Annotated in this window: 57 protein-coding genes (2 of these 57 running past the window's edge); 32 read left to right on the plus strand and 25 right to left on the minus strand. The window is 72.9% G+C overall.

The window, feature by feature from the left end; all coding sequences use genetic code 11:
• Positions 1-302 carry the 3' portion of a chitinase gene (locus tag ABT154_RS04535; RefSeq protein ID WP_351852705.1) on the plus strand. It extends 1,420 nt beyond the left edge of the window, so the window shows 302 of its 1,722 coding nt (coding positions 1,421-1,722); its start codon lies off the left edge, out of view; it ends in the stop codon at positions 300-302.
• 87 nt (positions 303-389) lie between these two features.
• Here the strand turns inward: ABT154_RS04535 and ABT154_RS04540 are convergent, their stop codons facing one another.
• On the minus strand, positions 390-1,745 hold the full coding sequence (locus tag ABT154_RS04540) for a serine/threonine-protein kinase (RefSeq protein ID WP_502969446.1): 1,356 nt from the start codon (positions 1,743-1,745) through the stop codon (positions 390-392).
• Between the two features lie 172 nt (positions 1,746-1,917).
• Here ABT154_RS04540 and ABT154_RS04545 point away from each other — a divergent pair, with 172 nt between their 5' ends.
• Complete coding sequence (locus tag ABT154_RS04545) at positions 1,918-3,294, plus strand: M14 family metallopeptidase (protein WP_351852711.1); 1,377 nt, start codon at positions 1,918-1,920, stop codon at positions 3,292-3,294.
• Positions 3,295-3,349: 55 nt separating this feature from the next.
• Here ABT154_RS04545 and ABT154_RS04550 read toward each other — a convergent pair whose 3' ends face one another.
• The 3 genes from ABT154_RS04550 to ABT154_RS04560 are packed head-to-tail and all read right to left on the minus strand — an operon-like array spanning position 3,350 to position 5,807.
• Positions 3,350-3,760: a RidA family protein gene (locus tag ABT154_RS04550; protein ID WP_351852714.1), complete on the minus strand. Its 411-nt coding sequence runs from the start codon at positions 3,758-3,760 to the stop codon at positions 3,350-3,352.
• Positions 3,757-4,524, minus strand: coding sequence for an IclR family transcriptional regulator (locus ABT154_RS04555; RefSeq protein ID WP_351852716.1), 768 nt, complete (start codon positions 4,522-4,524; stop codon positions 3,757-3,759). Before ABT154_RS04555 ends, ABT154_RS04550 begins: the two co-directional genes overlap by 4 nt.
• Entirely contained in the window at positions 4,521-5,807 is a 1,287-nt protein-coding gene (locus tag ABT154_RS04560) for a PfkB family carbohydrate kinase (RefSeq protein WP_351852719.1), read from the minus strand. The genes ABT154_RS04555 and ABT154_RS04560 overlap by 4 nt, the downstream gene beginning before the upstream one ends.
• A gap of 136 nt (positions 5,808-5,943) precedes the next feature.
• Between ABT154_RS04560 and ABT154_RS04565 the strand changes: the two genes are divergently transcribed.
• Together ABT154_RS04565 and ABT154_RS04570 are read left to right on the plus strand one after the other, a co-directional pair.
• Positions 5,944-7,230, plus strand: coding sequence for an alanine racemase (locus tag ABT154_RS04565; protein WP_351852721.1), 1,287 nt, complete (start codon positions 5,944-5,946; stop codon positions 7,228-7,230).
• Positions 7,231-7,250: 20 nt separating this feature from the next.
• A complete protein-coding gene (locus ABT154_RS04570; RefSeq protein ID WP_351852723.1) occupies positions 7,251-8,855 on the plus strand; it encodes an N-acyl-D-amino-acid deacylase family protein in 1,605 nt (534 codons plus the stop codon).
• A gap of 204 nt (positions 8,856-9,059) precedes the next feature.
• On the opposite strand, the gene ABT154_RS04575 is transcribed toward ABT154_RS04570, so the two are convergent.
• Positions 9,060-9,821: a helix-turn-helix transcriptional regulator gene (locus tag ABT154_RS04575; RefSeq protein ID WP_351853166.1), complete on the minus strand. Its 762-nt coding sequence runs from the start codon at positions 9,819-9,821 to the stop codon at positions 9,060-9,062.
• Positions 9,822-9,888: 67 nt separating this feature from the next.
• Here ABT154_RS04575 and ABT154_RS04580 point away from each other — a divergent pair, with 67 nt between their 5' ends.
• Positions 9,889-10,737 (plus strand): oxidoreductase, encoded by an 849-nt coding sequence (locus ABT154_RS04580; protein WP_351852726.1) that lies wholly within the window; start codon positions 9,889-9,891, stop codon positions 10,735-10,737.
• 33 nt (positions 10,738-10,770) lie between these two features.
• On the opposite strand, the gene mptB is transcribed toward ABT154_RS04580, so the two are convergent.
• Complete coding sequence (mptB, locus tag ABT154_RS04585) at positions 10,771-12,213, minus strand: polyprenol phosphomannose-dependent alpha 1,6 mannosyltransferase MptB (RefSeq protein WP_351852728.1); 1,443 nt, start codon at positions 12,211-12,213, stop codon at positions 10,771-10,773.
• Positions 12,214-12,329: 116 nt separating this feature from the next.
• A complete protein-coding gene (locus ABT154_RS04590; protein WP_351852731.1) occupies positions 12,330-12,839 on the minus strand; it encodes a hypothetical protein in 510 nt (169 codons plus the stop codon).
• A 143-nt stretch (positions 12,840-12,982) separates the two neighbouring features.
• Here ABT154_RS04590 and ABT154_RS04595 point away from each other — a divergent pair, with 143 nt between their 5' ends.
• Positions 12,983-14,194, plus strand: coding sequence for a pyridoxal phosphate-dependent aminotransferase (locus ABT154_RS04595; protein ID WP_351852734.1), 1,212 nt, complete (start codon positions 12,983-12,985; stop codon positions 14,192-14,194).
• A 112-nt stretch (positions 14,195-14,306) separates the two neighbouring features.
• Positions 14,307-14,699 carry an SCO4983 family protein gene (locus ABT154_RS04600; RefSeq protein WP_317875701.1) on the plus strand — a complete coding sequence of 131 codons (393 nt, stop codon included), beginning with the start codon at positions 14,307-14,309 and terminating at the stop codon, positions 14,697-14,699.
• Between the two features lie 136 nt (positions 14,700-14,835).
• Here ABT154_RS04600 and ABT154_RS04605 read toward each other — a convergent pair whose 3' ends face one another.
• Positions 14,836-15,258: a hypothetical protein gene (locus ABT154_RS04605; RefSeq protein WP_351852737.1), complete on the minus strand. Its 423-nt coding sequence runs from the start codon at positions 15,256-15,258 to the stop codon at positions 14,836-14,838.
• 126 nt (positions 15,259-15,384) lie between these two features.
• Here ABT154_RS04605 and ABT154_RS04610 point away from each other — a divergent pair, with 126 nt between their 5' ends.
• From ABT154_RS04610 to ABT154_RS04630, 5 genes are read left to right on the plus strand one after another with little or no spacing between them, the layout of a single operon-like run.
• On the plus strand, positions 15,385-16,515 hold the full coding sequence (locus ABT154_RS04610; RefSeq protein WP_351852739.1) for a hypothetical protein: 1,131 nt from the start codon (positions 15,385-15,387) through the stop codon (positions 16,513-16,515).
• Positions 16,512-17,732 carry a toxic anion resistance protein gene (locus tag ABT154_RS04615; protein ID WP_351852741.1) on the plus strand — a complete coding sequence of 407 codons (1,221 nt, stop codon included), beginning with the start codon at positions 16,512-16,514 and terminating at the stop codon, positions 17,730-17,732. Before ABT154_RS04610 ends, ABT154_RS04615 begins: the two co-directional genes overlap by 4 nt.
• Entirely contained in the window at positions 17,729-19,375 is a 1,647-nt protein-coding gene (locus ABT154_RS04620) for a substrate-binding and vWA domain-containing protein (RefSeq protein WP_351852743.1), read from the plus strand. Before ABT154_RS04615 ends, ABT154_RS04620 begins: the two co-directional genes overlap by 4 nt.
• The gene (locus tag ABT154_RS04625) at positions 19,362-19,964 is read left to right on the plus strand and encodes a hypothetical protein (protein WP_351852745.1); all 603 of its coding nucleotides are present in this window, start codon (positions 19,362-19,364) and stop codon (positions 19,962-19,964) included. The genes ABT154_RS04620 and ABT154_RS04625 overlap by 14 nt, the downstream gene beginning before the upstream one ends.
• 17 nt (positions 19,965-19,981) lie before the next feature.
• Positions 19,982-20,875, plus strand: a complete 894-nt coding sequence (locus tag ABT154_RS04630; RefSeq protein ID WP_351852747.1) for a poly-gamma-glutamate hydrolase family protein — start codon at positions 19,982-19,984, stop codon at positions 20,873-20,875.
• A 139-nt stretch (positions 20,876-21,014) separates the two neighbouring features.
• Here ABT154_RS04630 and ABT154_RS04635 read toward each other — a convergent pair whose 3' ends face one another.
• The gene (locus tag ABT154_RS04635; protein WP_351852749.1) at positions 21,015-22,838 is read right to left on the minus strand and encodes a phosphoenolpyruvate carboxykinase (GTP); all 1,824 of its coding nucleotides are present in this window, start codon (positions 22,836-22,838) and stop codon (positions 21,015-21,017) included.
• Positions 22,839-23,034: 196 nt separating this feature from the next.
• On the opposite strand from ABT154_RS04635, the gene trhA reads away from it, so the two are divergent.
• Positions 23,035-23,736 (plus strand): PAQR family membrane homeostasis protein TrhA, encoded by a 702-nt coding sequence (trhA, locus tag ABT154_RS04640; RefSeq protein WP_351852752.1) that lies wholly within the window; start codon positions 23,035-23,037, stop codon positions 23,734-23,736.
• 33 nt (positions 23,737-23,769) lie between these two features.
• Here the strand turns inward: trhA and ABT154_RS04645 are convergent, their stop codons facing one another.
• From ABT154_RS04645 to ABT154_RS04655, 3 genes are read right to left on the minus strand one after another with little or no spacing between them, the layout of a single operon-like run.
• A complete protein-coding gene (locus ABT154_RS04645; protein WP_351852754.1) occupies positions 23,770-24,789 on the minus strand; it encodes a glycoside hydrolase family 26 protein in 1,020 nt (339 codons plus the stop codon).
• A gap of 1 nt (position 24,790) precedes the next feature.
• On the minus strand, positions 24,791-25,441 hold the full coding sequence (locus tag ABT154_RS04650; RefSeq protein ID WP_351852755.1) for a vitamin K epoxide reductase family protein: 651 nt from the start codon (positions 25,439-25,441) through the stop codon (positions 24,791-24,793).
• A 31-nt stretch (positions 25,442-25,472) separates the two neighbouring features.
• Positions 25,473-25,979: a DUF5949 family protein gene (locus tag ABT154_RS04655; protein WP_351852757.1), complete on the minus strand. Its 507-nt coding sequence runs from the start codon at positions 25,977-25,979 to the stop codon at positions 25,473-25,475.
• 175 nt (positions 25,980-26,154) lie between these two features.
• Between ABT154_RS04655 and ABT154_RS04660 the strand changes: the two genes are divergently transcribed.
• Both ABT154_RS04660 and ABT154_RS04665 read left to right on the plus strand, forming a co-directional pair.
• Positions 26,155-26,568, plus strand: coding sequence for a tyrosinase family oxidase copper chaperone (locus ABT154_RS04660; protein WP_351852760.1), 414 nt, complete (start codon positions 26,155-26,157; stop codon positions 26,566-26,568).
• Positions 26,552-27,418, plus strand: coding sequence for a tyrosinase family protein (locus ABT154_RS04665; protein ID WP_351852762.1), 867 nt, complete (start codon positions 26,552-26,554; stop codon positions 27,416-27,418). Before ABT154_RS04660 ends, ABT154_RS04665 begins: the two co-directional genes overlap by 17 nt.
• A gap of 67 nt (positions 27,419-27,485) precedes the next feature.
• On the opposite strand, the gene ABT154_RS04670 is transcribed toward ABT154_RS04665, so the two are convergent.
• The 5 genes from ABT154_RS04670 to ABT154_RS04690 form a co-directional block, all read right to left on the minus strand.
• Entirely contained in the window at positions 27,486-27,764 is a 279-nt protein-coding gene (locus tag ABT154_RS04670) for a chaplin (protein ID WP_317875688.1), read from the minus strand.
• Positions 27,765-28,069: 305 nt separating this feature from the next.
• On the minus strand, positions 28,070-28,546 hold the full coding sequence (locus ABT154_RS04675) for a hypothetical protein (protein ID WP_351852765.1): 477 nt from the start codon (positions 28,544-28,546) through the stop codon (positions 28,070-28,072).
• Positions 28,547-28,705: 159 nt separating this feature from the next.
• Entirely contained in the window at positions 28,706-29,350 is a 645-nt protein-coding gene (locus ABT154_RS04680) for a hypothetical protein (protein WP_351852767.1), read from the minus strand.
• A gap of 233 nt (positions 29,351-29,583) precedes the next feature.
• Positions 29,584-29,865 (minus strand): hypothetical protein, encoded by a 282-nt coding sequence (locus tag ABT154_RS04685; RefSeq protein WP_351852769.1) that lies wholly within the window; start codon positions 29,863-29,865, stop codon positions 29,584-29,586.
• Positions 29,866-30,310: 445 nt separating this feature from the next.
• Complete coding sequence (locus ABT154_RS04690) at positions 30,311-30,550, minus strand: chaplin (protein WP_351852772.1); 240 nt, start codon at positions 30,548-30,550, stop codon at positions 30,311-30,313.
• A 442-nt stretch (positions 30,551-30,992) separates the two neighbouring features.
• On the opposite strand from ABT154_RS04690, the gene ABT154_RS04695 reads away from it, so the two are divergent.
• The 9 genes from ABT154_RS04695 (at position 30,993) to ABT154_RS04735 (ending at position 41,558) form a co-directional block, all read left to right on the plus strand.
• Positions 30,993-31,988 (plus strand): DUF3344 domain-containing protein, encoded by a 996-nt coding sequence (locus ABT154_RS04695; protein ID WP_351852774.1) that lies wholly within the window; start codon positions 30,993-30,995, stop codon positions 31,986-31,988.
• A 1-nt stretch (position 31,989) separates the two neighbouring features.
• Positions 31,990-33,126, plus strand: coding sequence for a glycosyltransferase (locus tag ABT154_RS04700; protein WP_351852776.1), 1,137 nt, complete (start codon positions 31,990-31,992; stop codon positions 33,124-33,126).
• Positions 33,123-34,574, plus strand: a complete 1,452-nt coding sequence (locus ABT154_RS04705; protein ID WP_351852778.1) for a sugar transferase — start codon at positions 33,123-33,125, stop codon at positions 34,572-34,574. The genes ABT154_RS04700 and ABT154_RS04705 overlap by 4 nt, the downstream gene beginning before the upstream one ends.
• Before the next feature lie 2 nt (positions 34,575-34,576).
• Entirely contained in the window at positions 34,577-35,890 is a 1,314-nt protein-coding gene (locus tag ABT154_RS04710; protein ID WP_351852780.1) for an O-antigen ligase family protein, read from the plus strand.
• 319 nt (positions 35,891-36,209) lie between these two features.
• Positions 36,210-37,898 carry a lipid II flippase MurJ gene (locus ABT154_RS04715; RefSeq protein ID WP_351853168.1) on the plus strand — a complete coding sequence of 563 codons (1,689 nt, stop codon included), beginning with the start codon at positions 36,210-36,212 and terminating at the stop codon, positions 37,896-37,898.
• Positions 37,795-38,598: a polysaccharide deacetylase family protein gene (locus tag ABT154_RS04720; protein ID WP_351852783.1), complete on the plus strand. Its 804-nt coding sequence runs from the start codon at positions 37,795-37,797 to the stop codon at positions 38,596-38,598. Before ABT154_RS04715 ends, ABT154_RS04720 begins: the two co-directional genes overlap by 104 nt.
• A complete protein-coding gene (locus ABT154_RS04725) occupies positions 38,595-39,728 on the plus strand; it encodes a glycosyltransferase (protein WP_351852785.1) in 1,134 nt (377 codons plus the stop codon). Before ABT154_RS04720 ends, ABT154_RS04725 begins: the two co-directional genes overlap by 4 nt.
• A 13-nt stretch (positions 39,729-39,741) precedes the next feature.
• Complete coding sequence (locus ABT154_RS04730; protein WP_351852788.1) at positions 39,742-40,419, plus strand: YveK family protein; 678 nt, start codon at positions 39,742-39,744, stop codon at positions 40,417-40,419.
• On the plus strand, positions 40,416-41,558 hold the full coding sequence (locus ABT154_RS04735; protein WP_351852790.1) for a GNAT family N-acetyltransferase: 1,143 nt from the start codon (positions 40,416-40,418) through the stop codon (positions 41,556-41,558). Before ABT154_RS04730 ends, ABT154_RS04735 begins: the two co-directional genes overlap by 4 nt.
• A 39-nt stretch (positions 41,559-41,597) precedes the next feature.
• Here ABT154_RS04735 and ABT154_RS04740 read toward each other — a convergent pair whose 3' ends face one another.
• The gene (locus ABT154_RS04740) at positions 41,598-43,199 is read right to left on the minus strand and encodes a glycoside hydrolase family 26 protein (protein ID WP_351852792.1); all 1,602 of its coding nucleotides are present in this window, start codon (positions 43,197-43,199) and stop codon (positions 41,598-41,600) included.
• Positions 43,200-43,356: 157 nt separating this feature from the next.
• Here ABT154_RS04740 and ABT154_RS04745 point away from each other — a divergent pair, with 157 nt between their 5' ends.
• Both ABT154_RS04745 and ABT154_RS04750 read left to right on the plus strand, forming a co-directional pair.
• On the plus strand, positions 43,357-44,748 hold the full coding sequence (locus tag ABT154_RS04745) for a carboxylate--amine ligase (protein ID WP_351852794.1): 1,392 nt from the start codon (positions 43,357-43,359) through the stop codon (positions 44,746-44,748).
• A 14-nt stretch (positions 44,749-44,762) separates the two neighbouring features.
• The gene (locus ABT154_RS04750) at positions 44,763-46,031 is read left to right on the plus strand and encodes an FAD-dependent oxidoreductase (RefSeq protein ID WP_351852796.1); all 1,269 of its coding nucleotides are present in this window, start codon (positions 44,763-44,765) and stop codon (positions 46,029-46,031) included.
• Positions 46,032-46,098: 67 nt separating this feature from the next.
• Here the strand turns inward: ABT154_RS04750 and ABT154_RS04755 are convergent, their stop codons facing one another.
• Positions 46,099-46,332 carry a chaplin gene (locus ABT154_RS04755; protein WP_351852799.1) on the minus strand — a complete coding sequence of 78 codons (234 nt, stop codon included), beginning with the start codon at positions 46,330-46,332 and terminating at the stop codon, positions 46,099-46,101.
• A gap of 169 nt (positions 46,333-46,501) precedes the next feature.
• Positions 46,502-46,915, minus strand: coding sequence for a rodlin (locus ABT154_RS04760; RefSeq protein ID WP_351852800.1), 414 nt, complete (start codon positions 46,913-46,915; stop codon positions 46,502-46,504).
• Positions 46,916-47,133: 218 nt separating this feature from the next.
• Here ABT154_RS04760 and ABT154_RS04765 point away from each other — a divergent pair, with 218 nt between their 5' ends.
• Positions 47,134-47,544, plus strand: a complete 411-nt coding sequence (locus tag ABT154_RS04765; RefSeq protein WP_351852803.1) for a rodlin — start codon at positions 47,134-47,136, stop codon at positions 47,542-47,544.
• A gap of 117 nt (positions 47,545-47,661) precedes the next feature.
• On the opposite strand, the gene ABT154_RS04770 is transcribed toward ABT154_RS04765, so the two are convergent.
• Entirely contained in the window at positions 47,662-47,868 is a 207-nt protein-coding gene (locus tag ABT154_RS04770) for a hypothetical protein (RefSeq protein ID WP_351852805.1), read from the minus strand.
• 315 nt (positions 47,869-48,183) lie between these two features.
• On the opposite strand from ABT154_RS04770, the gene ABT154_RS04775 reads away from it, so the two are divergent.
• Complete coding sequence (locus ABT154_RS04775) at positions 48,184-48,600, plus strand: LCP family protein (protein ID WP_351852808.1); 417 nt, start codon at positions 48,184-48,186, stop codon at positions 48,598-48,600.
• 48 nt (positions 48,601-48,648) lie between these two features.
• A complete protein-coding gene (locus tag ABT154_RS04780; protein ID WP_351852810.1) occupies positions 48,649-49,056 on the plus strand; it encodes a rodlin in 408 nt (135 codons plus the stop codon).
• A gap of 79 nt (positions 49,057-49,135) precedes the next feature.
• Here ABT154_RS04780 and ABT154_RS04785 read toward each other — a convergent pair whose 3' ends face one another.
• From ABT154_RS04785 to mca, 4 genes are all read right to left on the minus strand, one after another.
• Positions 49,136-51,166: a thioredoxin domain-containing protein gene (locus ABT154_RS04785; RefSeq protein WP_351852813.1), complete on the minus strand. Its 2,031-nt coding sequence runs from the start codon at positions 51,164-51,166 to the stop codon at positions 49,136-49,138.
• Positions 51,167-51,267: 101 nt separating this feature from the next.
• A complete protein-coding gene (locus ABT154_RS04790) occupies positions 51,268-51,411 on the minus strand; it encodes a hypothetical protein (RefSeq protein WP_351852815.1) in 144 nt (47 codons plus the stop codon).
• A gap of 880 nt (positions 51,412-52,291) precedes the next feature.
• Positions 52,292-52,528, minus strand: coding sequence for a hypothetical protein (locus ABT154_RS04795; protein WP_351852817.1), 237 nt, complete (start codon positions 52,526-52,528; stop codon positions 52,292-52,294).
• The gene (gene mca, locus ABT154_RS04800) at positions 52,529-53,410 is read right to left on the minus strand and encodes a mycothiol conjugate amidase Mca (RefSeq protein ID WP_351852820.1); all 882 of its coding nucleotides are present in this window, start codon (positions 53,408-53,410) and stop codon (positions 52,529-52,531) included. It abuts the gene before it with no gap.
• Positions 53,411-53,508: 98 nt separating this feature from the next.
• Here mca and ABT154_RS04805 point away from each other — a divergent pair, with 98 nt between their 5' ends.
• The 3 genes from ABT154_RS04805 to ABT154_RS04815 all read left to right on the plus strand — a co-directional run.
• On the plus strand, positions 53,509-53,910 hold the full coding sequence (locus tag ABT154_RS04805; protein ID WP_351852823.1) for a DUF4307 domain-containing protein: 402 nt from the start codon (positions 53,509-53,511) through the stop codon (positions 53,908-53,910).
• Positions 53,911-54,099: 189 nt separating this feature from the next.
• Positions 54,100-54,597, plus strand: coding sequence for a transcription elongation factor GreA (greA, locus tag ABT154_RS04810; RefSeq protein WP_351852826.1), 498 nt, complete (start codon positions 54,100-54,102; stop codon positions 54,595-54,597).
• Between the two features lie 99 nt (positions 54,598-54,696).
• Positions 54,697-55,719, plus strand: the start of a protein-coding gene (locus ABT154_RS04815; RefSeq protein ID WP_351852829.1) for a serine/threonine-protein kinase. It continues 1,425 nt past the right edge of the window; only the first 1,023 of its 2,448 coding nucleotides appear in the window; its start codon is at positions 54,697-54,699; the stop codon falls past the right edge of the window.

Below are 55,719 nucleotides of genomic sequence, written 5' to 3' on the forward strand. Positions count from 1 at the left end.
AGGGCTCGGTGGACTTCCTCACCGCGCTCGCCTGCATCCAGATCCAGGGTGGCCTCTCCCCGTCCCAGGTCGGTCTGGGCGTCCCCGCCTCCACCCGGGGCGCGGGCAGCGGCTACGTCGACCCGCAGGTCGTGAAGAACGCGCTCGACTGCCTGACCAAGCTCACCGGCTGCGGCACCTACAAGCCGGCGCAGGCCTGGCCGACGCTGCGCGGCGCGATGACCTGGTCGACCAACTGGGACGCGACGGCGGGCAACGCCTGGTCGAACGCGGTCGGCCCGCACGTGCACAACCTGCCGTAACCCTCAACGGTCCCGTAGGGGGCCTGAACGACAGCGCAGCGCCGCCGCTCCCCCGGCGGCGCTGCGCCGTTTTCGTCGTGCGGCGCCTCACGCGGGCAGGTAGTGGCGCAGCACCGGGTCGAGGAGGCGGATCCACTCGTCGACCCGGGCGGCGCGGCGGCCGTCGAGCTCGCAGTCGTAGACCGAGCCGTCGTAGAGGGTGACGGCGACGAGGAGCGCCCGTTCGCGCCGGACGCGCTCGTACCGTACGGCCGCGATCTCGCTCCAGAGGAAGTCGGCCTCCTCGCCGTAGAAGTGCAGGGCCACCCCGCTCCCGTCGACGGCGACGCCGGAGTTCCGGTCGGCGGCGGCGAAGTCCGGCGCGGGCGGCGGCGGGGCGGTGGGCTGCGGCGGTACGTAGAAGGTGGGGGGATGCGGTACGGGGAGGGCCCCGGGCGCGGGTACGGGGACGGGCACGGCGTCCTGGGCGCCGGCCGTACGGGTGGGCAGCGCGTGCCGGGGCGGGACGGCGTCCTCGGGGTCGGGCGCGGGGACGGCCTCGGCGGGCGTGGCTCCGGGCACCGGCAGCGCGTCGAAGGGCGTCACGCGAGGGTCCGGCGTCACCGAGGGCGTCACGGACGGAGTCACGGACGGAGTCACGGACGGAGTCACGTCGGCCGCCACGACCGGTGACCCGGCCGGCGCCACGGACCCCGCACCCGTACCCGCACCGGCCGCCCCATCCTCCGCCGTCAGCTCGTCCATCAGGGCGTCCGGTGTGGGCCGTTCGGCCGGATCCTTGGCCAGGCAGCGCCCCACCAGCCCACGCAGTGCCTCCGGTACGGCGCCGAGGTCGGGGGCCTCGTGCACCGACCGGTACATGAGCCCCATCGGCGTACCGTCGCCGAAGGGCCGCCCGCCGGCGGCGGCGACGAGGACGGCGCCGAGCGCGAACACGTCGGCGGCGCCCGTCACCTCCTCGCCGAGGGCCTGCTCGGGGGCGAGGTAGCCGGGGGTGCCGAAGGCCGAGCCGGTGGCGGTGAGGCGGGTCGACTCGACGGCGCGGGCGATGCCGAAGTCGAGGACGCGGGGCCCGTCGGGGGCCATCACGATGTTGCCGGGCTTGAGGTCGCGGTGGACGAGTCCGCAGGCGTGGATGGCCTCCAGGGCCTCGGCGAGCGCGGCCCCGAGCGAGCGCAGCGCCTCCTCGCCCATGGGGCCCTTCGCGGTGAGGAGTCCGGAGAGGGTGGGGCCCGGGATGTAGGCGGTGGCGAGCCAGGGCGCCTCGGCCTCGGGGTCGGCGTCGACGACCTGCGCGGTGTGGAAGCCGCCGACCTGCCGGGCGGCGGCGACCTCGGCGCGGAAGCGCTCGCGGAAAGAGGGGTCGGCGGCGAGTTCCGGCCTCGCGACCTTGACGGCGACGGCGCGACCGCCCCGCGACCGGGCCAGGTAGACGGTGCCCATGCCGCCTTCGCCTAGCTTGTGTTCGATGACGTATCTGCCGATGAAGGTCCCCACGCCGGACAGTATGGCCGAACTCCTCATCTTGACCGGGCCATGACACAGCTCCACCATGTGCCCCGGACACCCGCACGAGTTTGTCGCACACCCCCACACTCCCCACCCAGGAGACAGCATGCGACGTCCCATCCGCGGCAGAAGGTCCGCCACCCTCGCGGCCCTCGTGGCGCTCGCCCTCGCGGCGCCCCTCTCCGCCCTCGCGACCACCCCCGCCGGGGCCGACCCGGCACCGACCGCCGCCCGCAGCACCACAGCCGGTTCCGGCGCCCCGGGCGCCGAGGAGGTGATCCGGCAGTACGAGGTGGCCGGCCCCGCCACCCCGGCCGCCCGCACCGCGCTGGCCGCCACCGGCGTCTCGATCGACGAGGTCGACGCCCGCTCGGTGGTGGTCAGCGCGAACGCCGAGCAGCTGAAGCGGCTCAAGGCGCTGGGCTACGCCACCACCGCTCTCCCCGCACCGCCGGACCGGGGCACGGCGGCCCGGTCGGCGCTGGGTCCGCTCGACTTCCCGTCGGCCGACGCGAAGTACCACAACTACGCGGAGGCGAGCGCGGAGATCGACCAGCGCGTCGCCGCCCACCCGTCCCTCATGCGCAAGCAGGTCATCGGGAAGTCGTACCAGGGCCGGGACATCGTCGCGATCAAGATCAGCGACAACGTCGCCACCGACGAGAACGAGCCCGAGGTCCTCTTCACCCACCACCAGCACGCGCGCGAGCACCTCACCGTCGAGATGGCGCTCTACCTGATCCGTGAGCTCGGCGCGGGCTACGGCACCGACCCGAGGATCACCAACGCGGTGAACGGCCGCGAGATCTGGATCGTCCCGGACCTCAACCCGGACGGCGGCGAGTACGACATCGCGAGCGGCTCCTACCGCAGCTGGCGCAAGAACCGCCAGCCCAACTCCGGCTCCTCGTACGTCGGTACGGACCTGAACCGGAACTGGGACTTCAAGTGGGGCTGCTGCGGCGGCTCCTCGGGCTCCACGAGCTCGGAGACCTACCGCGGGGCGGCGCCCGCCTCCGCCCCCGAGGTGAAGGTCGTCGCGGACTTCGCGCGCTCGCGGGTGATCGGCGGGAAGCAGCAGATCACCGCGGCCATCGACTTCCACACGTACAGCGAGCTGGTGCTCTGGCCGTTCGGCTGGACGACGGCGAACACCACCACCGGCATGACCCAGGACGACCGGGACGCCTTCGCGACCGTCGGCGGCCAGATGGCCGCGAGCAACGGCTACACGCCCGAGCAGTCCAGCGACCTCTACATCACGGACGGATCGATCGACGACTACCTCTGGGGTACGCAGAAGATCTTCGCGTACACCTTCGAGATGTACCCGTCCTCGTCGTCGGGCGGCGGCTTCTACCCTCCGGACGAGGTCATCGAACGCGAGACGAGCCGCAACCGCGAAGCGGTCCTCCAGCTCCTGGAGAACGCGGACTGCATGTACCGCTCGATCGGCAAGCAGGCGCAGTACTGCGCGGCCTGACGGACCGTTCGCGCGGAGGTGCCCCGGCCCGGCGGCCGGGGCACCTCCCGTCGCGTCAGCCCAGCACCGCCAGCGCGTCGATCTCGATCAGGAGGCCGGCCGGGAGGCCGACGTAGACCGTGGTGCGGGCCGAGGCCGGGGCCTTGAGGGACTGGTTCTCGAAGTACTCGTTGTAGATCGCGTTCATCTCGGCGAAGTGGTCCACGTCCGTGAGGTAGACGCGCATCATCATCACGTCGTCCCAGCTCGCGCCGCCCTCCTCCAGGATCGCCTTGACGTTGGCGAAGGTCTGGAGGGTCTGCTCGCGCAGCGTCGGGCCCGCGACCGTCGGCGCCTGCCCCTCGGCTGCGGGCAGGAAGCCGACCTGGCCGGCCACCTGGAGGATGTCGCCCTTCCGCACGCCGTGCGAGAACTTCGCCGGGGGCGCGGTGTGCGTGGCGGGGGTGAGCGCGGTCTTCTCGGTCATTCCGTGTCCTTGGCCTTGGTCGGGGCGGTGCCGGAGTACTCCCGGCTGATGTCGTCCGCGGTGCGGCGCACCTGCGGGAGGAGGGTGAGGAGTTCCTCGGCCGTGACGACCACATTGGGCGCCGAGACCGACATCGCGGCGACGACGCGCCCGTCGGCGCCGCGGACGGGGGCGCCCACGCAGTTGATGGACTCCTCGTGGCCGCCGAGGTCGGTGGCCCAGCCCTGTTCGCGTACGGTCGCCAGCTCCTTGAGGAAGGCGGCGGCGTTCGGTGTCGAACGGGGTGTGTACGGGGGGTAGTCGAGCTTCGCCGCGACGGCGCGGCGCTCGGGCTCCGGCAGGTCGGCGAGGAGCAGTTTGGCCACGGCCGCGACCGTGATCGCGACGGGCTTGCCGATGCGCGAGTACATGCGGACCGGGTAGCGGCTCTCCACCTTGTCGATGTAGAGCACCTCGCCCTCCTCGTACACGGCGAGGTGCACGGTGTGCCCGATCCGCTCGTTGAGGGCCGTCAGGTACGGGTGCGCGATCTCGCGGATGTCGAGGTTCTCGACGGCCTCCTGCGCCAGGGCGAAGAGGCGGGCGCCGAGGCGGTAGCGCTGGTCCTGCTGCCGGTGGACGAGACCGTGCTCGTGGAGGGTGCGCAGCAGCCGCAGCGCCGTGGACTTGTGGACGCCGAGCCGCTCGGCGACCTGCCCCAGGTCCGCGGGGCCCTGCGCGAGCAGCGGCAGGATGCTGAGCGCCCGGTCGACGGTCTGGCTCATGGCGTACGTACCTCCTGGTCGTCCCCGGTCCAGCCGGGGCCGAGGTGAAGTGTGCCCCAGGCGGCGTCGTCGAGCGCGGCCAGCCGGTCGGCGCGCTCTCGGCGGGGCGGCGGCGCGAGGTCGCCGGGGGCGGTGAGGGCGGCGGCGGCCATGAGGTGCCCGTGCCGGAGCCGGGCGGTCATGCCGAGACCGCGGAGGGTGGCGGAGAGGAACCCTGCGGCGAAGGCGTCGCCGGCACCGACGGGGGAGACGATGGTGACCTGGGGGGCGGGGGTGGGGGTGACGATGTCGGGGCAGGGGCCGTCGGGGGCGGGGGCGCTGGGCGTGGGGCCGCTGCGCGGGGCTGTTCCCCGCCCCGCCCCTTCCCGAACCGGGGCTCCGCCCCGGACCCCGCGCCGACGCCGGCCGGGCTGAACTTCAGCCCGCCCGGCGTTTGAGGGCACGGCCGCAGGCCGTCCGGGGGCCTGGGCGCTTGCCCCCGGTTCGGAAAGCGGGGGTCCCGCCACGCCGCCAGGCGTAGGGGGAGGCGTGGGGAAAGGAGCCGCGCCGCGCTCGAACGCCACCGCCCCCTCCCCGCCCCGCTTCACGACCAGCACCGCCGGCTCCCCCAGCACCCCCCGTATCGCGGCCGGATCCCCCGCCCCCCACAACCTCTCCGCCTCGTCCGCCCCCACGAACACCACGTCCGCCCGCCGGGCGAGTTCGAGCAGCACCTCGGCCGCGCTCCCGTCCCGCCACAGCGCCGGCCGGTGGTTGACGTCGAACGAGACCAGCGGTCGGCCCGGCCGCGGCGCGGTCAGCTCCCGCATCAGCGCCAGGCAGTCGGCGGACAGCGCGGCCGTGATGCCGGTGAGGTGGAGGATCCGCGCGCCCCCGACGGAGTCGTGCGGCACCGTCGTCGGCGACATCGCCGAGGCCGCCGACCCGGCCCGGTAGTAGACGACCTCGTGCGCGTCGGTCGCCCGGTCCTCGTCGGTGCGGAAGTAGACACCGGTCGGCCGGTGCGGATCGCGACCGACGGCGCCGACGTCGACCCCGTACCCCGCGATCGTCTCCACGAGGTGGTCGCCGAAGCCGTCGCGCCCGACGCGGCCGACCCAGCGGACCCGGTGCCCGGCGGCGGCCAGCGCGCAGGCGACATTGGACTCGGCGCCGCCGATCGCGCGGGTGAAGGAGGGGACGTCGGCGAGGCGGCCCGGCCGGGTGGGAAGGAAGGTGACCATGGACTCGCCGAGGCAGACGACGTCCGGGGCCGCCGCGTCCGCGGGCGCGTCTCCGCTCACTCTCGGGCTCCCTGCGGGTCGTACGGCTCCGTCGACCGGATCCATTGACCCGGCCTCGGCCCGGATGTTAGACAACCGTGAGCACAATGCGCAATGAGCGTTGCACATATCGCAACGCCCACGATGAGGAGGCCTCATGCCCGACCCGGTGCAGAACACGCCCGACCCGGCGAACGAGCGGGTCGACCACCGCTTCAAGGCGCTGCCCCCGGACGCCGAGGGCCTCACCGTCGGCGAGCTGGCCGCCCAGCGCCGCAACCTCTTCACCGGCGGTTTCACCACCCCCGTCCTCGCGCTCTCCGCCGAGTCCGTCGAGCACAACCTGCGCCTCCTGGAGACGTACGCCGAGCGCCACGGCCTCGCCTTCGCCCCGCACGGCAAGACGTCCATGGCCCCGCAGCTCTTCGACCGCCAGCTCGCGCACGGCGCCTGGGGCATCACCGCCGCCGTCCCCCACCAGGCCCGTGTCTACCGGGCGCACGGCATCGCCCGGATCTTCCTCGCCAACGAGGTCGTCGACCCGGTCGCCCTGCGCTGGATCGCCGCCGAGCTGGACGCCGACCCCGCCTTCCGGCTGATCTGTTACGTCGACTCCGTCCGCGGCGTCGAGCTGATGGACGAGGCCCTGCGCGCGGCGGGAGCGTCCCGCCCGGTGGACGTGGTCGTCGAGCTGGCCGCCGGTTCGGCCGGGCGCACGGGCGTACGGACGGAGGCGGAGTGCGCGGCCGTCGCCGACGCGGTCGCGGCCACCACCGCCCTGCGGCTGGTCGGCGTCGCCGGGTACGAGGGCACGATGCCCGGCGCCGACGCCGGCTCGGTGCGAGACTGGCTGCACCGGCTCGTCGGGCTCGCGGCCGACTTCGACAAGGCCGGCCGCTTCGACCCCGCCATCGGCGAGATCGTGGTGAGCGCGGGCGGCAGCGAGTGGTTCGACACGGTCGCCGAGGTCTTCGCGGAGATCCCCGGGCTCTCCCTCCCCGTCCTGAAGCTGCTGCGCTCCGGCGCGTACGTCTCGCACGACGACGGCCAGTACCGCGCCCGCACCCCCTTCAACCGGGTCCCGGAGGAGGGCGCCCTGGAGCCGGCGTTCCGGCTGTGGTCGCAGGTGGTCTCCCGCCCGACCCCGGCACAGGCCTTCACCAACGCGGGCAAGCGGGACGCCGCACATGACCTGCACCTTCCCGAGGCGCACGTGGTCCGTGACGCGCGCACGGGTGAGATCCGCGCCGCGGAGGGCATCACCGTGACGGGCCTCTCCGACCAGCACGCCTGGCTCGGCACCGAGGCGGGCGCGGACCTGGAGGTCGGCGACTGGGTGGGGATGGGCCTGTCGCACCCCTGCACGATCTTCGACAAGTGGCAGCTGATCCCGCTGGTCGAGGCGGACGGCACGGTGGTCGACTACGTCCGCACCTTCTTCTAGGACGTCCGGAGGGAACCCCCATGGATCTCGTCTTCCGTGACGCGGAGGTCGTCGACGGCACCGGCGCCCCCTCCTACCGCGCCGACGTGGCGATCGAGGGCGGCCGGATCGCCGCGATCGTGAAGGAGGGCGCGGCGGCGGGCTGTCTGCGCCCCACGGCCCGGCGGATCGTGGACGCCGAGGGCCTCGCCCTCTCCCCCGGTTTCATCGACATGCACGCCCACAGCGACCTCGCGCTGCTCCGGGACCCGGACCACAGCGCGAAGGCCGCGCAGGGCGTGACCCTCGAAGTCCTCGGCCAGGACGGGCTGTCGTACGCGCCGGTCGACGACCGCACGCTCGCCCAGGTGCGCAGGGCGATCACCGGCTGGAACGGGTACGGCGACGACATCGACTTCGACTGGCGGACGGTGGGGGAGTACCTCGACCGTCTGGACCGCGCCCACGGCGGCCGGGGCATCGCCGTCAACGCCGCGTACCTCGTCCCCCAGGGGACGGTCCGGATGTACGCGGTCGGCTGGGAGGACCGGCCCGCGACGGGACACGAACTGGACCGGATGCGGCGGCTCGTCGCGGAGGGCCTCGAACAGGGCGCCTTCGGCATGTCCTCCGGGCTGACGTACACCCCGGGGATGTACGCGAAGGACGCCGAGCTGACGGAACTCTGCCGGGTGGTGGCGGAGTACGGCGGCTACTACTGCCCCCACCACCGCTCGTACGGCGCGGGGGCCCTTGAGGCGTACGGGGAGATGATCGCGCTCACCCGGGAGGCGGGCTGCGCCCTCCACCTCGCCCACGCCACCATGAACTTCGGCGTGAACGAGGGCCGGGCCCCCGAACTCCTCGCCCTCCTCGACGAGGCCCTCGGCGCGGGCGCGGACATCAGCCTGGACACCTACCCGTACACCCCCGGCTGTACGACCCTGGTCGCGCTGCTGCCCGGCTGGGCGAGCGAGGGCGGGCCGGAGGCGGTGCTCGCGCGGCTCCGGGACGAGGGGACGGCCGAGCGGATCCGCCACCACCTGGAGGTCCTCGGCTCGGACGGCTGCCACGGGGTGCCGGTGGACTGGGACACGATCGAGGTCTCGGGGGTGTCCGCGCCGGGGCTCGCGGAGTACGTGGGCCGCCGGGTGGACGGCTGGGCCACAGCCCGGCGCCTGCTGCTCGAAGACCGGCTCGGCACGACGATCCTCCAGCACGTGGGGCACGAGGAGAACGTCCGGGCGATCATGCGGCACCGGGTGCACACGGGCGGCTCGGACGGCATCCTCCAGGGCACGAAGCCGCACCCGCGCGCGTACGGGACGTTTCCCCGCTTCCTGGGCCGGTACGTGCGCGAGCTGGGCGTGCTGTCCCTTGAGGAGTGCGTGGCCCGGCTGACGGGCCGCCCGGCGGCCCGGCTGCGCCTGTCCGACCGGGGCAGGATCCGTGAGGGGTACGTGGCGGACCTGGTCCTCTTCGACCCGGAGACGGTGGCGGCGGGATCGACGTACGCGTCGCCCCGGACGCTGCCGACGGGCATCCCGCACGTGCTGGTCGACGGCCGCTTCGTGATCGAGGACGGCAGACGCACGGACGCGCTGCCGGGGAGGTCGCTGCGCTCGAACCGGAGGGGCGGCGCTTAGGGCCTGTCGTCAGACTCCCGTCGTCGCCCGAAGGGCGGCCCCGCGGCGTCTGGCGCGTGCTCTCGGCGTGCCGGGCGGAAGTCCTCGTACTGGACCGTACTCGGGCTTTCGCCCGGTGCGGCGAGAGCGCGTGCCAGGCGTCGTGGGGCAGGCGGGAGTCTGACGACAGGCCCTGGGGCCCGCGAGCCCGGCATGATCCGAGCCCTAGTGGTCGCCCTTCGGGGGTCGGCGTGACGGTGGGCTCTGTGGTCCGGGGTGCCCGGGCGGGCCGTCCGCCGAAGGGCCGCGATCACCATCGTTCCAGCGGGGTAGGCCCAGCTCGCCCGCACGCAGCCCGGCCTGGAAGCGGGAGCCGGCCTCCAGTGTGGCCATCAGCTCGGCCACACGCCGCCGGTAGGTGCGCAGTGAGATGCCGAGCCGTCTGGCCGCCGATTCGTCGGTGAGGCCCGAGCCGAGCGCTTCGAGGATCATGCGGCCGTCGGCATCGAGGTGCGGGACATCGCAGCTGAGATAGGTTTCGAGATCGACGGCGGCGTCCCAGGTGGCCCGGAACAGCGAGCGAACGCCGTCGACCAGGATCTGCGACGTCGTCACGGTGTACTCGCGGCCGGTGGGGGTCTCCAGGCCCGCGAGGATCATCACCCGCCGGTCGATGAGGATGGTCTCGTGCGGCAGCGGCGAACGGCTGATCCGGACGAGCGCGCCCCTGCTCCGCACCAGCCGCAGGTGCGCGCGGGCCTCCTCGTCGACGAGCGCCGTCGGGCTGAGCAGCTTGCGAGGGGTGAAGCCCGCGGGGTCCGCCGCGCGCACCCGATTCCGGACCGCGGCCCTGGCCTCCGGTTGCGACCAGGTCTTGAGATCCCTGGCGGCGCACAGGAACTCGGTCCGCGCGGACGCGAGGAGATGACCCGCGCGCGCGATCAACTCCGCGTCTCCTCGCACGGAGAACACCTCTTCGTTCCGCATTCCGTCAGTCTGGCAGCAAGCTGTCACGGGCTCGCCGGGCGTCGTGCCGGCGGACACCATGAGCGTCATGACGATCAAGACCTTCTCCCTCGGCGGAGAGCTGACGGTCAATCGGCTCGGCTTCGGCGCGATGCGCCTGGCGATGGGCACCTTCGCCGGTCCGGCGCGAGATCCCGAGACGGGCGTCGCGGTGCTCCGCCTGGCCGTGGAGCTGGGCGTGAACCACATCGACACGGCCGGCTTCTACGGCAGGGACGCGGTGTGGGCCAACGAGCTGATCCGTACGGCGCTGACCCCCTACCGTGACGACCTGGTGATCGCGACGAAGGTGGGGCCGCTGCCCGGACCGAACGGTGTGCCCAGCGGGCAGGCGACGGCTGATCAGCTGCGCGGCCTGGTCGAGGCCGATCTGCGCCGTCTGGGTCTCGACCGGCTCGACCTGGTCCATCTGCGGGTCGGCGGGATGACCGGGCCGGGTGGCGAGTCGATCGCCGAGCGGTTCGAGGTCCTGGCCGGGCTCCGCGCGAAGGGGCTGATCCGGCACCTGGGCGTCAGTAACGTCGATGCCGCCCAGCTCGCCGAGGCCCGGGCGATCGCGCCCGTCGCGGCGGTGCAGAACCGGCACACCGGTGACATGGGGCTGCTGGCGGAGTGCGAGGAAGCGGGCATCGCGTACGTGCCGTACTTCCCGCTCGGCGGCGGAGTCGGCAGCGGCCCGCTCGACGCCGAACGGCTCGCCGAGGTCGCGGCACGCCTGGGCGCGACCACAGCGCAGGTCGCGATCGCCTCGCTGCTGGCGACCTCGCCGACGGTGCTGGCGATTCCGGGCACCGGTTCTCTCGCACACCTGGAGGAGAACCTCGCGGCGAACGACCTCCGTCTCAGTGACGAGGATCTGCACGACCTGCGGGGCTGACGGGCCGGCTCCGGACGTCAGCACGCCGGCCCCCTACCGGGCGCCCACCCGGTCCGAGGCCTCCACCGCGTCGGCCCCCGCCGCCTCCCCGGGCCCGCCCCAGGGGTTCCGCCGCATCCACACCACGCCCAGCACCAGCACCAGCCCCGCCAGCACGAAGCCGTACCAGGGTGTGTGTCCCGACGGTGCCGTCTCCCAGACGAGGGCCGCCGAGAGCACCGCCAGCAGCTGTCCGGCCCGGCTCCGCCACGCCGCCGCCGCGACCACGACCGTCCCCCACAGCAGGTACCAGGGCTGCACCATCGGCGAGAGCGCCACCAGCGCGACGAGTGCGAACCCGAGGCCGAGGACCGGGTCGAGCGCCCCCCGCCACGACCGCCACGCGAGCGCCAGGACGACCCCGAAGGCGACGAGCAGTCCGAGCTTCTGCACGACCCCCTTCACGGGGTCGGGGTCGTCCCCGAGGAGCACCCCGAGACCGAGCCCGAGGTCGCTGCTGAGGGACAGCGCCGTGTGGATCGTCGCGGCGACGCTCTGCGTCCGCAGCCAGCCGAACCCGGTCCCGGCCAGCACGGTCGCGCCCGCGGCCACCGCGCCCGCGACGAGTCCCGGCAGGACGAGGCCCTTGGCAAGACCCCGTACGCCCCCGTCCCGGCGCGCGATCATCACGCCGATGAAGAGCAGCGCCACCGCCGCCGGCGACTTGACCATCATCGCCAGGCCGACGAGGACGCACCCGAGGACCCAGCGCCCGCGCACCGCGAGCAGCACGCCCGCCAGCATGAGCCCGGCCATCAGACCGTCGTTGTGCATGCCGCCGACGACATGGACCAGCAGCAGCGGGTTGAGCGCGGCCAGCCACAGCGCCCCGTCACGGCCGCCGGGCCCGCCGCCGAGCCCCCGTACTGCCCAGACGATCAGCGCGAGCGCGCCCACCGCGAGGAGCCGCATCCCGAGCACGGCGGGAACGATCTCGCCGCCGGTCAGCTTGACCACCAGCTGGGCCAGGACGAGGAACGCGGGCCCGTACGGCGCGGGTGTGTCCGTCCAGTGGCCGCCGACGGACGCGGCGGCGTCGGCCCCCGGCCCGTCGGGGCCGAGGACGGAGGGCCCGCCGCCGTACACGTCGTGCCCTTCGAGGACCATGGCGCCCTGCGCGATGTAGCTGTAGACGTCGGCGCTGTGCAGCGGCGGGGCGAACAGCAGCGGCGCGGTCCAGCAGACGAGGGTGGTGAGCACCCCGTCGCGTACGCCCCGGGCGAGCAGGACGCCGTACCGCCACCAGGCGGCGACGAGCAGGGCCAGACCGAGGTACGCGAGGACGGCGCCCGCGGTGGTGAGCGCGGAGCCGCGCGGCTGCCACAGCCCCCCGCCGCCGCGCACCGGCAGCGTGCCGGCGGCCCAGCCGCCCGCGGCGACGCCGAACGACCCGGCCAGACCCAGCCACCGGCATCCGGAGGCACTGAGAACCCACATGGGGGCCCAACCTATCCCGGCCCGCCGACGCCTCCCGCCGCAGCGCTCCCGGGCCGCCGCCGCAGCCGCTTGCCCGGGCCTCCCGCCGCCGAGCCCCCTGCCCCCGCCGCGCGGTGCTACTTCGGGCCCTTGCCCGCGCCCCGCCCCCGCCCCGGCTTGCCCGAGCGGTCGCCCGTGCCCGTACCGGCCCCGGCGGTGGGGGCGTCCGAAGCCGTCGGTACGGCCTCCGGATCGATGTCCCCGGCCCCGGCCGCACCGGCCGTCGTCGGCGTCGGCCGACCGCCCGCCGTGGCGGAGGACCCCGGACCGCCCTTCCGTACGCCGTCCCCGTCCCGCCCGGCCCCCGTGGCCCGCGGCGAGGGGGCGCGCGAGGTGCCGGGGTCCCCGGCGGTGGGGTCGGCCTGGATCAGTGCGGGCGGACCGTTCCGCGCGCCGTCGCCGCCCGGGGTCCCGGACGTATCGCCCGCCCCCGTACCGCCGCCCGTGCCGAGCACCGCGGCGGTCAGCCCGAGCACCACGACACCCCCGGCGGCCACCAGCCACACCGGCCCCGGACCCCGGCGTGCGGGGGCGTGACGGCGGCGGCCCCGGCGGGGGGCGGCGGCTCCGGGGTCCGGATGGCTCATAGGCCCGGATTGTAGGGAGCACGACACGATCGCCGCGACACGGGTCACACCGGGAGAGCCGCCCCGCCCTCCCCGTCCCGCGCGGTGTCCCACGTGGCCCAAAACACGAGGCGGCCCGGCCCGCCCGGCCGTAAGCTCTCGGCATGCAGGTGATCCAGTCCACGAAGCTCGCCAACGTCTGTTACGAAATCCGGGGTCCGGTGCTCGAAGAGGCGATGCGGCTTGAGGCCGCGGGTCATCGCATCCTCAAGCTCAACACGGGCAACCCGGCCGCCTTCGGCTTCGAGTGCCCGCCCGCCATCCTCGAGGACGTCCTGCGGAACCTCTCCGAGGCGCACGGCTACGGCGACGCGAAGGGGCTGCTCGCGGCCCGCCGCGCGGTGATGAGCCACTACGAGACCAAGGGCATCCCGCTCTCCGTCGAGGACATCTACCTCGGCAACGGCGTCTCCGAGCTGATCCAGATGGCGATGCAGGCGCTGCTCGACGACGGTGACGAGGTCCTCGTCCCGGCCCCGGACTACCCGCTGTGGACGGCCTCGGTCTCCCTCGCGGGCGGTACGGCCGTGCACTACCGCTGCGACGAGCAGGCGGACTGGATGCCGGACCTCGCCGACATCGAGCGGAAGATCACCGACCGCACCAAGGCGATCGTGATCATCAACCCGAACAACCCGACGGGCGCCGTCTACGACGACGAGATGCTGCGCTCCCTGACGGAGATCGCCCGGCGTCACAACCTGGTGGTCTGCTCGGACGAGATCTACGACAAGATCCTGTACGACGGCGCCACGCACACCCCGACCGCGGCCGTCGCGCCCGACCTGCTCGTCCTCACGTTCAACGGGATGAGCAAGAACTACCGGGTGGCCGGTTTCCGCTCCGGCTGGCTCGCGGTCTGCGGCCCGAAGCACCACGCGACCTCGTACATCGAGGGCCTCACGATCCTCGCCAACATGCGCCTCTGCGCGAACATGCCGGCGCAGCACGCGGTGGCCGCCGCGCTCCAGGGTCGTCAGTCGATCGAGGACCTGGTGCTGCCGGGCGGGCGGCTCCTCGAGCAGCGGGACACGGCGTACGAGCTGCTGACCCAGATCCCGGGCGTGACGTGTGTGAAGCCGAAGGGCGCGCTGTACCTGTTCCCGCGGCTCGACCCGAACGTCTACAAGATCAAGGACGACCGGCAGATGGTCCTCGACCTGCTGCGGGCCGAGAAGATCATGGTGGTGCACGGGACGGGCTTCAACTGGCACGAGCCCGATCACTTCCGGATCGTCACGCTGCCGGCGGCGGCGGACCTCGCGGACGCGGTGACCCGGATCGGCCGCTTCCTGGACGGCTACAGCCAGCCCTGAGAACGCCACCGGACTCCGGGCCGGACTCCGGGCCGGACCCCGGGCCGGACTCCGCTCAACTTTAGACTGAATCTAAGCTAGGATGGCTCCCGAGCACTCAGGAGGCCGTCCCATGTACGAACCGATCCGCACCAAGTCGGTCCACCGGATGGCCGACGACACCCAGGCCGCTTATCCGCACCGCTCCCGCGAGGAGGAGCTGGACATCCAGCTCGCCGGACACCTCGCCGCACTGCTCGCCGTCACCGACGAGCTGGGCGACACGGAGGCCGGCGAGCTCATCGCCCGGCAGGTGGCACGGCTGCGCGGCGCACCGCCCGCGCGGCACGCGGGTCTGAGCGGCTCGTCCGCACCGGACCTGCACCGCAGGGCGCACGCCCTCGCGGGCCGCGCCCTGGTCGTCGCCGCCTCGCGGGCCGACACGACCGCCGCGATCCTCGCCGCCGGGCGCATGGACGCGCACACCGCGGCGCTGACCGGGGAGACCCTGGTCGGCGCCCCCTGACGGCCCCGGTCCGCGCGTCACGAACCGCGCGGACCGGGCGCCACCCACCTCCTGCGGCGTCACCCGCCCCTGAGGCACGTCCCACCCCTGAGGCGTCACCCATCCCTTGAGGTCCCCCGAGGCGCCACCCAGCCCCTCAGGGCATCGCGGTCGCCACCGGTTCGGTCGACGCGAACACGGCGTCGTAGACCAGGCACCGCACCGAGCTCCCCTCGTACGCCCGCGCGCCCACGACCGTCGCCCGCCCGGTCGCCCCGACCGCGAGGTCCCGGACGACCCCCACGCCCTGGCCGACGGCCTTCTCCCGCTCGCCCTGGAACTCCACCGTCACCCTGAACGTGCCCTCGCGGGCCGCCCGGCTGGTCACCGAAAGCTCCGCCACCGGCCGCCCGGCGGCCGGATCCAGGGCGCACCGCGCCACCGTCACGTCGTCGGACGGGAACCTCATGTTCTTGTGGTTCTCCCCCATCACGTAGATGAACGCGACGATGCCCCCGAGCGGCACCAGCACCACCAGCGAACCCACGACCACCAGCACGACGATCGCCCAGCGCGACATTCCGCCCCCTCCCCCTCGACGGGGGCCCGCGCTACCGCCCTCCCGGCGTCCTTACCGGGGCACCTCCCTCCGGTTCGGTACCGGGATCGCTCCTTCACCCCCCGTACACCCAACTCCCCCTGGAATGTGGGTTTCCGCAAGCACGCTGCCCGCGTGAGACGCATCCTGGGAATCGTCCTGGCCGTCCTGCTCCTGGGCGGCGTGGCCGCCGTCCTCGTGACGGGCGGCGAGAAGGACACGGGCACGGCAACGAAGACCGTGCGAGGAGTCATCGGATCGGAGAAGGCCGAGTTCTTCGCCGATCCACAGGTGGTGAAGGCCCTGGCCGCGAAGGGCTTCACCGTGGGCACCGAGACCTCCGGGTCCTGGGACATGGAGGAACTGCCCCTCGACGGCTACGACTTCGCCTTCCCGTCCTCCAAGGGACCGGCCGACGAACTCCGCGCGAAGGCGAAGACCAAGGACAAGGCGGCGACCGCCCCGCTCCGTCCCTTCTACTCGCCGCTCGTCGTCGTCGCGCACAGCGCCGCCGCCCGGGTCCTCGCCGGCAACGGCCTGGCGACCCTCGGCCCGCGCGGCACGAGCGGCATCCTGAAGATGGACGCCTACCTCGCGGCGGCCCGCGCCGACCGGAGCTGGCAGCAGCTCAAGGGCTCCGCCGGGCACGCCGAGCTGAGCGGCACCCTCTTCATCACCTCCACCGATCCGGTCGCCTCCAGCTCCGGCGCCCTCTACCTCGCCGCCGCGAGCTATGTCGCCGACGGCGGACGGGTCGCGGGCGACAAGGCCGCGGTCACCCGCACGGCCCCGCTGCTGCGCAAGCTGGTCCAGGTGCAGGGCGCCCAGCAGTCCAGCTCCGACGCCCCCTTCCGGGACTTCGTGAGCGGCGTCGGCAACCCGCTCGTCCTCGTCTACGAGTCCCAGGTCGCCGCCCAGCTGCTCGCCGGCCAGCCGATGGGCGACCTCGTCGTCCTCTACCCGGACACCACGGTCAACAGCGACCACACGCTCGTCCCGCTCACGGAGAACGGCCGGGCCCTCGGCCGGCTCCTCTCCGACGACCCCGAGCTGCGCGGGCTCGCGGTCCGTCACGGCTTCCGGCCGCAGGGCACGGCGAGCGAGTTCACCGCCGCCACCGAGGGCCACACCGCCTACCTCAACCAGACGCTGACCGGAGTCCGCCAGGCGCCCGTGCCCACCAGCAAGGTGCTGCACGAGATGGCCCTGCGGGCCCGCGACCAGGGGGACACCGCATGAGCACGCCCGAGGATCCGAGAAGAACGATGGCCCTGACCCCGCCCGAGCACGACACCCCGCTCGTCCTCACCCCGCCCGAGCCGGTCCCCGTCGTCCGCGCCGAGCAGGCCTCCGGCCTGGTGCCGCTGGACGAGGCGACCCGTACGGAGATGACCCGGCGGGCCGGCGAGTACGTCGGCTCGCTGTCCGGACTCGACCCGCGCTCCCCCGAGTTCGCAGGACGGATCAGCGAGATCGCCGCGCTCGGCGCGGGCGAGATGCGCACCGCCGCGCAGCAGTCGAACCGCATGCTCGACCGTACGGTCCGCTCGCTCGGCTCCGGCGCCTCCGGCGGCGACGCCCAGGCCCGCGTCGGCTCCTCCCTGGTCGAACTCCGGCGCACGGTCGAGGACCTGGACCCCCGGGACACCCCGGGCAAGGGGCTCAAGGGCTTCCTCTCGAAGCTGCCCGGCGGCAACAAGCTGCGCGATCACGTCGCCAAGTACGCCTCCTCGCAGACCACTCTGAACCGGATCGTCGGTTCCCTGCGCAGCGGACAGGACGAACTGAGCCGCGACAACGCCGCGTTGCTGACAGAGCGGGCCCGCCTCTGGGAGACCATGGGCAAGCTCCAGGAGTACGCGGTGCTCACCGACGCCCTCGACGCGGCCGTGGAGCAGCGCATCGCCGCCACGCCCGACCCGGGCCAGGCGGACGCCCTCCGCGCCGATGTCCTCTTCCCGGTCCGGCAGAAGCACCAGGACCTGCTGACCCAGCTCGCCGTCTGCGCCCAGGGGTACCTGGCGATGGACGTGGTCCGCCGGAACAACGACGAACTGATCAAGGGTGTGGACCGGGCGGCGACGACGACCCTCTCGGCGCTGCGGATCGCGGTGATGCTGGCCTCCGCGCTGGAGAACCAGCGGAAGGTCACCGAGCAGGTGACCGAACTGCGCTCGACGACCGAGCGGCTGATCCTCGGCAACGCCGAGATGATCTCCCAGCAGGCCGGCGAGATCCAGATGCTGGCGGCGAACCCGGCGGTGGGCGCGGAGACGCTCCGCACCGCCTTCCAGCAGATCTACCGGACGCTCGACGCCATCGACACGTACAAGGTGCGGGCGACGGAGTCGATGGCGGCGACGGTCGAGTCGCTGTCCGCCGAACTCCAGGAGGCGAGCGCCCATCTGGCCCGCAGCCGCCGCGACAGCGCACTGGAAGGCGGCGGCCCCGCATGAGGACCCACGCCCCCGAGACGACCCCGACCCGCACCCCCGGGAAGACCCGCACCCGCGCCCTCCCCCGGCTCCTCGCCGGGATCGCCCTCGCCCTGCTCGTCACCGCCACCGGCAGCGCGTGCGGCACCGTCGGCAACAGCGTCGGAGGGTCGAGCGGCGGCCGGACCGACGGGCCGGACCAGGCGTTCGTCCCCGGCACGCTGCGGGTCCTCGCCTCCTCCGAGCTGGCGGACATGGCCCCGGTCCTCGAAGACGCCCGCAAGGCGACCGGCGTGACCGTCCGGCCCACCTACGCCGGCACCCTGGACGCCGTCGAGCAGATCACGTCCGGCGCGGCGGAGAAGTCGTACGACGCGATCTGGCTCTCCTCCAACGACTATCTGCGGCTCCGCCCGGACACCGCCCGGCGGATCACCGGCGAGACGCCGATCATGACCTCGCCGGTGGCCCTCGGCGTACGGCCCGAGGCGGTGGCCCGGCTCGGCTGGGACCCGGCGAAGGTCACCTGGTCGCAGCTGCACCAGGCGGTCGCGGCCGGGAGGCTGACGTACGGCATGACCGACCCGAAGCGCTCCAACTCCGGTTTCTCCGCGCTCGTCTCGGTGGCCTCGGGCCTCTCCGGTGCCCAGTCGGCGCTGACCGAGAAGGACGTCACCGCGGCCACCCCCCGGCTGAAGGAGTTCTTCGCGGGCCAGAAGCTGACCTCGGGCTCCTCCGGCTGGCTGGCCACCGCGTACGCCCGCCGCACCGATGTCGACGCGCTGGTCAACTACGAGTCGGTGCTGCTCTCGGCGCCCGGGAAGCTGACCGTGATCCGGCCGTCCGACGGTGTCGTGACCGCCGACTACCCGCTCACCCTGCTGACCTCGGCCCGCCCGGACGCGAAGGCGGCGGCCGGGAAGCTCACCACGTATCTGCGCACCCCGGAGGCCCAGCGGCGGATCACCGACACGACGCTGCGGCGGCCGGTGGTCGTCGGGGTCGCGCCGTCCGCGCGGCTGGCCGAGGACCAGCGGCGCGAACTGCCCTTCCCCGGCAGCCGGAAGGTGGCGGACGGGCTGCTCGACGCGTACGACAACACCCTGCGCAGGCCTTCGCGGACGGTGTACGTGCTGGACACCTCCGGTTCCATGCGCGGCGAGCGGCTGGAGCGGCTGAAGACGGCCCTGGTCGAGCTGACGGAGGACTTCCGGGACCGGGAGGAGGTCACGCTGATGCCGTTCGGCTCCGCGGTGAAGCAGGGCGAGGTGCGGACCCACACGGTCGACCCGGCCTCGCCGCGGGCGGCGCTCGACGCGATCAGGTCCGACGCCCGGAAGCTCACGGCCTCCGGCGGCACCGCGGTCTACTCCAGCCTCCAGGAGGCGTACCGCTTCCTGGGGAAGAGCCCGGCCGACACCTTCACCTCCGTCGTGCTGATGACGGACGGGGAGAACACCGACGGCGATCCGGCCGCCGCATTCGACACCTTCTACGGTTCCCTGCCGGCCGGGCAGAAGCACACCCCGGTCTTCCCGATCCTCTTCGGGGACTCCGACCGGGGCGAGCTCGACCACATCGCGGGTCTGACCGGCGGAAAGCTCTTCGACGCCACCAAGGGTTCGCTGGACGGGGCCTTCGAGGAGATCCGTGGCTACCAGTAGGGGGTTCTTCGTGCGGCTGGTCCGCTACGCCGAGTCCCGCAAGAACCTGACCGGCAGCGTCTGCGGTCTGGCCGGCGTCGGCATCACCCTCACCGGGGCCGCCGGCTCCCTCTGGCCGCTGGTGGTCGCGGGCCTCTACGCGGCGGGGGCGCTGATCGCCCCGCCCGAGCGTCCTGACACCCCGCACTTCCCGGGCGCGGGCGAGCAGCTGGAGGCGCTGCGGGCGGACTTCGCGACCCTGCGGACGTATCTGGCGGAGGTCGAGCTGCCGCCCGCCACCCGCGAGCGCCTCGACTCCTTCGAGTCCCTCGTCGAGGCACTGCTCGAACCGGGCTGGGTGAGCGACCCGGACCATCTGCACGTGCTGGCCCGCGCGGTGCGGCAGGACGTGCCGGAGGCCGTCGACACCTTCGTACGGACCCGGTGGTGGTCCCGGTTCCATCCGGGTACCGAGGCGCCGGAGAGCCACCTCGAACGCCAGCTGGCCGCACTCCACGAGGAGGCGACGGCCATCGCCGGCGCCCTCAGGGACGCGGAGGCGATCCGGCAGGAGATCCATACGCGGTACGTGGAGGAGCGGGGCAACTGATCCATTATGTTCCGCACATGACATCTCCGGATCGTTTCGCGTCCCGCCGTACCGTCCTCACCGCCCTGGCGGCGGCGGCCACGGCGGGCGGCCCGCTCCTCGCCCAGCTCGCCACCGCCGCCCCCGCCTACGCGGCAGACGTCGAGTACCCCTCCAACACCGCGCTCTACCAGGAACTGGCAGGCCAGGAGGGCACCACGTTCAGCCGCCGGTCCCGGCGCCACGAGCAGTTCGACACCTCGATGACCACCGTCGCCCCCGTCCGGCGCACCGCGATCCTCGCGCTGCACGGCGGCGGCATCGAGATCGGCACCAGCGAACTCTGTCTGGGGATCGCCGGCTACAGCCCGAGCGACCCCGCGGGCGCCCCGGTCCTCCCGGGCGTGCACGACTACTGGATGTTCGAGGGGCTGCTGTCCTCCGGCAACAAGGCGCTGCACGTCACCTCGAAGAACTGCGACGACCACGTCGCCGTGTCGACGGCGGCGAGCCATCTCAACGTGCTCAGCCTGCACGGCTGCACCTTCGACCAGCTGGCGCTGCCCACCACCTCCTACCCGCCGGCCGGTGACCGCCGGGTCGCGGTCGTCGGCGGGCTCAACGCCACCCTCCGGCAGGAACTGGTGAAGGAGCTGAACGCCGCCGGCTTCCCCGCCATCGACTCGCTGGCCCCCGCGTGGGCGTCCCGGCTCACCGAGTTCAACGGCGACCACCCCGCCAACCCGTGCAACCGGACGATGCTCGCCAAGGGCGGTCAGCTGGAGCTCACCACCGAGCTGCGCAAGAGCCTCTTCACGGACCCCGACAGCCGTGGCGGCCGGGCGAGCACCTGGAACGGCGAGTTCGTGAAGTTCCGCGACGCCTGCCGCCGGGCGATCACGACCGTGGAGGCCGGCCAGCCGGTCCTGTGACCGGAGACGCCGGCGGACATGCGCCGGCCCCCGGAGCCTGAGGGGGCTCCGGGGGCCGGATGCGTCGTGGTGGGCCGTCGTGACCCCACTGGTCAGGGCGGAATGTCGGGGCAACCCACCACGAGTGCGTGGTGCGGGATCAGCCCAGGCGCTCGACGAGCGCGCGGTACTGGTCCCACAGCTCCTTCGGCGTGTGGTCGCCGAAGGTGTTCAGGTGGTCGGGGACGAGGGCGGCCTCTTCGCGCCACACGTCACGGTCCACCTTGAGGAGGAACTCCAGGTCCTCGGCCGGCAGGTCCAGGCCGTCGGTGTCGAGGGACTCGGCGGTCGGCAGGATGCCGATCGGGGTCTCGACGCCCTCGGCCTTGCCGTCGAGGCGCTCGACGATCCACTTCAGGACGCGGCTGTTCTCGCCGAAGCCGGGCCAGACGAACTTGCCCGCGTCGTTCTTGCGGAACCAGTTCACGTAGTAGATCTTCGGCAGCTTCGCGGCGTCCGCCTGAGCGCCCACCTTGACCCAGTGGGCCATGTAGTCGCCCATGTTGTAGCCGCAGAACGGCAGCATGGCGAAGGGGTCGCGGCGCAGCTCGCCGACCTTGCCCTCGGCGGCGGCGGTCTTCTCGGAGGCGACGTTCGCGCCGAGGAAGACACCGTGGTTCCAGTCGAAGGACTCGGTGACCAGCGGGACGGCGGAGGCGCGGCGGCCACCGAAGAGGATCGCCGAGATCGGCACGCCCTTCGGGTCCTCCCACTCCGGCGCGATGATCGGGCACTGCCCGGCCGGCACGGTGAAGCGGGCGTTGGGGTGCGCGGCGGGCGTGTCGGACGCGGGCGTCCAGTCGTTGCCCTTCCAGTCCGTGAGGTGCGCGGGGGCCGTCTCGGTCATCCCCTCCCACCACACGTCGCCGTCGTCCGTGAGGGCGACGTTGGTGAAGACGGAGTTGCCCCACATGGTCTTCATGGCGTTGGCGTTGGTGTGCTCGCCGGTGCCGGGCGCGACGCCGAAGAAGCCGGCCTCGGGGTTGATCGCGTAGAGGCGGCCGTCCTCGCCGAAGCGCATCCAGGCGATGTCGTCGCCGATGGTCTCGACGGTCCAGCCGGAGATCGTGGGCTCCAGCATGGCCAGGTTCGTCTTGCCACAGGCCGACGGGAAGGCGGCGGCGACGTACTTCGCCTCACCCTCCGGCGGGGTCAGCTTGAGGATCAGCATGTGCTCGGCGAGCCAGCCCTCGTCACGGGCCATGACGGAGGCGATGCGGAGCGCGTAGCACTTCTTGCCGAGCAGGGCGTTGCCGCCGTAGCCGGAGCCGTACGACCAGATCTCGCGGCTCTCGGGGAAGTGCGAGATGTACTTGGTGGTGTTGCAGGGCCACGGCACGTCGGCCTCGCCCTCGGCCAGCGGGGCGCCGAGGGTGTGGACGGCCTTGACGAAGAAGCCGTCGGTGCCGAGCTCGTCGAGGACGGCCTGTCCCATGCGGGTCATGGTGCGCATGGAGACGGCGACGTACGCGGAGTCGGTGATCTCGACGCCGATGGCGGAGAGCGGGGAGCCGACCGGGCCCATGCAGAAGGGCACGACGTACATGGTGCGGCCGCGCATGGAGCCGCGGAAGATGCCCTTCTCCCCCGCGAAGAGCTCCTTCATCTCGGCCGGGGCCTTCCAGTGGTTGGTCGGGCCCGCGTCCTCCTCCTTCTCGGAGCAGATGAAGGTCCGGTCCTCGACGCGCGCGACGTCGGACGGGTCGGAGGCGGCGTAGTACGAGTTGGGGCGCTTGGCCGGGTCGAGCTTCTTGAAGGTGCCCTTGGCGACGAGCTCCTCGCACAGGCGCTCGTACTCGGCCTCGGAACCGTCGCACCAGACGATGCTGTCCGGCTGGGTGATCTCGGCGATCTCGTTCACCCAGGAGACGAGGCCCTGGTGCTGGGTCGGAAGGGTCTGGGGAGCCGCGTTGTCGCGCGCCACGATTGCTCCTTGTAGAGGGGTTTTTTGGTGTGTGCCCCGTGGGGGCCGCGACCCGGACGCTTCGTAGCTGCTCATCCGGTGCCGACCGCACTCATTTGATCATCCGACGGAAACGCCCATATGTCCAGGGGGGTGCACACGTGAGCATCGCCACTCATATCCACGACCTACGGGGGCGTAGGTACGATTCGTTTCCATGACTGCAGCCACGCCGGAAGTGACCCCGATCGCGCAGCCCCCGGTCGATGAAACCGCGTCGCTCCCGCCGAAACCCCGGCTCAGAGGCTGGCTGCACGCGGGCATGTTCCCCGCCGTGATCGTCGCGGGCCTCGTCCTCGTCGCCCTCTCCGACTCGCCGCGCGCCCGTATCGCCTGCGGGATCTACGTACTGACCGCCTGCCTGCTCTTCGGCATCAGCGCGCTGTACCACCGCGGCAACTGGGGCCCGCGCGGCGAGGCCGTGCTCCGGCGCCTCGACCACGCCAACATCTTCCTGATCATCGCGGGCACCTACACCCCGCTCACCCTGCTCCTGCTCCCCGACTCCACCGCCAAGCCACTCATGTGGGCGGTCTGGGCGGCGGCCACCGCCGGCATCGCCTTCCGGGTGTTCTGGGTCGGCGCCCCTCGCTGGCTGTACACGCCCTGCTACATCGCGATGGGCTGGGCCGCCGTCTTCTTCCTCCCGGACTTCATGCGGACCGGCGGCATCGCCGTCCTGGTCCTCGTCGTCGTCGGCGGACTGCTCTACAGCGCGGGCGGCGTCATCTACGGCATCAAGCGCCCGAACCCCTCACCCCGCTGGTTCGGCTTCCACGAGGTCTTCCACTCGCTGACCCTGGCCGCGTTCATCGTCCACTACGTCGGCATCTCCCTGGTCGCCTACCAGCACGCCTGAGCCTCGCGGACCCGGCCCTCGCGGACCCGGCCCTCACAGGCCGGCCGGCGGCCCCAGCGCCCTCCTGAGCACCCGCGCCGACTCCGGATTGTCGCCGCACCCCCACACTCCGTGCGGGCAGTAGTCGGTGACCGTCTGGTACGCCGGCCGGTGGGCCGCGAACCAGTCGAGCATCCCCCGTACGTACGCCGGGTTGTCGCCGTTCCTGAACAGCCCCCACTCCGGGTACGAGACCGGCTTGCCGTGCGCCGCCGCGAAGCGCACATGGTGTTCGAGCCCGTACTCCTCCGTCACCTGCTCCTCGAAGGAGAGCCCCGCGGGCTGGTCGTACGCGTCCATCCCGATGATGTCGACGACGTCGTCCCCGGGATAGCAGAGCGGCCACACCACTGCGTCCCGCCCCCGGCTCGGCGTGAAGTCGAAGCGGAACCGCTGCCCGGGCACCCCCCGCAGCACCCCGACCACCCGCCGCCAGTACGCCTTCCAGGCCACCGGGTCCGGTCCGCAGCGATGGCTGTACGTGGTGCCGTTCATCTCCCAGCCGAGCACCAGGACCGCGTCCCCGAGGCCGTGCTCCACCAGCCGCTCCCCCAGAACCCGGAAGTGCCGGTCGAAGGCGCCCGCCGCGCCGCCTCGCAGCCCCGTCCGCACCTCGGCGTCCGCCGGCCCCTCCTCGCTGCGGTCGAGCAGCGGCACGTTCAGCACGAAGAGCCGTCCGGGCCGCTCCCGCTTCCACCGCGCCCAGGGCTCGAAGAGCGCGGGATGGCCCTCGATGTTGGACCAGCGGTCACCCGGCAGATAGGTGTGCCCGACAGTGAGGGAATCGCCGCCGAGCCAGGCCTGCGCCCCCGCGATCCGGCGCACCCCGGCCTCGTCGGACCCGGTGAAGAACCCCGAGGGGACACCGGGCAGCGGCTGCGGGTCCGGTTCGGTCCTGGCGCCGCCGGTGTGCCGGTCTCCGGGCGCGATCCGGTCGGGGACCAGCAGGAACACCAGAACGGCCGCGAGCAGCACGGTGAGTGCGGCCCGCGGCCGGGAGAGGGGGCGGGGCACGTCAGCCGGTCCAGAAGTCCCACCAGCGGGTCAGGATCAGCATCCCGATGATCCCGATGTGCAGGACGGGCGGGGCGAAGGCGAACTCGCCGAGGAAGGTCCGCAGTCCCGCCGGCGCGGGGATCAGCCCGGTGCGGACGTTGTGCGCGGTCACGTACCAGAACATGACGATGGTGGCCGTCCAGGCCAGGCAGCACCAGAGGCAGAGCGAGTTGATCTCGTACAGCGACTGGTACATCAGCCAGGTGCAGAAGCCGACGCCGAAGAGCATCCCGGCGTTGAGGCCGAGCCAGAGCCAGCCGCGGTAGCGGGCGCCGGCGAGCAGCCCGGCCCCGAGGGCGACGACGACGGCGTACGTGACGAGGCCGAGCATCGGGTTCGGGAAGCCGAACACCGCCGCCTGCTCGCTCTTCATGATGTTGCCGCAGGAGACCACGGGGTTGAGGCTGCACCCGGGCTGGAAGCCGGGATCCTCCAGCAGGAGGAACTTGTCGATGGTGATCACCCAGCCGGACAGCACGCCCGCCGCCCCGGTGATCATCAGCATCCAGGCGAAGGCCCGGCTCGCGCCGACCGGCCCGCTGTCCTCCCGTACGGACCGGTCCTCCTGCCGCTGCCCGGGTACCCCTTCGCGTACGTTCACCGTCGCCATGCCGCGCTCCCTTCCCGCTCGGTTCCCGCCCTCAGCCCTGGAGGCGGCGGACCGGCAGCAGGACGTGGGCGCTGTCCGCGAGCATCTCCTCGTCGGAGACGAAGGCCCGCAGCCGCTCCTCGTCGACGGGCTTCCCGGGGACGCCCTCGGACCAGGGCCGCACGGAGCAGATGAGGTAGACCCCCCGCTCGGCCTCGCGGGCGGCCTTCTGCCACTCGTCGGGCACCGGGCACTGCACCTTGAGGAAGGGCAGGGTCAGGACGGCGGAGCCGCCCTCGACGAGCAGGGAGGCGTTGATCCCGGCGTCCCTGCCCAGGTCGAAGAGCCGGTCGCCGACGGACAGGCCCATGGATTCCAGGGCCGCCCGCATGGCCTGCTGACCGGCCTCCGGCCCGTCCCGGCCGTCGCCGAGCGAGTACGCCATGAGGAAAGGCGTACCGGCCGATTCGGCGGAGGGCTCGCTGGACCACGGAATCACCGTGAGAGTTCCCAGCGGAGAGGCGCTGCGCGCCGAGGAAACGACGTTGGAAGTGGTCATGAATCCGGATGCTAATGCTCCAACCGCCCTTTTCCCGCCCCGCTTTCACTCGAACGGCCGACATTCACGCCGCTGGCATTTCCGCCGCAACGAACCCGGGGGTTCATCGTTGTGCCCTGAGGGCTCTCCCTGCCTGCGGCGGGGGAACCCCCAGCCGACCCCGAGGAGATCACCCATGATCGTCCCGCGCCGCGTCGTACTGCGGTCCCTCTTCGCCGTGGCCGTCACCGCTTTCACGGGGGGTGCGCTCGGCCGCATCACGTCCCGGCCGCCGTCCGGGAACCGCGCGGAGCGTCCCCGCGACCCCCACGCCTTCGACGAGATGTACCGGGGCCGCCGCATCCTCGGCTTCTCCGGCCCCGAGGGCACACCGACGGCCCTCGTCGACGGCCGGCCGCTGCATCTGATGCGCTGTGCCGACGGCGGCTACGTCACCCCGATCGACCACTACGAGTCGTGTCCGACACCGCTGGCCGCCACCCGTGCGGCCGTGGACGAGCTGGGTACGGCCCCGCTCTCCCCGCTCGCCGGCGCCCACGGTGTCCACACCGACCCGACGGGAGGGAGCCCGCGTGGTGTACACGCGTAAGAACCAGCGCGATCTGACGGCCGCCGAGCGGCGCAAGTTCGTCGCCGCCGTCCTGGAGCTGAAACGCACCGGCGCGTACGACCGTTTCGTCCGCACCCACATCGACTACTACACCTCGGACGGCGAGGGGCGGCTCCGCGTCGCCCATATGACGCCGAGCTTCCTGCCCTGGCACCGGAAGTTCCTGCTGGACTTCGAGACGGCCCTGCGCCGGCTCGACCCGACGGTCTCCGTGCCGTACTGGGACTGGACCCGCGACAACACCCCGGCGTCCTCCCTCTGGCGCGAGGACTTCCTCGGCGGCAACGGCCGGCGCGCCGACCTCCAGGTGATGACGGGGCCCTTCGCGCACTCCTCCGGACGCTGGGACATCACCCAGGCGATGACCGAGGACCGCTTCCTGACCAGGGACTTCGGCCGCCCCCGCGACCCGATCGCGCTCCCCACCTCGGCCCAGCTCGACGAGGTGATGCGGGAGCGGGCGTACGACACGGCGCCCTGGAACTCGACGAGCGCCTCCGGCTTCCGCAACCGCCTCGAAGGCTGGGCGCCGGGCCGGGGCAACGAGCGGTTCCGCGTCCACAACCGGGTGCACCGCTGGGTGGGCGGTCTGATGCTGGGCGGCGGCTCCGTGAACGACCCGGTGTTCTGGCTGCACCACTCCTTCGTCGACCTGGTGTGGTCGCGGTGGCAGCAGCGCAACCCGGGGGCCGCGTACCTCCCCGCCGAGCCGCCTCCGCCGGGCGACTCCCAGTACCGCAAGGTCGTCTCCCGGCACCAGCCGATGGCGCCCTTCGGGGTCACGCCGGCGTCGATGCTCGACCACAGCCGGATCTACCGGTACGCCTGACGTCCGGCTCCGGACGCACGTGTCCCCCCGGCCCGACGGGCCGGGGGGACACGTGTGATGCGGGGGATCAGCCGCCGTAGCCGCCGTCACCCTTGTCGTGGCCACCGTCGGCGTTGACGCAGGTGTTGCCGAAGGCCGGGTTCAGCAGACCGATCACGTTGACGGTGTTGCCGCAGAGGTTGACCGGGACGTGGACCGGGACCTGGACGACGTTGCCGGAGGCGACACCGGGCGAGTGAGCGGCGACGGCCTCGGCGCCCGAGTCGGCGACGGCCAGGCCGGCTCCGCTGAGGGCAACGGCACCCGTGCCGGCGAGAACAGCGGCAGCCTTCGCGATGCGAGACATCAAAAACTCCTTGGACGTGGAAGGCGACCGCAGGGATCACGGCCGTCGAACCCGTTCAACGCCGGGCGGGCGGGCGGGTCACGGGCATTGGGCCGAAAGAGAAGAGGAAAACCCGAAAAGAATGGCCCGCGGTCCGATTTCGCCCCCGCCGCCGGATACGGCGGAGCGACGTCGGACCGCGGGCCGCGGCCATGCGACAAGCCTTCCCGTGCAACGAACGAAATCCCTTGGGGTGGCGGGGAAGAATCGTGTCTTCACTCGCCTGGTTCCGATCAGTACGAATGACCGAATAACTCCTGTCGGGGTCAGTGCGCCCCGGGGGCCAGGCCGAGCTGGGAGTCCAGGGCGCCGCTGACCATCGGGGGGAGCAGGCCGACCCGGGGCTTCGCGAGGTCCGGCAGTCCGGCGAGGCCGTTGCCCGTGGGCGCGGTCACCGGGGTGCCGAGGACGGCGCCCGGGGTGGCCGCCGCCATCTCCGAGTACGGGGTGGCGAACAGGGCATGGCCGGGCTCGCTGTCCCTCAGGAGCTCGGGCAGCGGGGCGTCGACCACCGTCGCGGGAAGGGTGCCGGTGAGCGGCACGCTGGGCAGCGCGACGTCGGGCAGCGAACCGACGCCCTTCTGGAAACCGGTCGGCGCGCCGGGCATCGGCACCGGGACGCCGGTGGCCACCGTGGGGGCATCCATCGGAAGCACCGGATCGAGGCCCTGGAGGGGGATGATCACCGGCGCCTCGACGGCCGCGGCCGTGGAGACCAGGGCGGCGGAGGCAAGTGCGGTCATGAGGAGTCCCATGCCGGCGTGAGAGCGCAGATTCATGTTCTGACAACGAGACCTTCGGTGGAACGTGGCGGAACTCCCCCGTGTGCAGCAACGGGCGAGGCCCTCACCGGTGACGGTGAGGGCCTCGGTTGACGCTTCGTCGGCCGGGGCCGTACGAGGTCAGTGGCGGCGGGCGATCCGGCCGCCGCGGAGGCGGACGACGGTGCCGCCGATGATCAGCGCGGCACTGATCGCCGCCGCGCCCCAGAGCGCGGGGTCGCTACCGGTGTCGGGGAGGTGCGGGTGCCCGGGGACGCTGGGCGTGCTGGTCGGCTCGCAGCCGGGCTCCGGCTCCTCGCCGGGGGCGGGAGTCTCGCAGTCGGGCTCGCCCGGGTGGGTCGGAGGAGTCGTCGGCGGGTGCGTGGGAGGCGTCGTCGGCGGCGTGGTGGGCGGAGTGGTCGGCGGGTGCGTGGGAGGCGTCGTCGGCGGATGCGTCGGCGGCGTGGTGGGCGGAGTGGTCGGAGGATGCGTCGGAGGCGTCGTCGGCGGATGCGTCGGTTCACCCGGTTCGTCGCCGTAACCGCCGGGTTCCTCCGCGTGGGCGCAGAGGTCGCCGACGGCCGCGGTGACGAACTCGCCGAGGTCCATGCCCGTGCCGCAGACGTCCGCGGGCAGCTGGGCCCGTGCGTGACCAGCGGAAGCGGAGCCGGGCCCGTCGCCCGTGGCCGGGTGGGAGTTCGCGGCCAGGGCGAATCCGCCGCTCAGCGACAGGATGCCCGTCGCTGCCGCCGCGGTGAGTACTTTCCTGCTGGTGATCGACCGCATACCGCTCTTCCTCTGGACAAAGGGAGAGGCCGGCGAGGATCCCCCCTCGCTCCGCCCGGCCTGTTCCACGCAGACGTTCGCGTGGGACTGGCCAGAGGGTATGGGCGGGCACATCCGCCATCGCGGGGGCAACACGGCAGCTGATCAGAAAATCATTCGATCAGCCGACCGTGAGGAACGGTCACCCGAAAGGTGCCGTAAGTGCCCGCAGGAGCAGTTGTGCTGAGAGGACGTCAGCCGCCGAGCGGCAGGCCGCCGGGGACCGGGAGGCCACCGAGCAGCGGGGCGCCCTTGGCGGTCTGGTTCAGCTGGGTGGTGGCGTCCGTGACGGTCTTCACCGGCGAACCGTCCGTGGTGCTGCTCAGCACGTCCGACTTCAGCCCGTTGGCGGCGATCGCCTCCAGACCACCGTTGAGGCTGGTGGGGGTGAGTGCCTCCGTGGCCATGGCGGGGGCGGCGGCACCCAGCGCCATCAGCGAACCGGCGAAGACCGCGGCGACCTTGGTGGGCTTCATGGGGAGAGTCCTTCCTCTGTACTTCAAGTCACGTACGGCACAGGCTTCTTGACCGAATCCCGCGCTTTGTTCTGCTTCTGTAACGAGAGGTGCGCTCCCCGGAAACTCCGGGAGGAGGGATTTCTCGACACTGCACCCGATCGATGGGGCCGGTGCTATTTGCCGACCGCACGCGTGTTCCTTTTCCTTGTGCGTCGGACAACCGCTCTCTCGCGGTGCCTGCGGGTATAGCCCTGCGCGACCGAGGGACTACGGAGCGCCACACCCCCCGTTCGAGTGAATCCACCCTCCCGGCCTGCCCCCCGAAGGGGCGTACGCCGTTGCACCGAACGGCGCACGACGGTGCACCCGAACGAGTACCCCACCAGTCCCGGCAAGGAGAAAGCCGGTGCGCCCGCCCCATGGGGGCGCACCGGCTTCGGAAGGACCGATCAGGCGTGCCAGATCAGGCGTTGACGCAGGTGTTGCCGAAGGCCGGGTTCAGCAGACCGATCACGCTGACCGTGTTGCCGCAGAGGTTGACCGGGATGTGCACCGGGACCTGGACGACGTTGCCGGAGGCGACACCGGGGGACTTCACGGCCGCGGCCTCGGCACCGGCGTCGGCGGCGGCGGCACCGGCGGCACCGGCGACCGCGGCGGCGGCACCCACGGTCAGGACAACGGCCTTGGCGATACGGGACATGGGGAAGTGCTCCTCGATCGAAATTCAACGCGGACTGCGCGGACTGTTCGGCCCGACCCCCTCAACAACGCCCCGGCTTTTCATCGGTTGCTCTCCCGAACGGGTGACGTTCAACCGATCTTTGGGCCATAGGAGGGCCATGGGAGGGACCGGGCGTGGAATGGCGCAACACGCTCAACGAGGAACCGGCCCCGTGGATAGGGGAGTTAGCATTTCCAGGCATCTAATGCGTACTATCGCCCCGCGCCGGGGTTATAACGTTCCCGAACGTTGCTTCCGGGCCCGCCGCGCGTTCACCCATTTCGTGCGGACGACACCTTCCCCTCTCCCGGCGTTCTCGGGTCTTCCCTTCCTTCTCTCATCAAAGCGGAGAACCTGTATGCGGAATTCAGCGGTTCTTGCTGTGCGTCGCAGCGTGTTGTGCGCCCTGTCGTGTGCGGCGTTGTCCGCCGCGCTGCCGGTCGCCTCCGCCGCGGCCCCCCAGCCCCGGGAGGCGAGCCGCGTCCCCTTCGCCGCCCGCTACCAGGCCGTGCAGCACGGTGGGGTCGTGCGCGCCGCCAACTCCTCGGCCCGGGGGGCGAAGGGCACCGAGTCGGTCAACGACGGCGCCACCATCGCGTACGTCGACGTGGACGACGACCCCAACACGTACAACTCCAGCCGCGCCGAGCTCGCCGTGCCGGCGGGCGCCCGGGTCAGCTGGGCCCGTCTCTACTGGGGCGGCAACCTGCGGGTGGGCGAGCAGAAGCCCCCGAAGGACAACGGGCGGGTGCTGATCGCCGAGCCCGGCGGACGGTACAAGGCGCTGCTCGCCGACACCCTCATCGGCCACCGCGCGGCCGAGGGCGCCGACGCCTTCCAGGCCTCCGCCGACGTCACCGACCTGGTCCGCTCCGCCCGTCCGGGCCAGTGGACCGTCGCCCAGGTGAATGTCGCCATGGGCCGCTCGAAGGTCGGCGGCTGGGGCGGCTGGACGCTGGTCGCCGCGTACGAGAAGGCTTCGGAACCGCTGCGCAGGATCGGTGTCTGGGACGGATTCGAAACGGTCGGTCCCAGGACCGGCGAGTTGCGCGTCCCGCTCGACGCGAACCGTTACGCCAAGGCCGCCGCCGGGCGGCTCGGGGTGATCGCCTATGACGGCGACCGCGGTACTACCGGTGATTACCTGGCGGTACGCACGAGCCGCACGAAGAGCACCCGGCTCGCCGATTCCGCCAATTCCGCGGACGACGTGATGAACTCCAGCATCACCGAATTCGGTGCCGCCCGTACGGTCCGTTCTCCCGATCGTACGAACACCATGGGGTACGACTCCGACATCTTCGACCTGCGGGGGGCACTGCGCGACGGGGCCGACCGTGTCCATGTCCGGTTCGGCAGCCGGAAGGACACCGTCTGGCTCGGTGCGCTCTTCTTCCAGGCGGACGTCCGGCGCTGACGTGCGGCCTCCACGAGAATCGGACCCCGCGTCCGTCACCGTCCTGCACGCGGTCCAGCCCGGCGACGGCGGGGTCGCCCGCGTCGTCGTCGACCTGGTCCGCGCCCAGCGCGCCGCCGGCCTCCGGGTCGCCGTCGCCTGCCCGCCCGGCACCTCCCTGTCCGCCGCCGTCCGCGCCGAGGGCGCCGAGACCCACGACTGGCGGGCCGGCCGGAACCCCGGGCCCGGCCTCGTCCGCGAGACCGGTGACCTGGCCCGGCTGATCCGCACGGTCCGGCCCGGACTCGTCCACGCGCACAGCGCCAAGGCCGGGCTCTGCGCCCGACTCGCCCTGCGGGGACGGATTCCGACGGTGTACCAGCCGCACGCCTGGTCGTTCGAGGCGGTCGAGGGAACGACCGCCGCGCTCGCCCGCCGCTGGGAGCGGTTCGGCGCCCGCTGGGCGCACCGGATCCTCTGCGTGAGCGAAGCCGAGCGGCGTACCGGCGAGGCCGCCGGCGTCACGGCGGCCTGGTCCGTCGCGCACAACGGTGTGGACGTCGCCCGGTTCGCGACCGACGGGCCTCCCGGCAATCCCGCGCCCACCGTCGTCTGCGTGGGCCGGCTCTGCCGCCAGAAGGGACAGGACGTGCTGCTCGCCGCCTGGCCCGCCGTACTCGCCGAAGTGCCCACGGCCCGGCTCGTCCTCGTCGGCGAAGGACCCGACGGCGAGCGGCTGCGCGCCGCCGCCGGCCCCTCGGTGCGCTTCACCGGGGCCGTCGACGACACCGCCCCCTGGTACCGGGCCGCCGACGTGGTCGTCCTGCCGTCCCGCTGGGAGGGCATGGCGCTCGCGCCCCTGGAGGCCATGGCGGCCGGCCGGCCGGTCGTCGTCAGCGATGTCGACGGGGCCCGCGAGAGCCTGCCGCCCGCCCATGAACCCCAGTGCCTGGTCCCGCCCGAGGACCCGGCCGCGCTCGCCACCGCTCTCGGCCGCCTCCTCGGCCGGCCGGAGCTGCGGCACCGCCTGGGCCGCGAGGCCCACGAGCACGTACTCAGCAGATTCGATGTCCGGCGCACCGGCGCTGCCGTCGCGGAGGTCTACCGCGAACTGACCGGAGTGCGGGGCACCGAGCACAGAGAGCCGATTGCGCAGTGACCACGGAAAGCACCAGCGTCCCCTCCTCGCCGGGCCCCTGGCCCACGGCGGGCCAGGCCCTCGGCCTCGCCTCCCTCGCGCCGCCCAGCGGCACGACCCACCGGCTCGCGCTGCCGCGCCACCGCCGTGTCCGGCCACGCTCCGGCGTGGCCCCGCTCGCGGCCGTCGACGGTCTGGCCGTCCTCACCGGCGCCATGCTCCTCGGTGCGGCCCACCAAGACGCGCGGCTGCTGCTGCCGGTCCTGGCGCTCGTCCTGGTCCTCGACGGGCACGCCGGGCTCTACCGGCCGGCCGCGCACACCCGGGCCCTCGACGAACTGCCCGCCCTCGCCTCCCGGGCCGGCGTGGTGTGGTGCCTGGCGGCGGCCGGCGCAGCCGCGTACTCCCCCGCCCTGGCCATCGGGCCGCTGCGGCTCTGCGCCGCCTACGGCGTCCATGTCGGTGTCACGGTCCTGGTCAGGGCCCTGCTGCTCGCCCGGCGCCGCCGGATCGCGCGGGCCCACCCGCGCTCGGCGCTCGTCGTCGGCGGTGCGGGGGCCGCGCGCCGGTTCGCCGCCTCGGCCGTCCAGCACCCGGAGTACGGGATGCGGCCGGTCGGCATCGTCGGCGTGCCCGAGCAGGGCGGCCTTCCCCGGCCGGGCGGGGAGGCCGGGCTCCCGGTGCTCGCCACGACCGAGGAGATCCACCGGGCCGTCATCCAGAACACCGTGCGCGACGCGGTGTTCCTCGACGACGACCCGGGACTCGTGGCCCTCTTCCAGAACTACGGCTGCACCACCTGGCGGGCGGGCGGACGGCACCAGGACGGGCCGATGGGCGAGCACATGTGGGGCCACGCCTGGCACCGGATCGTCCCGCTGGAGCAGCGGCGCGGGCGGACCGCCAAGCGCGCGCTCGACCTCGTGTTCACCGCGCCGGCGCTGGCGCTCGCGCTGCCGGTGCTGCTGCTCTGCGCACTCGCCGTACGCCTCTCCGACGGCCCCGGCGTCCTGTTCCGGCAGGAGCGGGTCGGCCAGCACGGGCGCCCCTTCACGCTGTTGAAGTTCCGTACGCTGCGCCCCTCCGACGACACCGAGTCGGCGACCCGCTGGAACGTGGCGGGCGACCGGCGGATGAGCGCGGCCGGGAACTTCCTGCGGAAGACCTCGCTCGACGAGCTCCCGCAGCTGTGGAACGTGCTGCGCGGCGACATGAGCCTGGTCGGGCCCCGGCCCGAACGCCCGCACTTCGTCGCCCAGTTCAGCAAGATCCACGCCGGTTACGCGGCCCGCCACCGGATGCCGGTGGGCCTGACCGGTCTGGCGCAGGTGCACGGGCTGCGCGGCGACACCTCGATCGAGGACCGCTGCCGCTTCGACAACCACTACATCGAACACTGGTCGCTCTGGCAGGACGTCTGCATCCTGCTGCGTACGGCGGCCGGGCTCCTCCGACCCGCGGGGAGCTGAGGATGGCCACGGCCGTGACCGGGCCGGCGCTCGCCCCGTACGACGTACGCGACTGGGCCCGCCGGGCCGGGGCGCTCTCCCCGGTCCTGGCCGTGGTCGCGCTCCTGCTCGTCCCCGGCGGGGGCGGGGCCCAGGGCGGCACCGGCGGTACGGGAACGGTCGCCGACGCGGCCTCCGGGCTGCTGGTCCTCATCTGCCTGGTCCGGGTGCTGCGCGGCGGCGCCCGGCCGCTGACCCGGACGGCCGCCGTCGTCCTCGGCCTGCCGGTCCTCGGGATCTGCCTGGCCGCGATCACCTCGAACGACCCGGCGGCGAGCCTGCCGGGCGTCGCCCGCTACGTGCAGATCTTCGTCCTCGTGCCGGCGGCCGTCCTGCTGATGATCCGCGACCGGCGGGACTTCGCGGTGGTCGCCTGGGGCCTGGTCGGACTCGCGCTGCTCCAGGGCGCGGTCGGCGTCGGCCAGTACCTGACCGGCACCGGCGCCTCCTACCAGGGCGAGGACGTCCGGGCCGTCGGCACCTTCGGGCCGACCGATGTGATGGGCATGGCGACCGTCGTGGCGTACGGCCTCGTCGTCGTCACCGGCATCGCGCTCGGCAGCGGGCCGGGCCGGACGCGGACGGCGGCCCTCGGCTGCGCGGCGCTGCTCCTCGTGCCGCTGGTCCTCTCCTTCAGCCGGGGCGCGTGGATCGCGACCGTCCTCGCCTGCGGCCTGCAGCTGCTGCTGTCGGGGCCCCGGCGGGCGGCCCGGGTGGCGCTGGCCGCCGGTGCGCTCGGGGTGGTCCTGGTCGGCGGTCTCGGCATCGGTTCGTCGATGGTGAAGGAGCGGGTCACCAGCATCACTCAGGTGGCGGCGGCGCCGGACCAGTCGGTCACCGACCGGTACACGATGTGGGCGGCGGCCGGGCGGATGTGGCGGGCGGAGCCGGTCACGGGCGTCGGCCTCAAGGGCTTCCCCGCCCACCGCGACTCGAACGCCTCGCTCGCGCTGTCCTCGGGCAGCGACACGGCGGGCGCGGGCGCCGCCTTCCAGCGGCAGCCGCTGCTGTCCCCGCACAACATGTACCTCCTGGTGCTGAGCGAGCAGGGCCTGTTCGGGCTGCTGGCCCTCGCGGGCAGCTGGGTGGCGCTGCTGGTCGGCGCGCTGCGGCGGCACCGGCTGGGCGCGGACTGCGCGCTCGTCGCCACGGGCCTGCTCGTCTGGCAGCTCATCGACTTCTTCTACGCGGACATCGGCGGCCCCTCGACGGTCCTCCTGTCCGTCGTGCTGGGCCTCGCGGCCTGGTGGGCGCTGGCGGAGGTCAGGCGTGCGTGACCCGTGGGCCGGGGAGCCCGAGCCCACGGACACGCCGCGGGCCGGCGAACCGCGCCCCCCGGCCCGTCCGCCCTGCGGCACCCCGCTCACCGACCCCTGGCCGACCACGCCTCCGGGCCCCACGGACTCCCCGTGGACCCCGGAGGCCGTCGTGCTGCCGGGGCCGGGGTCGGGAGCGGCCGTACGCGAACTCCACGCGACCGGAACCCGTACGTCTTCGGGGTGCGCGACCGACACCCGTACGTCTTCCGGAACCGCCGCCGCTCCCCCGTCCCCGCCCGCCTCCTCCCGTCCTTCCGGCCGCCGCGCCCACGCGCGCGTGCGGCCCGCCCGTGGCGGGGCGTCCGAGGGGCGGGGGTTCCTCGCCAGGGCCGCCGCCGTGACCGCCGGGCTCACCGCCGTCGGGGCGCTGCTCGGGCTCGTACGGGACCAGATCCTGGCCGGGTACTTCGGCGCCGGGGCCGAGACCGACGCGTTCCTGGTGGCGTGGACGGTCCCCGAGTTCGCCTCGACGCTGCTCATCGAGGACGCCATGGCGCTGATCCTGGTGCCCGCGTTCTCCCGGGCGCTGGCCCGCCGTGCGCACAGCCCGTTCGGCGACCCGGTGCGGGCCCTGGTGCGCGGCACGCTCCCCCGGATCGTCCTCGTCCTCGGTGTCGTCTCCGCGCTCCTCGTCGCCGCCGCCCCGCTGCTCGTCCCGGTCCTCGCGCCCGGGCTGCCCGATCCGGCGCTCGCGGTCGACTGCACCCGGCTGACCGGCACCTGTGTGCTGACCTTCTCGCTGGTCGGCTACTGCTCGGCGGCGCTGCGCGCGCACGGCTGCTTCCTGCCGCCGGCCGCGATCTACGTGGCGTACAACGCGGGCATCATCGGCACCGTACTCGTGCTGCGCGAACCGCTGGGGGTGCGCTCCGCCGCCGCCGGGGTCGCGGTCGGCGGGGTCCTGATGGTGCTCGTACAGCTGCCCTCGCTGCTGCGCGAGCTGCGCGCCCGTCCGCTGCCGGTACGGGAGTCCGAGGCGCCCGCGTCCGGCGGCGGCGTGGGCGAGGGCCGCGTCCTGGTCCTGGGGCTCATCGCGCCCGTCGTCGCCTTCTCGCTCTGCCGCCAGTCGCAGACCCTGATCGAGCGCTTCCTCGCCTCGCCGCTGCCCGCCGGTGCCATCTCGCATCTGAACTACGCGCAGAAGGTCGCGCAGATGCCGATGATCCTCTCGCTGATGCTGTGCACGGTCAGCTTCCCGATGGTGGCCCGCGCGCTCGCGGCGGGCGACACGGAGGCGGCCCGCCGCCGGGTCGAGCGGGATCTGCTGCTGGCCGCCGTCGTCGTGCTCGTCGGCGCGTCGACGGTGATCGCCGCCGCCCCCCGTATCGTCGAACTGCTTTTCGAGCGCGGCGAGTTCGGCCGCAGCGACACGGTGGCGACCGCCGCCGTCATGCGGGTGTACGCCCTCGGCCTGCTCGGCCAGACCATGGTCGGCGCCCTCGTCCGCTGCTACTTCTCCGCCGCCCGGCCGCTCTGGTACCCGGCCGCCGCCATGGCCGCCGGGCTCGCCACCACGGCCGCCGCCGGCGTTCCCGCCGCGCACCACTGGGGCGCGGTCGGCATCGCCGCCGCCAACGCCCTCGGCATCACCGTCGCCGCGGTGCTGCTGCTGCGCGGCGCGCGCCGCCAGTCCGTCCCGGTGCACGTCGACCGGCTCGGCGAGGGTCTGCTGCGGCTCGCCGCGGCGGGCGCCTGGGCCGCCGGCGCCGGCTGGCTCTGCTCGATCGCGATCGGCCCCGCGTTCCTCGCCGTCACCGTCGCGGGCCTGGTCGTCATCGGTGTCTTCCTGCTCTTCATCGCCTGCGCCGCCAAGGCGCCCGAGATTCCGCCCCTGCCCCGCTCCGCCTACCGGAGGACCGCCCATGCCCGCCGCCACCGCGCTGCGCCGTCTGCTGCCGAAGCCGCCCCTGTGGGTGAAACCGCCCCTGTGGGTGGCGATGTACCACTCGATCACGGACACCGCTGACGACCCGTACCGGGTGACCGTCTCCCCAGTGCGCTTCGCCCGGCAACTGCACTGGATGGCCGACCGGGGACTGCGCGGGGTCTCGGTGCGGGAACTGCTCGCCGCCACCGCCGAGGGGCGCGCCCGGGGGCTCGTGGGCCTGACCTTCGACGACGGGTACGCGGACTTCGTCGACTCGGCGCTGCCGCTGCTGCGCCGGCACGGCTTCACGGCGACGGTGTACGTCCTGCCGGGGCGGCTCGGCGGGGAGAACGGCTGGGACACGGCCGGGCCGCGCAAGTCGCTGCTCACCGAGGACGGCATCCTGCGGATCGCCGGCGCCGGCATGGAGATCGGCTCGCACGGGCTCACCCACGTCCCGCTCACCGAGGCGGACGACGCGGCGCTCGCCGCCGAGACCGGGCGCAGCCGCGAACTCCTGGAGGAGATGACCGGCGGCCCCGTGGACGGCTTCTGCTACCCGTACGGGCAGGTCGACGCGCGCGTGATCCGCGCCGTCCGCAAGGCCGGCTACCGCTACGCCTGCGCGATCGACCCGGGCCCGTACACCGGCGCGTACGCCCTGCCCCGGGTCCACATCGGCGAGGACGACACCCCCTGGCGGCTCGCCGCCAAGCGCGTCCTGCACCCGCTGCGCCGCCGCCACCCCGCCGATCTGACGCCCGCGCCGTACGGCCCCGCCGTGGTCGGTGCGCCGTGAAGGTGCTGCACGTCATCACCGGGCTCGGCATCGGTGGCGCCGAGCAGCAGCTGCGGCTGCTGCTGCGGCACCTGCCGGTGCGGAGCGACGTCGTCACCCTGACCAACCCCGGGGCCGTCGCCGCGGGCATCGAGGCGGACGGCACCCCCGTCACCCATCTGGGCATGACCGGGAACCGCGACCTCGGCGCGCTGCCGCGGCTCGCGCGGATCGTCCGGCAGGGCCGCTACGACCTCGTCCACACCCATCTGTACCGGGCGTGCGTGTACGGCAGGACGGCGGCCCGGCTGGCCGGGGTGCGGCGGGTCATCGCCACCGAGCACTCCCTCGGCGAGACGCAGATCGAGGGCCGTCCGCTCTCCGCGGGGACCCGCGCCCTGTATCTGGCGTCCGAGCGGCTCGGCACCTCCACGGTCGCCGTCTCGCCCAGCGTGGCGCGCCGGCTCGCCGACTGGGGAGTGCCCCCGCAGCGCATCCGGGTCGTCCCCAACGGCATCGAGACGGGCCGCTTCGCCTTCGACGCCCGCGCCCGCCGCCGCACCCGGGAGGCCCTCGGGCTCCCCGAGGACGCCCATGTCGTCGGCGGGGTGGGGCGGCTGACGCCGGGGAAGCGCTTCGACCGGCTCGTCCGGGCGGTGGCCGAGGTCCCGGAGGCCCGGCTGCTGCTCGTCGGCGAGGGCGAGCGGCGCGAGGAGCTGCTGCGGACGGCCCACGCCTGCGGGGCCGCCGACCGGGTGCTGCTGACCGGCGCCTGCGAGGACCCGCCGACCGCCTCCTCCACGGGCCCTTCACTGCCGGAACTGCTGGCCGCCATGGACGTGTTCGTGTCCACCTCCCCCGACGAGACCTTCGGGCTCGCCGTCGTCGAGGCCCTCGCCGCCGGACTGCCCGTGCTGTACGTGGCCTGCCCGGCGATCGACGACCTGGCACCGGACGCCGCCCCGGGCGCGCGCCGGATCGGCGGGTCCGTGCCCGAGCTGGTCTCCGCGCTGCGCGGCATCCGGGACGCCCGGCTCGCCCGCCTCCCGCTGCCGGCGGCGGCCCGCCGCTACGACATCGCGCACAGCGCCGGCCAGTTGATGTCCCTCTACGACCAGGCCGTCCACGGCACCCCCTCCCCCGCGAACTGAGAGAGCCCGACCGATGAACACCACCCCACCCCGCACCTCCCTCCCCGCCGCCCTGCGCAGGCCAGGCCGCTGGGCGGTCCTGCCCGCCGCCGTCCTCGCCGGGGCGGCGCTCGGCGGCGGATACGGGGCCCTGAAGACCCCGCGGTACGCGGCGACCAGCTATGTCATCGTCGTACCGGCCGGGAAGTCCGACCCGGCGGCGGCGCTCGGCTTCGCGCAGGCGTACGGGCGGGTCGCCACCGACATCGCGGTGACCGGCGACGCCCAGGTGTGGGCCGGGGTCACCGCCGACACCCTGCGCCGGAGCGTGCAGGCGGCGACCTCCCCGGACGCGCCGATGATCTCCGTCACCGCCCAGTCGGAACAGCCCTCGAAGGCCGTGTCGATGGCCGACGGGGTGGCCCGCGCGCTCGTCCTCAACAGCTCGCACGTCGCGGGCAGCACGGGCGTGAAGGTCGTCCAGTTCTCCCGGGCCACGAAGCCGATCGCCCCCGTCTCCCCCTCGGCGCCGCTCTCCGCGCTCGTCGGCGCCTGCGCGGGTGGCCTCCTCGGCGGTCTCGCCCTGCTGGTCCGCCCGAAGCGCGCCGCCTCGCGCGGCGAGGCCCGCCACTCCCGGCAGACGGCCGCCCCGGCCGGGTCCGCCGCCGTGCCCGCCCCGGCCACCGCCGCGCACCAGCCGGAGGCGGTGTGACCCCGAGATCGCTGAGCACCGGGATCTGCCGTGACGAGGAAGGGTTCGGGCGCCTGGCGGCCGAGTGGACGGCGCTGTACGGGCGCTGCTCCACCGCCACCCCCTTCCAGTCCCACGCCTGGCTGCACTCCTGGTGGCTCTCGTACGGCAGGCCCGGCGCGCTGCGGGTGGTGCTCGTACGGGGCGCCGACGGCGCACTCGTCGCCGCCGCGCCCCTGATGCGGGCCCGGGGGCCGCTGCCCGTCCTCACCCAGCTCGGCGGCACGATCACCGACTTCACGGACGTGCTCGTCGACGACGACTGCCCGGAGGCGGCGCCCGCGCTGGCCCGGGGCATCGCCAGGGCCGCCCGGGGCGCGGTGGTCGACCTGCGGGAGGTACGGCCGGGGGCGGCCGTCGAGCAGGTCTTCGCCCGCTGGCGGGGCCCGCGCAGGCGGCTGCCCGACTCGCTGTGCCTGGAACTGCCCGCCGTACCCATGGAGGGGCTCCTCGAACGCATCCCCTCCGGGAAGGCGCAGCGGGTCCGGGCCAAGCTGCGGAAGCTGGACGCGCTCGGGATCGACGCGCACGTCGTCGGCGGGGCGGAGGTGCCCGCCGCCCTCGACCGCCTCCTGAGGCTCCATCAGCTCCAGTGGCAGGGGCGGGGGGTGACCGCCGAGCACACCAGCGAACGCTTCGCCGCGCACCTCACCCGTGCCGTGCGTCCGATGGTGGAGCGCGGGGACGCGATGGTCACGGAGTTCCGGCTCGCCGGGGACGTGGTGGCCGCCGACCTGACCCTGATGTCCCCCCGGCTCGCGGGCGGCTATCTGTACGGCGCCGATCCCGCGCTGCGCGCCCGCAAGGTCGACGTGGCGACGATGCTGCTGCGGCACGGCGCCGGGGAGACCAGCGCGGGCGGGCGGGCCACGCTGAGCATGCTGCGGGGCACCGAGGCGTACAAGCACCACTGGCGGCCCGAGACCGTGGGCAACCAGCGGCTGATGCTCACGGGGCGCGGTACGGCCCCGCTGCTGTGGCTGCGGGCGGGCGCCGCCGACGCGCGCCGCTGGGCGGCCCGGCAGGCGCGCGAGCGCCCCTGGGTGGGGCGGGCGCTCGGCCGGCTGCCGGGGCGGACGCCGCGCGGCGGCGGCGGATGAGTCCCGCCGCCGCCGCGCACGACCACCGGTACGGACCGGTCAGAAGGGCCAGACGCCCTTCAGCGAGTCCTTCCAGTCGAGGTCGACCTTGTCCTTCCAGGAGTCCTTGGGGACACAGACCGGCCCGCCGATCCAACTCTCGACCCATGAACCGAGGTTCACGGTCCAGCAGGAGGGCTTGGGTTCGGGCTTCGGCTCCGGCTCCGGCTCCGGCTCCGGCTGGGGCTCGGGCTTCGGTTCCGGCTTCGGTTCCGGCTTGGGCTCAGGCTTCGGTTCCGGCTTCGGTTCCGGCTTCGGTTCCGGCTTGGGCTCAGGCTTGGGCTCCGGCTTGGGCTCAGGCTTGGGCTCCGGCTTGGGCTCCGGCTTGGGCTCAGGCTTTGGTTCCGGCTTGGGCTCCGGCTTGGGCTCAGGCTTCGGTTCCGGCTTCGGCTCAGGCTTCGGTTCCGGAATCGTCGGGTCCGTCGGGTCCGTCGGCCATGTCGGGTCCGTCGGCCACGTCGGGTCCGTCGGCCACGTCGGATCCGACGGCCACGTCGGATCCGTCGGCCACGTCGGATCCGTCGGCCACGTCGGATCCGTCGGATCGGTCGGATCCGTCGGATCGGTCGGATCCGTCGGCTGTGTCGGGACTCCCGGTTCCGTGCCGTACAGCATCTGGCGGAACGTCGCCGAGGACCGGGGATTGTCGTCGCACTGCCAGACGCCGTGCGGGCAGTAATCGGTGATCGTGTGGTAGAGAGGCTTGTGCAGTTTCATCCATTCGAGCATGCGCCGCACGTATGCGGGATTGTCCCCGTTCCGGAAGAGACCCCATTCGGGATACGAGATCTGCTTTCCGTGCTCGGCGGCGAAATCGACCTGCTTCTGGAGCCCGTACGGCTCACTGACGTGCTGGTCGAAACGGGAACCCGAGGGCTGGTCGTACGAGTCCATTCCGATGATGTCGACGACGTCGTCACCCGGGTAGCACTCGGTCCACGGAACGGCGTCGAGCCCGCGGCTCGGATTGAAGTCGAAGCGGAACTCCTGGCCGGGTACCGAGCGCATCGCGGCGACGATCCGGTTCCAGTACTTCTTCCACGCGGTGGGGTCGGGCCCGCACCGGTGGGTGTAGGTGGTGCCGTTCATCTCCCAGCCGAGGACGACGACGGTGTCGGCGGCCCGGAGCCCGACGAGGCGCCGGGCGAGCGTCCTGAAGTGGTGGTCGTAGTAGCCGGCGGCGCCGAGCCGGAGCTGCCGGCGGACCTCGGCGTCGGAGACCCCGGCCTCGTTGCGCTCCAGCATGGGCACGTTGAGCACCAACATGCGGTCGGACTTCTCGTTGCGCCAGTCCGCCCAGGCGTCGAGGAAGCCGGGGGGTCCCTCGATGTTCTTCCAGAGGTCGCCCGGAAGGTAGGTGTGGCCGACGCGCAGCTCACGGCCACCGAGCCACTGCTGGAGGGCCTCGATACGGGCGACCCCGAGCGCGCCCGAATCGAGGAAGGCACCCATGGCGCCGGAGAGCGACGGCCCGGGATCGCCCGTCGTGACGGACTCGGCGGCGCGGGCGGGGGACGACAGCACGACTGAACCCGTGGCGAGAAGACCGGCGGTGAAAACCCCCAGCCACGCTCTCACTGTTCTCCGGTGTGCAGCTCCCATGGCCACTCCCTCACTTCGAACGTCTTTTGATGATCCGTCAATCTGATACTCCGAAAGTATTCCTAATGAGCCGACCGTGAACTCGGCTTCCCTCTGATCAGTAGTCCATTAGATGATTTGATCGCCCAGTTGGGGCACCCGAGAGGAAGGGCATGCCGTGCCGCGCAGTCAGCGTTTCGACACCAGCGTCCCCACCGTCCTTGTGCGGCTCGATCCGAACCCCTTCCATCACGGCACTCTCGGAGCAGCGCGCTCATTGGGCCGGGCGGGAATTCCGGTGCACGCCGTCATCGAATCGACCACCAGTCCGGTCGCCCGCTCCCGCCATGTCCACTCGGTCCGCGCCCGCCGCGCGACGGACCCCCCCGGGGAGCTGGTCGCCCTCCTCCACCGGATCGCCGACGAACTGACGGACGGTCGGACGCGCGGTCGGACGGACGGCAGAACGGCCGGCGGGACGGGAGACAGGACGGACGCACCCGGCGACGGCGCCCCCGACGCACCGTCACCTCCCCTGCTCGTCCTCCCGCTCGACGACGTCAGCGCCCTCGCGCTGGCCCGCCGCCGCGCCGACCTCTCCCCCCGGTTCCTGCTGCCCGAGCAGAGCGAGGAACAGCTGTTGCGCGTCGCCGACAAGGCCTCGCTCGCCGGGACCTGCGCGGACCTGGGGCTGCCCCATCCCCGTACCGAACTCCCCGCCGGCGCCGACGAGGCCGCCGCCATGGCCTGGTCGATCGGGCTTCCGGTGGTGGCCAAGTGGAGCCGGCCCTGGCTGCTGCCGGCGGGCGCCGGGCTCCGCAGCACCTCGATCGTGCGGTCGCTGGCCGAGGTCCGGGAGCTGTACGCCCGCACCCCGGAGGCCGGCAGCCGGCTGCTGCTCCAGGAGCTGCTTCCGGCCGGCCGGGACCTCGACTGGTTCTTCCACGGGTACGTGGACTCGGCGGGCCGCTGTGCGACGGGGGCGACCGGCCGCAAGGAGCGTTCCTGGCCGGACGGCGCCGGGCTCACCGCCGTCGGCCGCTGGACGGTGAACCCGGCCCTGGACCGCACGGCCCGCGACCTGCTCGACGCGCTGGGCTACCGGGGCGTGTGCGACCTGGACTTCCGGCTCGACCGGTCCACGGGCGCGTACCACCTGCTCGACTTCAACCCCCGGCCCGGCGCGCAGTTCCGGCTCTTCGCCGACCCCTCCGGCCTGGACGTGGTCCGCGCCCTCCATCTGGACCTCACCGGCCGTCCCGTACCGCCGCACTCCCCCGCGTACGGGCGCCGGTTCGTCGTCGAGAACTACACGGCGCTCTCGGTGCTGGCCTCGCCGCGCCGCCGGTACGCGACCGAGCCCGGGGCCGCGCGCCGGACCGAGTACGCCTGGTGGGCGGCCGACGACCCGGCGCCGGCGCTCGCCATGGGCCGCGCCTGGCTCGCCCACCTGCTGCGCAAGGGGCTGTCCGTGCTGCGCGGCGTCCTGGGCTCCGGCCGGACCGGACCGCCGGCGCCGCCCTCGGCACCACCGGCCCGCAGCTCCTCCCAGCAGCTCACCCCACGATGAAGGCGGAAGGCACGATGTCGAACACGTACGACCTGGTGGTCGTCGGGGCCGGACCCTACGGCCTGTCCGTGGCCGCACACGCGGCCTCCCACGGGCTGCGCCTGCGGACCTTCGGCCGCTCGATGGAGTCCTGGCACGCGATGCCCCCGGGCATGTTCCTGAAGTCGGAGCCCTGGGCCTCGCACCTCTCCGACCCGGAGGGGGCGTACGGGCTCGACGCGTACGCCGCCGCGCGCGGCGTGCGCGCCGAGCACGGGGTGCCGCTCCCGGTGGACTTCTTCGCCTCGTACGGCGACTGGTTCGCCCGGCAGGCCGTGCCCGCCCTCGACGAGCGGCTGATCGGCTCGGTCACCCCCACCGCCGACGGCTTCGCGCTGCTCACCGAGGACGGCGAACCCCTCCGCACCCGGACGGTGGCGCTCGCCGTCGGCGTCCTGCCCTTCATGGAGGTGCCGGGTCCGCTGCGCGGCCTGGACCGGCGGTACGTCACCCACTCCAGCCACCACGGCGCACTGGACCGCTTCGCCGGGCGGGACGTCACGGTCGTCGGCGCGGGCCAGGCGGCCCTGGAGACGGCCGCGCTCCTCGTGGAGCGGGGCGCGGGCACGGTCAGGATCGTCGCGCGCGCGGACCGGCTGAACTGGAACACCCTGCCCCCGGCGCTCGACCGCGGCCTCTGGCCCACGCTGCGCGCCCCGCACACGGGACTCGGCTGCGGCTGGCGGAACAGGCTCTACGCCGACGCCCCGGGCATCTTCCGGCGCCTCCCGGCCACCGCCCGCGAGCGGATCTTCGACTCGGCGCTCGGCCCGGCGGGCGCCTGGTGGCTCCGTGAGCGCTTCGTGGCGGTCGGGGACGTACGCCTGGGGCAGCGGATCACCGCGGCGGCGGTGACCGGGGACGAGCGGCTGCGACTCGATGTGACCGGTCCGGGCGGTACGACGGTCCTGGAGACCGACCACGTGATCGCGGCCACCGGTTTCACCCCCGCCCTGGACCGGGCGCACATGCTCTCCCCGACGCTGCGCGGCGCGCTGCGGACGGTCGGCGCGGGCGGCGCCCCGGAGGTCGGCGGGCTCTTCGAGTCCTCGTGGCCCGGCCTCTTCCTCGCCGGACTGCTCACCGCCCCGTCGTACGGGCCCTCGATGCGGTTCGTCCTCGGCGCCGAGTACACGGCGGAGCGTCTGGTGCGCGGGGTGCGGCAGCGGCTGCGCGCGGGGGCCCGGGGCGGCGGCGCGGTGGGCCGGCCGCGTACGGGCGGGAGGGCGCCGGTCTCGGCATGACGCAGGGCCGGCCCCGGAGAGCGGATGCTCTCCGGGGCCGGCCCCGTGCCTGTGTGCCGCAGAGGACTCAGGCGTTGATGCAGGTGTTGCCGAAGGCCGGGTTGAGCAGACCGATGACGTTGATGCTGTTGCCACAGGCGTTGATCTGCGTGTGGATCGGGATCTGGACGACGTTGCCGGAGAGGACGCCCGGCGAACCGACCGCGACACCCTCCGCGCCCGCGTCGGCGAAGGCGGGGGACGCTGCGCCCATGGCCATGATGATTCCGGCGACGACGGCAGCAGCCTTCTTACAGTTCATTTCGTCTGCATCCTTTCGGTGGCGGAACACGTTCAGAGAACACAACGAACATCCCACACAAAGGAAACCGGAAGAACGTCGAATTCTGCTCGTTCACTCCGTTGCACGCACGACTTGGGCCGGAAGAGAACACGAGGGTTCCCTTCCGGCCCAAGTCGCGCGCTGCGGATCAGCCGTTGAAGGCACCGTTGCCGGAGAGCACCGGGATGTCCTCGACGAGGTGCGACAGCGGCTCGTCGCCCTTGGCCTGGGTGGAGTTCTCGGCGCACTGCTGGTTCTGCGGGGAGGAGAGGACGTTGACGTCCTGCACCGCGACCGGGACGAGGACACCGACGACCGAGCCGACGTTGCCCTTGACCGGAGCGCCGAGGCAGAGCTTGTTCAGCGAGCCCTGGACGGCCGAGAACTGGGGGCTCATGTCGCCCGCGGTCTTCGAGTTGCCGAACGCGGTGTGGGCGCCGTTGCCGCTGAGCGAGGTCGTGCCGCCGTCGTCGGCGATGGCGAGCGCCGGGGAGGCCGCCGCAGCAGAAGCGCCGACAACAGAGGCCGTAACAGCCGCAGCCGCCATAATCTTCTTGATCACGGTGATTCCGTTCCTGTTCCCACCAATCGACCTGATTGATGCGACGGGATCAACTGCGGGGACGGACTTTGGTTCCGGCGCTTCACCCGTTCGACTGGGACCGTGTTTCGCGCTGCCGCGCGCGCTCCGCCAACGGAGTGACACAGCGGAACCCTTGCGTCCGGCGCCAGTTGATCAGGTCGCTCCCTGCACGGAGCCGGTTCTAGAAGGGAACTCCCGTGATCAAGAAGGTTATGGCCACCGCGGCCGCGGCCGTCTCCATCGTCGGCGCCACCGCCGCCGTGGCCTCCCCCGCGCTCGCCATCAGCAACGACGGCGGCACCACCTCGCTCAGCGGCAACGGTGCGCACCAGGAGTACGGCAACTCCGCCACGTACGGCAACATGAGCCCCCAGTTCGCGCTGGTCCAGGGCTCCCTGAACAAGCCGTGCATCGGCCTGCCGGCCAAGGTCAACGCCGGTTCGCTCATCGGTGCCATCCCGATCAGCGTCCAGGACATCAACGTGCTGTCCTCCCCGCAGAACCAGCAGTGCACCGAGAACTCCACCCAGGCCAAGGGCGACGAGCCGCTGTCGCACATCCTGGACGACATCCCGGTCCTGTCGGGCAACGGCGTCGGCAACAACTGACGTTCCACCGCCTGCCGGCGTCCGCGCTCGCGCGCGACGACGTCACACGTCAGGGGCCGCCCTCCGGGGCGGCCCCTTTCGCCGTGCCGTGCTCCGTGCCGCCGCTTCGCCGCCCGGCTACCAGGTCGGCCAGACCGGCGTCGCCATCAGCCGTTCCCATTCCCGGTCCGGCACCCCCGGCACCGTCCGCCCCGACTGGGCCCATTGGGTCACCAGCGCCGAATACACCGGGAACGGTGTGCGTTCGGCCGGGGGCGGGTCACTCACATATCGGCTCTTCGGAATGAAGGCCATCCGTTCCCATTTACCGGGATCCGGCGCCATCTTCGCTCCTTCCGCTGCGATTCCCGCATCATTACACAGGCACCACAGGAGAGTGATTCGTCCTGTTCATGTCGCGTCGCGTACCTGTGTGCGACCACATTCGAAATGGCGTGCGGACATGAAATTCCCGCGACTCGCTCACCACCTTTTCCCCGGCCGGCACCGCGACCGGCGTACCGGAGAGCTGCGCGCCGCCCACCCCGCGAAGATCAACAACGCCTGAGCGGAAGGGGGTTCCGCGTTCGCCGTGGAGACCGTGGAATCGATGACCGGGCTGCCCGTCCACCGGATCTGGAGATCGACTTCCGTCGCTTCATGGACACCGTCGACCAGGTCGACGGCGGCGTGCCCGTCTGCACGGAGAAGCCGCTCAAGGGCCCTGTCACCGGGATCGATCTGGCCCCCGGCACCAAGCGCGTCCACGGCGGCGAGGCCCTGCGGTACGTGCGGTCGCGGCGGGCCGACGGGCAGATGGACTTCGGCCGGATCCAGAAGCAGCAGCAGTTCCTGGTGAATACCCTGGAGCGGCTCCGCGACAGCGTCCTGGACGGCCCCGCCTGGCTGCCGAGGTCTTCGGGCGACTGCGCGCGGACGAGCCGCCGCCGCCCGCGGACACCGTCGCGCCCAGCGAGATCCCGGTGGGCGCCTACCGGCCCACGCCGGGGTCTTCGCTCATCTGCCCGTAGTCCGTCCGGTGGACATCGCGGAACCTCCGGGCCTCCGACCAGTTGATCAGCACGGCTCGGCACTCAGCGAGCCACAATCCGAAAGGCCTGAACAATGAAGAAGCTGTTGGCTACGGCTGCTGTGGCTGCGTCGGTCCTCGGCGCGACGGCGGCGGGTGCCGGTCAGGCGCTCGCGATCGCCGACGACGGTGGCACCACCTCGCTCAGCGGCAACGGTGCGCACCAGGAGTTCGGCAACTCCGCCACCTACGGCAACATGAGCCCGCAGTTCGCGCTGGTCCAGGGCTCCCTGAACAAGCCGTGCGTCGGGCTGCCGGCCAAGGTCAACGCCGGTTCGCTCATCGGCCTCGTCCCGATCGCGGTGCAGGACGTCAACGTGCTGTCCTCCCCGCAGAACCAGCAGTGCACCGAGAACTCCACCCAGGCCAAGGGCGACGAGCCGCTGTCGCACATCCTGGACGACATCCCGGTCCTGTCCGGCAACGGCGCGGGCAACAGCTGAGCGACGACGCTCAGCCGGGTGCGGCCCCGCGGCCCCTCCTCGGAGGGGTCGCGGGGCCGTCCCCGTTCCGGCCCGGGCCTCAGATCTTCCGGCGCAGCTCGGCCGGGTCGGTGACCGGCGCGTCACAGGTGAAGTGACGGCACACGTACGCGGCGGGCGCACCGGCCACCAGCGGGCGGTCCCTCAGCAGCGGGAACTCCTCGCTGTCGGGGGCGCCGAAGGCGAGCACCGCGCCCGGGGCGGTCGCCCGGAGCGCGGTACGGCGCAGCTCCCGGAAGGCCTCGTCGCCGGGGGTGCCCACGACGGCGATCTCCCGGGGCCCGTCGAGGAGGGCCTCGGAGACGGCCAGGCCCCAGCCGATGAAGCGGGGCGCGCGGGGGCCGAGTGCCTTGACGACGCCGAGGGCGCCCTCGGCGGCGGCGCGATGGGGCTCCGAGCCGGTCTGGGCGGCGTACGAGAGCAGTGCTCCGGCGGCGGCCGTCCAGCCGGACGGGGCCGCGTTGTCCGTGGGGTCCTGCGGGCGGCGGATCAGCGCCTCGGCGTCGTGGGCGGTGTCGTACAGAGCGCCGCCCTCGGCGGTGAAGCGGTCGAGGACCAGGTCCAGGAGGAAGCCGGCGAACTCCAGCCAGGCGCCCTCGCCGGTGACGGCGGCGAGGGCGAGGAAGCCCTCGGCGACGTCGGCGTAGTCCTCGAGGACGCCCGCGTTGGTGCCGGCCCGGCCGTCCCTGGACGTACGGGTGAGACGGGCGGACTCGTCCATGTGGACCCGTACCAGCAGGTCGGCGGCCTCCGTGGCGCGCTCGACGAGGTCGGGGCGGTCGAAGAGGGCGCCCGTCTCGGCCAGGGCGGCGATCGCCAGGCCGTTCCAGGCGGCGACGACCTTGTCGTCACGGCCGGGGCGCTCGCGCTCCTCGCGGGCGGCGAGGAGGCGGGCCGCGATCGAGGCGGTCCGGTCGGCGTCGGCCGGGCCGGTCCCCTCCGGGAGCTGGAGCACGGAGCTGCCGTGCTCGAAGGTGCCGTCCCCGGTGACGCCGTAGTGGGCGGCGGCGAGGGCGGCGTCCTCCGCGCCCAGGACCTCGGCCAGCTGCTCCGGGGTCCACACGTAGAAGGCGCCCTCGACGTGCCTGCCCGTGCCGTCGTCGCTGTCCGCGTCGAGCGCTGAGGCGAACCCGCCCTCGGGGGTGCGGAGTTCGCGGACCAGGAAGTCGGCGGTCTCCAGGGCGACCCGGCGGGCGAGGTCGCTGCCGGTCGCCTTCCACAGGTGCGCGTACACCCGGCAGAGCAGGGCGTTGTCGTACAGCATCTTCTCGAAGTGCGGTACCAAAGGTCCACCGACCTTCGGCGTGAGCACGTACCGGTGGAACCCGCCTCCCACCTGGTCGTACAGACTCGAACGGGCCATCGCGCCGCACAGCCCATCCGCCATCTCCAGCGCGGCCACGGAGCCGGCCCGCGCGTGGTGGCGCAACAGGAACTCGATCACCATCGACGGCGGGAACTTGGTGTCGCCCTTGAACCAGCCGCTCGCGGGGTCGATGTCCCGGGTCAGTTGGAGAAGGGCCAGGGCTTGGGATTCCTCGGTGGGCACCCCGTCATCCCCGGTGCTCAGCTCCCGCGCGGCAAGGTCCCGTGTGATCTTCCCCGCGACTTCTCCCACCTCGTCCCGTCGGCTCGTCCAGGCGCTGTGCACGCCTTCGAGTACCTGACGGAAAGACGCCATGCCATGTCGAGCCTCGGGTGGGAAGTAGGTGCCGAAGTAGAACGGCTCCCCGTCGGGGGTCATGAACACGGACATGGGCCAGCCGCCCTGCCCGGTCGCGGCCTGCACCGCCTCCATGTAGACCGCGTCCACGTCGGGCCGCTCCTCACGGTCCACCTTGACGGACACGAAGTGCTCGTTCATGTACGCGGCGGTGCCGTCGTCCTCGAACGACTCGTGCGCCATGACATGGCACCAGTGGCAGGCGCTGTAGCCGACGCTCAAGAACACGGGGACATCGCGCCGCCGGGCTTCTTCGAACGCGCCGGCCTCCCATGGCCGCCAGTCGACGGGGTTGTCCGCGTGCTGGAGGAGGTACGGGGACGTGGCCTGGGCGAGTCGATTGGACATACCCCCATCCTTGCGCATCCGCCGACGCCCGCCCATGCGCCACGGAGGCAGCGTATGAACGGGGCCGGGCCGAACCGCCGAGCTGTCTTGCTCGCCGTCGCTCAGCGGGCCGGGGTCGGGTCGGCGCGGGTCACGCGCGCGTGGTCGGTGTACTCCCGGCGGTAGAGGTCATGCGCGAGTCGGTGGGCGATCGTGGCGCGCCTGCGCCTGCGCAGGTGTCGGCCCTCGATCCCGTTGACGTGCATCAACCGCTCGACGCGCTTGCGGTTGACGGCATGGCCGAACGGTCGATCTTGGGGTCATGCAGGACGGAGAGTCCCCGCCTTCGACAGCTGACCGGCAGCGCCCGGACAGTCGTTGTCCGCGGACCGATCGGAACCTTCCCCACCTCCGGGCCGGATGCACCACCCGCGGATGCCCTGCCAGCTCGTGAGCGGTCACTGGGGCCCATCCGGCCGCACCCGTCTCCCCCTTCCTCCGCCCCCTCGCGCCGACGCGGAGACGCTGCTCGCGCGGGGCAGGGACGCGCTGGGCGTGATGGCGGCGGGCGCGGCGGAGGAGTACGCGGGGTACGTGCGGGCGGTGGAGGCGGCCGAGGCCGGCGGGGCCGGATCCGGAGCCCGGGACGGCGACGGCCAGGGAGGAGCTCGCCGCGCTGGTCGCGGGCCGGCATCCGGCCCGTGATCCGCGCCTCGACGGCTGCGCCGAGGCGTACGGCGTGGTCCTGGACCGGGGGGTGCTCCCGTAGACGCCCTGGCAGGCCCGGGACCTGGGGCTGGTGCCGCAGCGTCAGGCGCGGGAGGTGCTGGGGGTGCCGGTGGGGTGCAAGCGGGAGGCGGTCGTGCCGGACCTGTGGGTCCCTGGGCCTCGGACCGGACTGGACCGGACCGGAGACACGGTCGTCCCTGACCCGCGGATGGCCCCGGACGGGCCCGGAGGTGTGACCCTCCCCGACCCGTGGGCCCCTCGGACCCCGGACCGGCCCAGAGGCGCGGCCCTCCCTGACCCGTGGGCCCCCTGGACCTCGGACCGCCCAGACGCACGGTCGCCCGGAGGCTCAGTCGCCCGGACACGCGTCCGCCCCCCGTCCCTTACCACCGAGGTACGGGACGGGGGGCGTCGTGGCTACTTCCCCGCGGCGGCCGGAGTCGCCGGCGTGTCCGTGCCGGGGGCCGTCGGGTCCGGGGCCTCCTCGAAGGAGACCTTGCCCATGTGGCGGTTCATCGACTTCATCAGCAGCCAGACCGCGACGGCCAGGACGGCGAAGACGACGAACCCGAGGACGCCGGGGGTCACCTTGTTCTTGTCCAGCTCTTCGGCGGCGAAGGGGACGAGCTGGGTCAGTGCCAGATGTGCGCTCATCTATGCATTGTCGCGGATGCCCGCGAAGAGATCTTCCTCGGGGAGGGAGGTGGGCACCAGCGCCTTGCTGAGCTCGTACTCCTCCGTCGGCCAGACCTCCTTCTGGATGTCCATCGGCACCCGGAACCAGCCGCCGTCGGGGTCGATCTGGGTGCGGTGGGCGATGAGGGCCTTGTCGCGGATCTCGAAGAAGTCCGCGCAGGGAACGAAGGTGGTGAGGGTCCGCTCCGTGCGCTCGAACTCCTTCCAGCGCTCCAGCCACTCGCCGTACGGGGACTCCAGGCCGCGGGCGAGGAGCGCCTCGTGCAGGGCGGTGGTGCGGGCGCGGTTGAAGCCCTGGTTGTAGTAGAGCTTCAGGGGCTGCCAGACCGGGCCGAACTCGGCCTCCGGGTAATTCTCGGCGTCGGTGGCGCCGTCGAAGGCCGCCATCGTGATCTTGTGGGTCATGATGTGGTCGGGGTGCGGGTAGCCGCCGTTCTCGTCGTAGGTCGTGATGACCTGCGGACGGAAGGAACGGATCTCGCGGACCAGCGTCCCGGCCGCCGTGTCGACGTCCGCCAGGGCGAAACAGCCCTCGGGGAGCGGGGGCAGCGGGTCGCCCTCGGGCAGACCCGAATCGACGAATCCCAGCCAGTGCTGGGAGACGCCGAGGATCTCGCGGGCCTCGTCCATCTCCTTGCGGCGCACCTCGTGGATGTTCGCCTCGATGTAGGGGTCGCCCTGAAGCTGGGGGTTCAGGACCGAGCCGCGCTCGCCGCCCGTGCACGTCACGACCATGACGTCCACCCCCTCGGACACGTACTTGGCCATCGTGGCCGCACCCTTGCTCGACTCGTCGTCGGGGTGGGCGTGAACGGCCATCAGTCGCAGCTGCTCAGTCAAGACTCGATCCTCAGTGATTCGACGCGGAGGGTGGTCTCTATAGTGACGGAATCGGGGGGGTGAAAATTCCGCCACCCCCGGCTTCGAGAGGATCGATCATGAGCGCGGTGCGAGAGCAGCTGCCCGAGGGGCGCTACGGTCGCTCGGCGGACGAGGCGGCGGACCGCAAGCTCAAGATCACCGGAGCGGTGCTCGGGGTGCTCTTCCTCGGCATGATGGGCTGGTTCGGCTGGCACTACGTCGTCGACAACAAGATCAGCGCCGAGATGATCAAGTTCGACGTGGTGAGCTCCACCGAGGTCCAGGTGCACCTGGAGATCCGCAAGGACGAGGGCGTCAAGGGCGTCTGCACCCTGCGCTCGCGCTCCGAGGACGGCGCCGAGGTGGCCCGCAAGGACGTCCGGGTCGACGACCCCGACACCCGGGTCGACCGCGTCTTCTCGCTCCGTACGACCGCCCGCGCGACCAGCGCCGAGCTGATCGGGTGTACGGCCCGGTAGCGGTGGGTAGGGACGTGGTGTCGAGTCCCGGCGGGTCACCACGGTGACCTGGGATGACGCCATCCTGATGGTTTATGTCCTCCCGCTTTTCGCCACTCATTGTTAGGCTCGTGGTTTCGCCCACCCGGGACGCACAGCTTTCCCGTGTAGGGCGATGCTTTGTATTCCCAGTACCTACGAGGAGCACCCGTGACCCAGACCAGCGACAACGTCACCTGGCTCACCCAGGAGGCGTACAACAAGCTCAAGGACGAGCTTGAGTACCTGTCTGGTCCCGCGCGTACCGAGATCACCGTCAAGATCGCCGCGGCACGCGAAGAGGGCGACCTGCGCGAGAACGGCGGGTACCACGCGGCCAAGGAGGAGCAGGGCAAGCAGGAGCTGCGGATCCGCCAGCTCACCCAGCTGCTCCAGCACGCCAAGGTCGGCGAGGCGCCGGCGGACGACGGCATCGTCGAGCCGGGCATGGTCGTCACGATCGCCTTCGACGGCGACGAGAACGACGCGATGACCTTCCTGCTCGCCTCCCGCGAGTACGCGAGCGGTGACATCGAGACCTACTCGCCGCAGTCGCCGCTCGGCGTCGGCGTCAACGGCAAGAAGGCCGGCGACGACGCCCAGTACGAGCTGCCGAACGGCAAGAAGGCCACGGTGAAGATCCTGAGCGCGAAGCCGTACACCGGCTGAGGCGCCTGTTCCGAGTGAAGGGCCGGACCCCACGGGGGTCCGGCCCTTCACGTCGTACACGCGTGTCATGATGCGGCCTGACATCGCGTCACAAGGGGGATGGACCGAGTGCTGGGACCGCTGCGCGAGGGGGCGCCACGCCGGATCGGACCGTACGAGGTGCTCGCCCGGCTCGGGGCGGGCGGCATGGGCGAGGTGTACCTCGGGCGGGGTGACGGCGGCGCTGAGGGCGTCGCGCCGGAATCGGGCCGGGCCGGAGGGGCCGCCGTGGGCGGGACCTTCGTCGCCGTGAAGACCGTGCGGCGGGACGTCGCCGGTGATCCCGCCTTCCGGGACCGGTTCCGGCGTGAGATCCGGATCGCCTCGCTCGTCGACAGCCGCTACGCCGCCGCGCCCGTCGGCGGCGACGCCGACGCCGAGGTGCCCTGGCTGGCCACCGCGTACGTCCCCGGACCCAGCCTCTCGCAGGCCGTGCGGCGCGGCGGCGCGCTGCCCGTCGCCACCGTCCGCGCGCTCGGCGCCGACGTGGCCCGCGCCCTCGCCGACCTGCACCGGGCCGGGGTGCTGCACCGCGACCTGAAGCCCGGCAACGTCATGCTCTCCGTCGAAGGCCCCCGGCTGATCGACTTCGGCATCGCCCGCAGCAACACGGCCACCACCATGACCGCGACCGGGGTGATGGTCGGCACGCCCGCCTTCATGTCCCCCGAGCACGTGGCCGGGGCCCGGCGGGTGACCGCCGCCTCCGACGTCTTCTGCCTCGGCTCCCTCCTCTGTTACGCGGCGACCGGCGAGGACCCCTTCGGCGACGGGCCGCTCGCCGCCGTCCTCTACCGGGTCTCGCAGGCCGAGGCCGACCTGAGCCGGGTCCCGGAGGAACTGCGCGGGACGGTCGCCGCCTGTCTGGCCCTCGACCCGGCGGACCGGCCCGCCCCGGAGGCGCTCGCGGAACTCCTCGGCGGCGGGGCGCCCAAGGTCTTCCCGTGGCCGGAGGCGGTACGGGACCACATCGGCGCGTACGGGACGGAGCTGGCCCAACTGGTGGCCTCGGGCGGCCCGCTCGTCGAGGTCGGTCCCCGGGGGCCCGTGGTGGACCCGGCGGTCCCCGGGCTGCACTCCGTA

The sequence above is a fragment of the Streptomyces sp. NPDC001728 genome, assembly GCF_040297565.1.
GTDB lineage: Bacteria > Actinomycetota > Actinomycetes > Streptomycetales > Streptomycetaceae > Streptomyces.

Bases quoted from the DNA above. Each gene is read 5' to 3' on its own strand.
- ABT154_RS04540 (WP_502969446.1), bottom strand. From the start codon at position 1,745: ATGGGCACCGTCTACCTGGCCCGGTCGCGGGGCGGTCGCGCCGTCGCC.
- ABT154_RS04545 (WP_351852711.1), top strand. From the start codon at position 1,918: ATGCGACGTCCCATCCGCGGCAGAAGGTCCGCCACCCTCGCGGCCCTC.
- ABT154_RS04550 (WP_351852714.1), bottom strand. From the start codon at position 3,760: ATGACCGAGAAGACCGCGCTCACCCCCGCCACGCACACCGCGCCCCCG.
- ABT154_RS04555 (WP_351852716.1), bottom strand. From the start codon at position 4,524: ATGAGCCAGACCGTCGACCGGGCGCTCAGCATCCTGCCGCTGCTCGCG.
- ABT154_RS04565 (WP_351852721.1), top strand. From the start codon at position 5,944: ATGCCCGACCCGGTGCAGAACACGCCCGACCCGGCGAACGAGCGGGTC.
- ABT154_RS04570 (WP_351852723.1), top strand. From the start codon at position 7,251: ATGGATCTCGTCTTCCGTGACGCGGAGGTCGTCGACGGCACCGGCGCC.
- ABT154_RS04575 (WP_351853166.1), bottom strand. From the start codon at position 9,821: ATGCGGAACGAAGAGGTGTTCTCCGTGCGAGGAGACGCGGAGTTGATC.
- ABT154_RS04580 (WP_351852726.1), top strand. From the start codon at position 9,889: ATGACGATCAAGACCTTCTCCCTCGGCGGAGAGCTGACGGTCAATCGG.
- mptB (WP_351852728.1), bottom strand. From the start codon at position 12,213: ATGTGGGTTCTCAGTGCCTCCGGATGCCGGTGGCTGGGTCTGGCCGGG.
- ABT154_RS04590 (WP_351852731.1), bottom strand. From the start codon at position 12,839: ATGAGCCATCCGGACCCCGGAGCCGCCGCCCCCCGCCGGGGCCGCCGC.
- ABT154_RS04595 (WP_351852734.1), top strand. From the start codon at position 12,983: ATGCAGGTGATCCAGTCCACGAAGCTCGCCAACGTCTGTTACGAAATC.
- ABT154_RS04600 (WP_317875701.1), top strand. From the start codon at position 14,307: ATGTACGAACCGATCCGCACCAAGTCGGTCCACCGGATGGCCGACGAC.
- ABT154_RS04605 (WP_351852737.1), bottom strand. From the start codon at position 15,258: ATGTCGCGCTGGGCGATCGTCGTGCTGGTGGTCGTGGGTTCGCTGGTG.
- ABT154_RS04615 (WP_351852741.1), top strand. From the start codon at position 16,512: ATGAGCACGCCCGAGGATCCGAGAAGAACGATGGCCCTGACCCCGCCC.
- ABT154_RS04620 (WP_351852743.1), top strand. From the start codon at position 17,729: ATGAGGACCCACGCCCCCGAGACGACCCCGACCCGCACCCCCGGGAAG.
- ABT154_RS04630 (WP_351852747.1), top strand. From the start codon at position 19,982: ATGACATCTCCGGATCGTTTCGCGTCCCGCCGTACCGTCCTCACCGCC.
- trhA (WP_351852752.1), top strand. From the start codon at position 23,035: ATGACTGCAGCCACGCCGGAAGTGACCCCGATCGCGCAGCCCCCGGTC.
- ABT154_RS04650 (WP_351852755.1), bottom strand. From the start codon at position 25,441: ATGGCGACGGTGAACGTACGCGAAGGGGTACCCGGGCAGCGGCAGGAG.
- ABT154_RS04655 (WP_351852757.1), bottom strand. From the start codon at position 25,979: ATGACCACTTCCAACGTCGTTTCCTCGGCGCGCAGCGCCTCTCCGCTG.
- ABT154_RS04660 (WP_351852760.1), top strand. From the start codon at position 26,155: ATGATCGTCCCGCGCCGCGTCGTACTGCGGTCCCTCTTCGCCGTGGCC.
- ABT154_RS04670 (WP_317875688.1), bottom strand. From the start codon at position 27,764: ATGTCTCGCATCGCGAAGGCTGCCGCTGTTCTCGCCGGCACGGGTGCC.
- ABT154_RS04675 (WP_351852765.1), bottom strand. From the start codon at position 28,546: ATGACCGCACTTGCCTCCGCCGCCCTGGTCTCCACGGCCGCGGCCGTC.
- ABT154_RS04680 (WP_351852767.1), bottom strand. From the start codon at position 29,350: ATGCGGTCGATCACCAGCAGGAAAGTACTCACCGCGGCGGCAGCGACG.
- ABT154_RS04685 (WP_351852769.1), bottom strand. From the start codon at position 29,865: ATGAAGCCCACCAAGGTCGCCGCGGTCTTCGCCGGTTCGCTGATGGCG.
- ABT154_RS04690 (WP_351852772.1), bottom strand. From the start codon at position 30,550: ATGTCCCGTATCGCCAAGGCCGTTGTCCTGACCGTGGGTGCCGCCGCC.
- ABT154_RS04710 (WP_351852780.1), top strand. From the start codon at position 34,577: ATGGCCACGGCCGTGACCGGGCCGGCGCTCGCCCCGTACGACGTACGC.
- ABT154_RS04720 (WP_351852783.1), top strand. From the start codon at position 37,795: ATGCCCGCCGCCACCGCGCTGCGCCGTCTGCTGCCGAAGCCGCCCCTG.
- ABT154_RS04730 (WP_351852788.1), top strand. From the start codon at position 39,742: ATGAACACCACCCCACCCCGCACCTCCCTCCCCGCCGCCCTGCGCAGG.
- ABT154_RS04740 (WP_351852792.1), bottom strand. From the start codon at position 43,199: ATGGGAGCTGCACACCGGAGAACAGTGAGAGCGTGGCTGGGGGTTTTC.
- ABT154_RS04750 (WP_351852796.1), top strand. From the start codon at position 44,763: ATGTCGAACACGTACGACCTGGTGGTCGTCGGGGCCGGACCCTACGGC.
- ABT154_RS04755 (WP_351852799.1), bottom strand. From the start codon at position 46,332: ATGAACTGTAAGAAGGCTGCTGCCGTCGTCGCCGGAATCATCATGGCC.
- ABT154_RS04770 (WP_351852805.1), bottom strand. From the start codon at position 47,868: ATGGCGCCGGATCCCGGTAAATGGGAACGGATGGCCTTCATTCCGAAG.
- ABT154_RS04775 (WP_351852808.1), top strand. From the start codon at position 48,184: ATGGACACCGTCGACCAGGTCGACGGCGGCGTGCCCGTCTGCACGGAG.
- ABT154_RS04780 (WP_351852810.1), top strand. From the start codon at position 48,649: ATGAAGAAGCTGTTGGCTACGGCTGCTGTGGCTGCGTCGGTCCTCGGC.
- ABT154_RS04785 (WP_351852813.1), bottom strand. From the start codon at position 51,166: ATGTCCAATCGACTCGCCCAGGCCACGTCCCCGTACCTCCTCCAGCAC.
- ABT154_RS04790 (WP_351852815.1), bottom strand. From the start codon at position 51,411: ATGCACGTCAACGGGATCGAGGGCCGACACCTGCGCAGGCGCAGGCGC.
- ABT154_RS04795 (WP_351852817.1), bottom strand. From the start codon at position 52,528: ATGAGCGCACATCTGGCACTGACCCAGCTCGTCCCCTTCGCCGCCGAA.
- ABT154_RS04805 (WP_351852823.1), top strand. From the start codon at position 53,509: ATGAGCGCGGTGCGAGAGCAGCTGCCCGAGGGGCGCTACGGTCGCTCG.